The following is a 50,304-nucleotide window of genomic DNA, read 5'->3' on the forward strand; positions in this document are numbered from 1 at the left end:
AAAGTCTAGATCGTAACGCATAAAAATACCGCATAAGTTGTGTCCAACATATGGGGTTCAGTTCAAGATAGGCGCTTTTTATAAGCTAAATGATGTAAAGTCACCTTAAACTAATTCCACTGCTTTACTGACGAATTAAGCGACTTGGTTGTGGCAATAAACTTATATCACTAACACGGCAAGGATTGATATCGATACCGCCGCGGCGCGTATACCATGCACGAACCATCAGCTCACTTGGCTCATAATACTGACTCAAATCAGCAAATATCTGCTCGACGCATTGCTCATGAAAGCCATTATGTTGACGGAAACTTAATATGTAACGCAGCAAACTGGCTTTATCGACTGTCTTATTACTGGTCAGCGAAACCGCCAATGTTCCCCAGTCTGGTTGATTGGTGACCGGACAATTACTGCGTAGTAAATTAGAATAAAAAGTATAAGGCTGAGCAACTTTCCCCGTATTGCTGCTTTCTAAAATAGTAGCCGTCTTACCATCATGTAATAATGACGCATCAGGGTGCTCATACGATGCGACTTTTTCACTGCTATTATCTAAAGCGTTATCAATACAAATGCCTTCAGGTTGAGCAATTAACAAGCCTGTTGCTTTATCATCCAAGTCATCATTTAGGCTAAATATCTCAACGGTTACCTCTGCCTGAACGCATACTGATAAGTCTTTAGTAATCAGCGTTTGTACTTCGTCCCAGCTAGCAAACTCGGTAAAGTTAATACTATTTAGATACAACTTGAGCGACTTTGATTCGACGATAAACGGCGAGCTTGCTGGAATGCCAAAACGCGCCATAGCGACCTGCGAAATACCTTGCAGATTAAGCCATGACAGCTCAAACGCGTGCCACCAATCAACGCCCAGTTTTAGCTTATCGTCTTGCCAGCCAATAACGTCACGCCCCATACTGCGCGCTATCGGATATAAAGTCTCGGGACTATACTCAGTGGGATAATCGGTGGTTTGTTCACCTAAAATACCGTGAATACTCATTGATAATTCCTACTATTAAAAATTAAAGATATTTAACATGCTAGATATTATAAATATAACTAGCAGTAACCTTATAGGCGAATTCGCGACCCGTTACTTAATAATCGATAAGAGAAGATATAAAAGATGACGCAAAATGCAAAAATAGCCGCCATTGAATACCAAACATTGACATCAGAATAGCCAAGAATGCCATAACGGAAAGAGTTCACCATATAGACGATTGGATTTAATAACGAGATATTTTGCCAAAATGGAGACAGGTTCTCCATCGAATAAAACACCCCACCAAGATACGTCAGCGGTGTTAATACAAAGCTTGGAATAATAGAAATATCGTCAAATGAGCGCGCAAATACGGCGTTGATAAAACCGCCAAGCGAGAATAAAACCGACGTACCAATCACCGTAAATAGAGTAATAAATAAGTGCTCAATTCCCAGTTTGGTAAAAAATAGCGCCACAATAAAGACGATTACCCCAACCGCCAGTCCGCGGAAAATACCACCGCTAATATAACCTGTCAAAATAGCGTGCTTAGAGATTGGCGATACCAATAGCTCCTCAATGCTTGAGTGAAATTTGGCACTAAAGAAGCTTGAGACCACGTTTGAATAACTGTTGGTGATAATCGCCATCATAATCAAACCGGGAACGATAAACTGCATGTATGGCACACCGCCCATCTCGCCCACTCGCGAGCCGATCATCTTACCAAAGATGACAAAATACAGGCTCATCGTAATGACTGGCGGCAATAATGTCTGCGGCCAAATCCGTAATATTCGGCGAATCTCTTTAATCAGCAGGGTGCGAAAAGCAATCCAGCGTTGTGCGAAGTTCATGCGTTATCTCTCCTAAGCATTCTGTGCGCTAGCGTTAAAGCGCTATCATTGCCTATATGGTTGCTATATTTATAGTGGTCTGTTTATCTTGATATTTTTATCGTTAATAGATTGCGTAGCGATAGTCGTTATAAAAGTGAGCCATTCATTAAGACTCTCGTTTAATAAACGTCAACAATTCATAAAACTTCACTATGAAGCTAAAGGTTCATGCAAGCTTTTATCGACCAAGCGCATAAACAGCTCTTCTAAACGGTTGGCTTTGTTGCGCATGCTCGCTACAGATACCCCTTGTTTAGACAGCTGCTCAAAGACGCCGTTTAGAGACTCGCCTTCCGTCAATGTCACCTCAAGCGTTAAATCATCGGGCTGCAACGTATCCGTCACACCTGTTAAGATAATTTTCTCAGTCAATGGCACTGCCAAATCAAAGACAAAGGTTTCAACCGATAACTGCGCCAATAAATCCTTCATTTCCGTATTAATACGAATCTCACCATGATCTAAAATAGCGATACGTTTACAAAGCTGTTCCGCTTCTTCTAGATAATGGGTGGTCAGAATAATAGTGGTATTTTCTTCAACGTTAATCTGCTGCATAAACTCCCACATCGAGCGGCGCAGCTCGATATCCACCCCAGCCGTTGGTTCGTCGAGAATCAATAGCTTTGGTTTATGAATCAGGGCGCGTGCAATCATGAGGCGACGCTTCATGCCGCCCGATAGCTCACGAGCTTTATTATCGCGTTTATCCCATAATCCCAACGCCTTGAGCAGTTTTTCTGCCCGCGGTTTGGACTCTTTAGCGGCAATACCAAAATATCCTGCTTGGGTAATTAGAATGTCTTCCACTTTTTCAAACTGATTAAAGTTAAACTCCTGTGGCACCACACCCAAAAACTGCTTGGCTTTTGAAGGCTCAGCCAATAAGTCCGTCCCAAAGATACGCACGCTACCCGCCGTTGGCTTAAATAGTGAGCTAATAATGCCAATCATCGTCGATTTACCGGCACCATTTGGCCCAAGAAGCGCAAAAAATCCGCCTTGCGGTACCGTCAAGCTGACATCTTTTAAGGCAGAAAACCCGTTGCCATAGGTCTTGGATAAGTTCTGAATAGATAGCGCTGGCACCTCAGACATGAATACCTCTTTATTAATGATGTATCTATAAAAGAATATAGAAAATAATTTGGGAAAAGTTAATTTTTTTAATGTGTGCTCTAATGCCTTGATGTGAGGCTAGCGACAAGAGATTTCAACGGCAGGATTTTATAACCACGAGATTGATAATACCAATCATCATGCGCAAAAAAAACGCCTACCTCATTAGATGAAATAGACGCTTTATCAATGCGTATCGTAAAATGCTAAACAAACTCACTATTAGAAAATTACATTAGAAGCATTTAACAATGCTGCTATGCAACAATAGTCGCAGTGACATTAATCAAATAAGTAAGATAGCCTAGCAGCAATAGTGATTTTACCAATAAGGTAACTGCAAACCACCAGTTGTGGTCTAACGATTAACAAAAGTAACGATTAACAGTAACTAGCTTACTTCGGCAACCATATAATCGACCGCATTTTGCACTTCTTCATCAGGGATATCAGCGCCGCCTTTAGCAGGCATGGCACCAAAGCCGTTAATAGCATGCGTATACAAGGTATCTTTACCTTTTGCGATGCGTGGTCCCCAAGCGCCGGCGTCACCAAACGTAGGTGAGCCTAGTAACCCTGACGCGTGACAAGTGTGACATACGGCATTATAAACGGCTTTACCATCACGAGGACCATCACCTGCTGCTGGCCCAGCAGAGCGAGCAGTAACGTCACAAACCTCATCGTCTTCGAAGCATACTTTCGCAACCGGCTGAATACGAGCAATCAAGTTAGGATACAAAGCAATCAGCTTCTGTACTTGGGGCGTATCTTGCGGAATTGGCTCTTCATCAGCGGCAGGTGTTGCTGTTACAGTTTCCTCAGCGGATGCATCTGCGTCAGTTGCGTCTGCTGTTGCAGTATCCTCAGTTGCAGCACCGTCAGCAGGTGTTGCTGCATCGGTGGTATCTGCAGCAGCTTTAGGGGCGTCACCTAACTTTTCAGGTAAGTTTTCGACAACGTCTTGTCCTTCTGCGACATCAGATACGGTTACAGGAGTGTCTACAACACTTTCAGCTTGGCTCACAGCGATACTAGCGATTCCTAGAATGGCAGCTGCCGATAACATAACTACTTTTCTCATTCGTCACGTTCTCTTATTACGTATACAAGGGCCGACACGACTTAGACATTCTGTTTGTCCTCCTTTGACAACCCAACAGTTATCAATAGCAAACAGCCATCCCGCATTCAGGCGCGCTTGTAATCGGTGATTATAAATATGAATTTTCCCTGACATTATAAGGGAAAAGGCAGGTAGATTGCCATGCCTGTTTGCCGACTATGGTGTTTTTTCTTAAAAAACCTCAATAGCTACCTTCATTCATTGGCTTTATGACTTTTATTTGTTAGACTAAGCGGTCTTAATTTTTAGATACCTTGTTGTTCTAACGACAGCTAATTGCATTTATCTATACACAGTGTAAATTAGTTAGGTTTTAGTCGACAAATTATGCGCTCGTAGCTCAGTTGGATAGAGTATCGGTTTCCGAAGCCGAGGGTCGTGGGTTCGATTCCCGCCGAGCGCACCAACCCCCGTATTTCACCACTTCCTAGCACTACCAAAAACCTCTAAAGCCCTTTATTATCAACAATTCAAGTCTTCCGATATTACTTGTCATTACTTAGTAGCACCTATAAGGTGTTGTATATATGGTTGTTAAATTTATACTACACCCTTCCTTATTACATGCTCCCTACTGTACGCTTAAACGTCAATTTTCTACTTCCAGTTTTATAAAAGCTATCCTGCATCCTGTAAATTTGCTGTTAGCTGAGCGCGGCTGGGTACACGGTGATAATTAATCACAGGTACTTCACCCAAACGGCGCTGACCAACGGCAAGCTTTTTATCAATCGTAATCATAGCAACTTTTTTATGTTGTTTGCTGATCAGCAAATGATTGGCTTTGCGGTTGACGCGATAATCAGGAAAATACTGCTTAACCAACTCTGATGTTTTTTGCAGCGCATCATTAAGCGGTGTTTTTGCACTTTGCGACTTGAAAGGATGCTTATCGGAAGCTTTAGGCGCGCGCATTTTTGCCAATAACCATAGCCCAATAACGATTGCTATCAATATGACAAGCCACCAAATTCCATCTATCATAGAAGTCTATTTCCATTTTTAATAAGGGTTAGGTCATGTTAGCAGAATTATCACCAGCGTTAATAGCAGAAGTCGAACGCGCTGCCAAATTACTGGCCTCAACACAGCGTATTTGTGTTTTAACAGGCGCTGGGATTTCAGCAGAAAGTGGGATTCCCACTTTTCGAGATAAGCAAACTGGCTTATGGGAAAACTATGCTGCTGAAGATTTGGCAACACCAGAGGCTTTCGATCGCGACCCAAAATTGGTGTGGTCGTGGTATCAGTGGCGCAGACAATTGGTGGCGGATAAAAAACCAAATCCCGCCCATGATGCTTTAGCGCAGTGGCAACAATATGCAGCGAAGAGGCGTCAGCACTTGACGCTTATCACCCAAAATGTCGACGATTTACATGAGCAAGCTGGCAGTACGGTGACCCATTTACATGGCAATATCTGGCAGAATCGCTGCAGTCAGTGCAAAACCCCTTATAACAACGACTCAGGAATTGTGGATAATAGCAAAAGAGAAGTGAGTTTTAATGAAGACTTGCTGACTTGTCAGCACTGCGATGGCTATATACGCCCTGATATCGTTTGGTTTGGCGAAGCGTTGCCCGTAGAAGCATGGCAAACTGCAGAGGATGCAGCGGCCAATTGCGAGGCTTTCATCAGTATTGGCACCTCAAGTCTTGTCTATCCTGCGGCAGGGCTGGCACAATTAGCCAAGCAAAACGGTGCTAAAATTATTGAGATAAATCCTCACCCGACGCCAAATACTATTGTTGATATTACCTTAGTGGAAAAAGCAGGAGTGGTAATGCCGTTATTAACCCAAAAAATATTAATCTAAAAAATCACGGCTGTGTAAATGCCTTGCCTTAAAAAATACCCTATAAAAAAGCAAAGGCTGAACGATTTATAATAATCGTTCAGCCTTAATGACTAGTGATTTACTCGATCATTTTTATTGTAGAGCGAGATCCACTTGCGCTAAGTATTTTTCTTTTAACTCATCGCTGATAAACGAAGATCTAAAAGAGTTTTTCACCAAAGTGATAATATCCTCTTCTGTTAGCGGCAGGTTTTCGCATATATTGATAAAATTTTGGTTCATATAGCCTTTAAAATAGGCAGGATCATCGGAATTGACACTGACATTTAAGCCATAATCTAACAGCTCTTTGATATTGTGCTGTTTATAATTCTCAAATACTTTTAATTCAATATTAGAGTTGGGACAAACCGTCAGCGGCATCTGCTCGTCTTTTAAGCGTTGCATCAGCGCCGCGCTTTTTATCGATTGCACCCCATGGTCGATTCGATCAATCGCTAATAAATCCAACGCTTCATAAATATAAGAAAAATCTGCTTCTTCTCCCGCATGAGCAACCAACTTAAAGCCAGCTTCTTTGGCCTTTTTAAATACCTCTTTAAACTTGGCAGGAGGATTGCCCAATTCTGAAGAATCAAGACCGACACCGATAATATCGTCTTTGAAATTTAGCGCCTCTTCTAGCGTGTCAAACGCTTCTTCTTGGGACAAATGGCGCAAAAAACACATGATAATACAAGAAGTGATGCCGAATTTTTCTTTGGCATCGGCAAGTGCTTCTTTGATGCCTGTAATGACTGTAGCGAAATCCACCCCTCTTGCGGTATGGGTTTGCGGATCAAAAAATATTTCTGTATGAACGACATTATCTTCTACACACTTTAAAATATATTCCCATGTCAAATCATAAAAGTCGTCTTTGGTAATCAGTACATTTGCGCCTGCATAATAGATGTCTAAAAAGGTTTGTAAATTGGTAAAGTTATAGGCACGGCGCACATCTTCGATATCCTTATAAGGGATGTCTATCTGATTCTTTTTAGCCAACCTAAACATCAGCTCTGGTTCTAATGAGCCTTCGATATGTAAATGCAGTTCGGCTTTTGGCAATTTCTTGATGAGCTCAATCATGGTTTCCCTGTTGTCCTTTGTCTAAGACTAAGTCTATTTCTATTTTCATAAACGCTACTTTAAAAATACCACCGTATCAGATAGCTCATTACCAGCAGGGTCATGCTCAAGGTGGTAATATTGACGTAATAACTGCCCCACCTCATCCAATAACTCAGCTAGGCTCTCTTCAGTTTTTTGATTGGCAATACCCGAGGCGGCTTTTTCACACATGGCGCGCCAAACGGTCGGGCTGACATGCATACTGATACCACGATCAGCGACGATTTCTAGCTGGTGCTCGCAAATATTGACATAGATCAAAACACCGGTATTTTCTTCAGTATCCCAGACGCGATATTCACTAAACAAATCAATCGCACGGTCGCGGCAATCAAGATGATAGGCATCGTGAATAGGTAAGTGATTTTCGATAATTAAAAACACCTCACCGCGATGTCCACGTTCAGCCAGCGCCACCTGCTCTGTAAGCCGAGCTTTGGCAACGGGCGTCAACCATTTGCTATGTAGCATTGGGACAAACAGTACTTGACGCCACCAACGAGCAAAACTTGCTTGCGACGGATTGCTTTTTACCATTATTTTATTTCCTCAAGTACGCCATTCCTGGCAGTCATCTAATGTCCAAGTCTAACAAGCATTTACCACGAGCCGCCAGCGCCGCCGCCGCCGAAACCCCCGCCACCGCCACCAAAGCCGCCGCCGCCAAAGCCTCCACCGCTAAAGCCGCCGCCACCGCCCATACCTGGTAAGAACACCATACCGCCGCCCCCACCGCCGCGTCCTCCACGACCGCCGCCTGAGCCACGCGAAATCAAAAATAGCCAGATAAATATCGCCATGATTAATGTCATGAAGAATCCGCCACCCATGGCGAGCGAGCCTGCAAAAAAACCGCCAGCGGTCAGGATAGAACCAAAAATGCGTCCAAAGATACTGGTAATAAAGCTACCAAATATCATTGCCATGACAAATAAAAACACCGGCGATGGGTTATCACCAATGTCATTTTGATTTTGACCGCGTTCAGCCGCTTGCGCATCGGCACGCGCCAATACTTCAGGATCAGCGGTCAGGCGCGTTTGCAGCGCGCCAACGCCCGCCAATATCCCAGCGCCATAGTCATTTTGCTTAAATAGCGGTGTGATATCTTCGCGAATAATACGGTTGACCGCCGAATCTGGCAACACCCCTTCTAGTCCGTAACCTGTTAAAATATAGATATTGCGGTCATTAACGGCAACGACCATTAGCAGGCCATCGTCAATGTCTTTATTGCCTAACTTCCATTTCTCCGCAACCTGTAGCGCATAATCAAAGATTGGCATGCCATTGGTGGTCGGTACAATGACCACCGCAGCTTGCGCCAAACCTTGCTGATAAATGCCTCTTAGCTGCGCCTCTAAACGCTGCTTTTCTTGCGGGTTTAAGATATTGGCTTGGTCAACGACAGGGTTATTTAATATGAGCTTGTCTGCATCAACACTTTGTGCGCTTGACTGGACAGGCGGACGATTGGAAGCTTGCGAGTTGGCTATATTACTAGTATCGGAATTAGCAGCATTGGGATTAATAGCATCATTACCAATGATGGCGTCATTAATCGCGTCGTTACCTAAAACGGCATCGTTGATGGCTTCATTAGACTCGCCTGCTTTTGCAATGGCCACCAAATCCTCGACACTGCGGTTTTGCATTCCTGAGGTGCTATCGGAAGCGACCGCCACATTATCATTAGCACTGGTATTAGGCGCCGCATGCAGCAGCGAGCCACTCCCAATGCTTAGGGTAAATAATAATGCGGATAAGAGTGCTTTTGAATGATTCATCTAATCTATACCACCTCAAATAATATCTGTACTAAATTAATGACGGCAAAACCAAACCAACGGCTGTAAAGCGACGGATAAGAAACCATTTGTTATGCAGGCGTCCCATCATTTTTAATCTAGTAATCAGACTATAAACACGCAGCGTTATTTACACGTATGCACATCAGATAGAGCGTCTAAGCTTAAAATCTAGCTTTACTGAGCCGTTTTCGTATCGTCATCACCGAAGTCTACACTTGGCGCAGTCGATATCTCTTTTTCATTCGCCACGCTAAAGTTTGGCTTGGGATCCATACCAAATACTTTGGCAGTAATATTCGTTGGGAACTGGCGCACCGTGGTGTTATAGCCTTGAACTTCTTGGATATAACGATTGCGCGCGACGGTGATACGGTTTTCCGTTCCTTCAAGTTGCGCCTGCAAATCTTGGAACAACGCATCAGACTTTAACTCAGGATAACGCTCAGAGACTGCCATAAGGCGTGATAGTGCGCCAGTCATCTGATCCTGCGCAGCGGCATAACGTTCCATTGCTTCGGGGTCATTGAGCAGCTCTGGCGTAATAGTGATACCGCCAGCTTGTGAGCGCGCCGCTGCAACTTGAGTAAACACTTCTTGTTCTTGCTCAGCATATTGCTTCACGACTTTGACTAAGTTTGGCACCAAGTCCGCACGGCGCTGATATTGGTTGACAACTTCTGACCACGAAGCGGTGACCTGCTCATCTTGCGCTTGCAAATTGTTATAACCACAACCGCTCAAGCCAGCGGTAGAGGTGGCTAGTATGGCTGATAGCAACATAGGTTTTACAAAAGATTTACGCGTCATCGTTGACTCTCCTAATGATAAATAACAGATAAGACGTTTTTTAGTCGCCCAAAATATGGCACCTGCGATATGTTGTGCTAATAATGGCGCTATCCCGTTACTTTTACAATTCACCGTTACCAAAACACAACCGCAAAGCACCGCCTATCGTAGGGCTTTGGTACATGTTTAGGTATTTTTCACTAATGACATCATGACGATATTTTTAGCCATAATCAAAAAATAATTTAAAAGCAGTTAGAAATGTAAATAAATGAACGCCTTTATAAAGAAAATTCTAGTAATTGACCAAAAAATATGGCAAATTGCAGTTACGTAGCCGTACGGTTTGAATACATTTGGTAGTGGACTTATAACCTTTTTAATACTAGCAAGCTGTCAAAGTTTCATTAAAAGAGGGTTATAGGCGAATGAAAATTGCTTTGTCAGCTTACTCTACCGTGTAATGTAGCCAACTAATATGGCTCATAAAAAGTTAAGTAGCATCCTCTCGCTCACTGAGGTGATGGCTATTTATATTATAACCGCCTGTTTTATCCGCTGGTTTATTTATAGTAGTTTTACTAAGTAGTGGCTTTAATGAAGAGTGGCTTTAATAAACAGTCAATAATGATAAGCGGTTGGATACGATCAGTATTGTCAATGAGCCAAGCGGATAACAACAGACAACTACAGTCCATCCTTGGTGGCTAAACAAGTATGAAACTTGAGCGCTATGGAAAATTCCCCCTACGTTTAAGTGTATGCAGATTATTTGAGTGATGGGCTTTAATAAGGAAATTAAATAGCTCATCTACTCTTAGCATCATCATATATAGCCACTTTGAGACAGTACTAGGAATATACATATGGAAGGTTTAGTCGATTTAGTAAACGGAATTATCTGGAGCCCAGCGTTGGTTTATCTATGCTTGGGCGCAGGTTTATTTTATTCCATCATGACGCGCTTCGTACAAGTACGTTTATTCGGAGAAATGATTACCTTACTTTTTACAGGTAAGTCAAGTGCGCAGGGTATTTCGTCATTTCAGGCACTCGCCGTATCCTTGGCGGGACGCGTTGGTATGGGTAACATCGCAGGGGTAGCAGCAGCTATTGGCTTCGGTGGTCCAGGTGCCGTATTTTGGATGTGGGTTGTTGCTTTCTTAGGCGCTTCTACTGCTTATGTCGAGGCTACCCTTGCTCAGATTTATAAAGAAAAAGACGTTGTAACTGGCGAATATCGTGGTGGTCCAGCTTACTATTTTGAGCGCGCCCTTGGACAACGCTGGTACGGCATTCTCTTTGCCGTCGCGTCTATCTTAGCTTGCGGCATGTTCTTACCTGGCGTTCAGGCGAATGGTGTGATTAGTGCTTTTGCTCAGGTGATGGGTGAAGGCACTGTGATGAATGTCATGGGCTTAGAAGTCGGCTCTATGCGTTTGGTCGGTCTCGCTATTATCTTAGTGGTTTTAGGTATTATTATCTTTGGTGGTATCAAACGTATCGCAACCTTTACCGAGTATGCCGTTCCTTTTATGGCACTAGGTTATATTGCTTTAGCACTTGTCATCATGGTTACTAATTATGATATGATTCCAAAAGTGTTTGGTTTGATTATTAGTGATGCCTTTACCGCTCAAGCAGGCTTTGGTGCAGCTATCGGTTGGGGTGTAAAACGTGGAATTTACTCTAACGAAGCGGGTCAAGGTACAGGGCCTCATGCTGCTGCCGCTGCTGAAGTTGAGCATCCATCACAGCAAGGTTTGGTACAAGCATTCTCAGTTTATGTTGATACTCTGCTCGTTTGTTCTGCTACCGCGTTTATGATCATTACGATGGGAACTTATAACATTCAAGGTACGCTTCCTGACGGTCAGTTTATTGTACAAAACGTTGCGGCTGGGGTTGAGATTAACTCGCCTGCCTTTACACAGTTGGCAATGCAATCTGTATATGGTCAATTTGGTAATATCTTTATTGCCGTTGCGGTGTTCTTCTTTGCCTTCACCACTATCTTAGCTTACTACTATATCGCTGAAGTAAACGTCGCTTATTTGACGCGCTTTATCAGCCGCGGTGCCAATAAAACCGGTTTATTCTTAGTTAAAATCTTAATCATGGTGATGGTTGCCTACGGTGGTCTTAACTCTGCAGGCTATATTTGGGACATCGGTGATATTGGTGTTGGTCTGATGGCTTGGCTTAATATCGTTGGTATTTTGGTCATTTTCTTTGTGGCGCGTCCAACGCTTACCATGCTTAAAGACTATGAAGCACAGCGTAAAGCTGGTGTCAAACACTATACTTTTGATCCAGCAAAATTTGGTATCAAAAATGCTCCTTATTGGGAAGAGCGTCATCTAAAGCAGCAACAAAGAATGGCAGCTCAAGACCCACTACATAAAGAGCGTCTATAATCTACTCAACTGTAGTGTTATCTAAGCAGCACTGATGACATTAAAAACATCGATAAAACAAAAAGCCTGAGGCAACGGTCTCGGGCTTTTTTATACAGTAAGTCCACTTTAAAACCATCATAGTGCGACTGAGATAAATTTTTCAGTAAGTTAGTAGACATAAAAAAGCCTAGCTCTATAGCTAGGCTTTTTGCAATTTAAAATGAAAAACAGTGTTAATCGTTAAGCGTTATTTAGGCAATAAGACCGTATCAATGACATGGACCACGCCATTGGTCGCCATCATATCGGTTCCAACGATGTTGGCAGTATTGCCACTCGCATCCGTAATCACGTTGGCATCGCTGATAGAGATGGTTTGGCCGTTTGCAGTTTCAATAGCCGTACCATAAGGGATGTCAGCTGCTTTTACAACCATAGGGACGACATGATAAGTCAGCACACTGGTCAGCATCTCTTTATCGCCTAATAGCTCTTCTTTAGTGACATTGAGTTTGGTTAATAAAGCAGCAAAAGCATCATCTGTTGGCGCAAAGACAGTATATTGACCTTCTGCCATCATCATGTCATCAAGATCAGCCGCTTTCAAAGCTTCAGTTAGGATGGTTAGGTTTTCATTGCCTGCTGCCATCTCACCAATACTTTGTGTCGCTGCAGTATCTACTGGCATAGCATCATTAGACTCAGCCACCGCTTCAGGCGCAACGTCTGTTGTAGTTTCTGGTTCAACGGCAATGTCAGTAGTCGCTTCTGGCTCAACTGGTTCGGTCGCGGCTTCTTTATCGTTACAAGCTGCTAATGACATGGCAGTGGTAACGATGGCGATAGACAGTAAATTTTTCTTTAACATGAGGTATTCCTTTAGTGTAGATAGCTTGTAGTGTAGATAGTTTGTGGATAGACGTTTAAAAATTAAAACAGGTAAATAATGAGTCAAGCGACTTTTTAAGATTGCTTGAATATGCTTATATAACTTATTTAGGCAATAACACTCTATCAATCACATGTATCACACCATTACTAGCGGCGATATCTGTTTTGAGGATGTTAGTGACGCGACCATTTTCATCCATCAATCTTCCTTGCGGCGTAATCATCAGCGTATCATTACTAAGCATAGTATAGTTGCCAGGTCTTACATGCTTTTGATAGACGGGCGTATTGCCTTTTAGTACATGGTAAGTCAAGATTTTGGTCAACAATGGCTTATTAGCAAACAATTGAGCTTTGGTCATTCCTGTTTCTTGTAAGGCTTTCACAAAAGCAGCGTTGGTCGGAGCCAGTATCGTGTAGCTTGCACTGGTATCAGTCAACGCGTCCGCTAATCCTGCTGCTTGCAATGCTTCCACCAATAGCGAAAAATCAGGGTTATTTTGGGCAATTTGTACCACATTCATATTGGCAGTGGATTGGCCATGCATCGGCGCTTTCATGGCTGGAGTTTTGGTTGGCATCATATTATTACAAGCGCTAAGGCCTAAAAGCGAAAACGCCAATGTACCAAGGGTGGCAATTTTGATCAGTTTCATAACATTGTCCTTAATGAGTGAATATCTATAGATTATTAAATTCTTATCCGGCATCACGGTCAGATTGTCTTTTCATAGAACCACTGCTTATAGCGTTTGTTAATGTCTCATTTTTTGAGCCTAACCCGTACTGCTTGGTCAGTCACAAACAATAATCATTAATTTTTAATAATAAGCACTACTTAAAAAGCGCCAATCTTTCTAAAATTAAATTAACATATGTTAGAGATTTATAAATTCATGTTTACGCTAATTTTTGTAGCTTACGTGTAAACTCTGTCTGCTTTGTAAAACGGTAAGAATATCTATTCACGTTTAGGTGCTATTCCATCTCAATAATAGAAACAGAATCAAAGCTTTATGTAATCCTTGAGAAAAATGATATTCATTTGTTACCAGTAGCGTCATGCAATAGTATTTGATACTTTGACAGTATTTTTAACGTCAAAACAGATAATAAAACCACTTAATTTCTCATGCATTTAAGCCCTATAGTTACCATCGTCTTGCTAAAGCGGAATAAGTACAATCCCGCGAATTATAGGTATTTCATGCTAGAATAATCCAGATTTGCTTATTGGTTTTTAAGCCGCTATTTTATTATAGGTATGACGTTCACACCCCAGCCTCTTACAAAGCGAAGGCTTTAAAACTTCGAACGACTTTTATTTCTCCTTCTTCTTATCATCTAGACTCTATAAGCAGCACTCCTATGACTCAAAACACCATCACTCCGCCGACCTGTTCTCATAATCATTCTGGTGTCGCCAATACCGATGCTAATTCTAATGCAGCCAATGTATCAAGCACGGCTAGTAACTTTATTTTGACGCCGCCTGATGTCTTTCCTTATAAAGCTCAGCAGCTGACCGCACGCGCTCGTATCACCGAGCAGATGGCGTCGCGGATTATGATGTTAGATGGCGCGATGGGAACCCATATTCAGACCTTTAAGTTAGAGGAAGCCGATTATCGTGGAGAGCGTTTTGCGGATATTAAGCAAGATGTTCGCGGCAATAATGATTTGCTCGTCCTTACGCAGCCGCAGATGATTAAAGAGATTCATAGCGCTCACCTTGAGGCAGGTGCCGATATCATTGAGACTAACAGTTTTAATGGTACGCGCCTTTCGATGGCCGATTATGATATGCAGTATCTGGTGCCTGAGCTCAATAAAACGGCTGCTAAAATTGCTCGCGCAGCAGCGGATAAATACACTGCGAAGAACCCTGAAAAACCTCGATTCGTCGCTGGGGTTATCGGTCCAACATCGCGAACGTGCTCACTGTCTCCTGATGTAAATGATCCTGCATTCCGTAATATTACCTTTGATGAGCTAGTGCTGAATTACCGTGAGGCAACGCTAGCACTGATAGAAGGCGGCGTTGATATCCTATTAATTGAGACGATTTTTGATACGCTCAATGCTAAAGCCGCTATCTTTGCCGTAACCGGTGTGTTTGACGATATCGGTTTTGAATTACCAATCATGATTTCAGGGACGATTACTGATGCGTCAGGTCGCACCTTATCAGGTCAAACCGCAGAAGCATTTTATAACTCGATTCGCCATGCTAAGCCCTTATCGGTTGGTTTTAACTGTGCCTTGGGCGCTGATGCGCTGCGTCCGCATATTCAAACGCTATCAAATATCGCCGATACGTATGTCTCAGCGCATCCAAATGCCGGTTTGCCCAATGAATTCGGCGAATATGATGAAACCGCTGAAGAAACCGCTGCCCTGCTTGAAGGATTTGCCAAAGCAGGTATTTTAAACATTGTCGGCGGCTGTTGTGGCACCACGCCTGAGCACATTCGCCAAATCGCTAATATGGTCGCCAATTATCCACCGCGCGTCGTTCCTGAGATTGCACCTGCTTGTCGCTTATCAGGACTTGAGCCATTTACCATTACGCCTGAGAGTTTATTTGTCAACGTTGGCGAGCGAACCAATGTCACTGGCTCAAAAAAATTCCTACGATTAATCAAAACCGAAGCCTATACCGAGGCGCTCGATGTCGCTCGTGACCAAGTCGAAGGCGGCGCTCAAATCGTTGATATTAATATGGACGAAGGGATGCTTGACTCCAAGCAAGCGATGATTCACTTTGTCAACTTAGTCTCGGGCGAGCCAGATATCAGCCGTGTGCCATTAATGCTCGACTCATCAAAATGGGACATTATCGAAGAAGGGCTTAAACGCACCCAAGGCAAATGTGTCGTCAACTCTATCTCATTAAAAGAAGGTGAAGCCGAGTTTATCGAGCGTGCCAAATTATGTATGCGCTATGGTGCGGCGATTATCGTCATGGCGTTCGATGAAGACGGGCAAGCGGATACCTTTGAGCGCAAAACTGAGATTTGTCAGCGCAGCTATGATGTTTTAGTTAATAAAGTCGGCTTCCCTTCTGAAGATATTATCTTTGACCCGAATATCTTTGCGGTTGCTACGGGTATCACTGAGCACAATAACTACGGCGCAGATTTTATCAACGCCACCAAATGGATTACCGACAACTTGCCCAATGCCATGGTATCGGGCGGCGTCTCTAATGTCTCGTTTAGTTTCCGTGGCAACCCGATTCGTGAAGCCATCAACTCCGTCTTCCTTTATCATGCGATTCAAAATGGCTTAACCATGGGAATCGTCAATCCAGCCATGCTTGAAGTGTATGACGATATCCCTATCGAGGCGCGCAATGCCATCGAAGATGTGATGCTGAACCGCAACCAAGGCGAAAGCGGTCAAGAAGCAACCGAACGTCTAATGACCATCGCCGAGAGCTATCAAGACGGCGGTAAGAAAAAAGACAGCTCCGTCGATATGAGCTGGCGCGAAGGCACCGTCGAGGAGCGTATTGCCCATGCATTGGTAAAAGGTATCACCACCTTTATTGATGCTGATACCAAAGAAGCGTGGGAGAAATACCCCAAACCGCTAGAGGTCATCGAAGGGCCACTCATGGACGGAATGAACATTGTCGGCGACTTATTTGGTGCCGGTAAAATGTTCTTACCGCAAGTGGTAAAATCTGCCCGCGTGATGAAACAGTCGGTCGCTTGGCTCAACCCATACATCGAAGCGGAAAAAGTCGAGGGTGAAAAGAAAGGCAAAATCCTTATGGCGACGGTCAAAGGTGACGTCCATGATATCGGTAAAAACATCGTCGGCGTGGTCCTTGGCTGTAACGGCTATGAAATCCTCGATCTTGGCGTGATGGTGCCGTGTGAAAAAATCCTTGATACCGCGATAAAAGAAGAAGTCGATATCATCGGGCTGTCAGGTCTGATTACTCCTAGCCTTGATGAAATGGTCTATGTCGCCAAACAAATGCAAGAGCGCGGCATGACGTTGCCCTTGATGATTGGCGGCGCGACGACCTCTAAAGCGCATACGGCAGTCAAAGTTGAGCCACAATATCAAAATGATGCCGTTATTTACGTCTCGGACGCTTCACGCTCAGTGGGAATCGTGACCAAACTGCTATCAAAAGAGCACCGCCAAGGTCTTATTGATGAGACGCGTGAAGAGTACATCAAAGTACGTGAGCGCCTTGCTAAACGTCAGCCAAAAGCGGCCAAAATCTCTTATGCTGACTCCATTGAACTTGGTTTTCAGTACGATTGGGACAACTACGTACCGCCAGTGCCAAATAAACTAGGTCAAGTTATACTCGATGATTATCCCATCACTAACATACTGCCCTATATCGATTGGACGCCATTCTTTATCTCTTGGGGGCTCGCGGGTAAATACCCAAAAATCTTGCAAGATGACGTGGTTGGTGAAGCAGCGCGTGATTTGTTCGATAATGCCAGTGAATTAATGCAAAAAATGATCGATGAAAAATTAATCGTCGCCAAAGGTGTGTTTAAACTCATGCCAGCCCGTCGTACGGGTGCGGATACCGTCACTGTCTATGATAAAGCACCCACTGATGGCGGCAAAGCTGAATACCAATTTGAGCATTTACGTCAACAAAGTGACAAAGCAAGTGGTAAACCAAACTTTAGCTTAGCAGACTTCATTTCGCCATCAGAAACTCATACCGATTATCTGGGTGGTTTTACGGTTTCGATTGTTGGAACAGAGGCGCTTGTTGAACAGTACAAAGCAGCTGGCGACGACTATAATGCCATCATGACCCAAGCCTTGTCTGACCGCTTAGCCGAAGCCTTTGCCGAGCATTTGCATGAGCTGATACGTAAAGAGTACTGGGGCTATCAGGCTGAAGAAAGCCTCACTAATGATGAGATGATTAAAGAAAAATACGTCGGTATCCGCCCTGCTCCTGGCTACCCTGCCTGTCCTGAGCATACCGAAAAAGGCAAGCTGTTCGAATGGATTGGTACGGGCGATGCTATCGGCACTAAACTGACCGAAAGCTATGCCATGTGGCCGGCGTCCTCCGTCAGTGGATTTTATTATTCACACCCAGACAGCGTCTACTTTAACGTCGGTAAAATCAGTACCGATCAGTTAGAGAGCTATGCGGAACGTAAGGGTTGGGATACGAAGACTGCTGAGAAGTGGTTAAATCCGAATTTGTAGGGTTTTGAAATCATCTGACCCGTAGATGTCTTATGAAGATTTTTGGCGTGCTTATTTAATATAAGGACGCCATTTTTTTATAAAATAATAACAAGCTCTATTTAAGCAAACTTATCGCTAGCTTGATAACAAAATACTTTTATCATTTTATAATGGCATACATGATAAATTATCACCTACTTTATTATGTTGAGAAAGGTTATGAATCAGATTGCCCTAATTTCCAGTTGGATTGGCAAAACTTTTGCAATTTGGGCATTGGTTAGCGCCGTCTTAGGATTTATTTTTCCTGAATTATTTGCATCATTGGCTTTTTTGATTGTTCCCATATTAGGTATCATCATGTTTGGCATGGGCATGACTCTAAAAACTGAAGACTTTGTAGAAATCATAAAACGACCCAAGCCCGTATTAATAGGTTTGATAGCCCAATTTACCTTAATGCCATTAATTGCCTATTTCTTGACGATAGTTTTCAACCTTGACCCCTTAATAGCAGTTGGGGTTATTTTAGTCGGCTGTTGTCCCGGTGGTACGTCCAGCAATGTAATTACCTTCTTAGCCAAAGGCGATGTGGCGCTAAGTGTTGCTATCACTTCTATATCTACTTTGCTTGCCCCTTTTTTAACACCAATTTTATTAGATGTATTTGCCGGTCAGCTCATTGATATTGATTTGGTCAGTATGATGATGACGATTACTAAAATAGTTATCTTACCGATATTATTGGGTGTTATTTTCCATAGATTTTTAGGTAAGAAGATTGAGTTTGCTATCGACATATTGCCTATGATTTCAGTATTGGGTATCTCAATTATCATAGCTGCCGTTGTCGCAGTTTCTAAAGCGACTATTCTGGATAGTGGTGTTATCGTATTTATCGTAGTAGCCTTGCACAATATGATGGGTTATACATTAGGATATTTAATTGCTCGCTTGGCCGGTTTTACTGAGAAGCAACGCCGAGCTATTATGGTTGAAGTGGGTATGCAAAACTCAGGACTAGGTGCTGCCCTTGCAGCAACTTATTTTAACCCTGTTGCTGCTTTACCTAGTGCGATATTTAGTGTGTGGCACAACTTTAGCGGGGCGCTCGTGGCAAATATCTTTGCTAAAAAAGATGCTCATTAGGCCAGGCCTTTTAAATTGTGAATCTAAATTACCGCTCCCTCTTCATATCTTCTTATATATTGAGCTTGAAAAGGTGGCGGTATGTTATTGTTCCGTCATCTATCTATTAATTCTTGCTTTATCTTTACTTACCACTCCTCATCAATAAAATCTCATAATTATTTTCAATTGACTAAGAACCTAGTAGTTCTTAATCCCATTTATAACCTCACTTTTAGCCGATTTTCTAAAACCTCAAGTTTTATTTCTTTTTTTCATTTATTCGCCTGAAAATAATGATCTTTTCCAGTTGGATTACATAAAAATATTTGTTATATTCATAAAAATACATTTACATATTCTAAATAATAAATATTAATAACGCAAAGGAGGGACAAAGACGTCGCTTTTAAAATAAGTAAGCTTTTACATTTTTTATTCAAGGAGAGATAAAAATGAAATCATTCAAATTAGCATTATTAGCCATCACTACTTCTCTGCTCTTACAAGGATGTAATGATGATTCCGATTCCTATCAGCCGCCTTCGCAGCCAGACATCAATACTAAAATCGTTGGCTTATGGAGTAGTGATGATGTCGATAGTGATTTATCAGCAATCGCTTTTTTAGATGATGGGTCTTATGTTCAGGTTCAAGTCAGTGATAATCCAATGAACAATCCTGACAACGGTATGGAATGGGGAAAATACAATATTAATAGCAAGACAGGCGAACTGACTACGAAGATTGTTTTTGACAAAAATGGTAACGCTGGATTGTCAGACTCTATTGCTCGTTATGCGAAGGTAGCTAATGGCAAGCTTATCTTAGAAGTAGATGAGAATAACAATGGTGTCATAGACAGTAATGAAATATATAAATTCTCGCAAACTCAACAAAAAGGAATGGTAGGTTATTGGAGAGGAGAAGAAACAGACGAAAATCTAGAGTCGGTGGCCTTCTTTGAAAACGGTACTTATTTCCATGTTCAAGTTGATGAAGAAAAATCATTAAACAATCCAGAAAATGGTTTGGAATGGGGTAATTACACGATTGATAGTAGTACTGGATTATTAGAAACCAGTCAACTGTTCGATGATAACGGTATTAACGGATTATCAGAACCACGGACACGTTACGCTCGAGTATCTGACGATAATACGCTTACTATTGAAGTAGATGAAAATCAGAACGGTATTATCGATGTTGATGAGAATTTTGATTTTTCAAGAGCGATTGTTGATGTCAAACCTGATGATGAGATCGACCCAAAAGACATTTTAGGACTTTGGGAAGCTACCCCAGCGAATAATGAACTATCCACTCTAGCTTTTTTAGAGGATGGTACTTATCTTCAAATGCAAGTAGATGAAGATCGGTCTTTAAGTGAGCCAGGTAACGGTATGGAGTGGGGTAAATACTCTTTAGGTAAAAACAGTACACTAATAACGAGTCAAACTTACGATGGTAATGACACCTCTGGACTATCAGATAATATTTTAAGAACGGTTAAAGTAGTTAATAATACCCTCACCCTTGGTGTTGACGAAAACGATAATGGTGTGATAGACAGTAAGGAGTATTATACATTCTCAAAAGCAAAATCTGAAAACCTCTTAGGAATTTGGGACTACAAAGAAACTGATCATGAGTTATTAAAATTGATCTTCTTTGAAAATGGCACTTATGTGCAACTAGAAGTTGATGAAAAACCGCCTTTCGTTGCAGGTAGTCCATTTAGTGGCATGGAATGGGGAGATTATTCTATTAATAACTTAGGATTATTAACTACTAGCCAACGTTATGATGATAATGGTGAGTCTGGATTATCAGATCCTATTAATAGATATGTTCGAGTATCAAATAATATACTGACGCTCGACTTTGATGAAAACTCAAATGGCATGATTGACAGCGATGAAACATTAAATTTTAAACGTCAATAGTTACTAAGAATGTAGGATAAAAAATAGAATTCAGCTGATACATTGATATCGGCTGAATTTTTTAATTTTGGGCTAGTCGTTCTTTATTTTCCTCCGCCGACAACGCTCAGAGCAATAAATCACTTGCTCCCAATCCTTTTCCCACTTCTTACGCCAAGCAAACGGCTTTTGGCAAACGGGACAGATTTTTTGCGGACATTCTTTTTCTTGTGCGCCATGATATTTATTACCTTTAGATTAAAAAATTTTTAACGACCCCAAATCGGTGAGCGCACAACTCCCCCCGTTTTACTGCTAATCACGTAGCTTGTGTTACCAGATAATGAATGGACAACCAAACTGCTGCCCTCTTGATTACTTATTTGAGAAGTCCGTGTCGGATAAACTGCATACTGTCCAGAAGGAGAAAGTCTTGCTGGTTCATCAAGTCCCGTGTCTGCCAGATTAATGACTTTACCGCTATTGAGCATCATCACCGCTGCTTTTCGACCATTTAAATACGCCAGTTTTTGAGCATCTAGACTCAACTGTGGACTTGCTGCATAGCCGCCCGTCGATATCAGGGCAGCATGACCGGTCGCAAAGTTATAACGATAAATACTGGGTCGCCCAGCACGGACCTTATCACTGGTATAAACGAAACTTTGCCCATCGCTCGCATAACTTGGCTGAACTTCGGTACTTGGTAAAGTCGTGAGCTGCTTGGTACTACCATCGCTTAAATTCATCTCATAAATATCAGCATTGCCACCAACGGTTGAACTATATAGTAGCTTTTTGCTATCGGGTGAAAATGAGGGCGATAAGTTACTACCTTCCGCATTGACGACCAAATTGTGGCTGTTACTTTTAACATCATAAATATAAATTTTTGGGTGCATTCGTGCTTCTTGTTTGCTATAAGCAAGCATTTGACCGTCGGCCGACCACGCTGGCGCATAGATGTAACCATTTAGCTTATCAATCAATTGGCGATCACTGCCATCAGGTCGGATACGATACAGTGTCGAAATTTTAGCGGCGCCAACCCCTTGCGCTTCTACATAAGCGATATAACCCTGACGATCTATCGTTGGCATTCCCATGGTAAGCGGATTACTCATATTCATCGTTATCGGTGCTTTGGAAGGACTATTTGACATGGTCGTAGTTTGACAGCCCGTTAATGGAGTCAGCGCTAAGAGCATAATAATAGGCATCGTACCGCTGATTACATAACTATCACTAGTTGACTTTGACAGAACTGTTCTTAACATAGGAAAATCCTTAAATAACCTTGAGCCATTTTATTTTAGTGAGTAAATACCTGTGGCCGGGTATGAAATATATAAGCGTTAAATGCAATAAAAGTAATGAGAAAAATCAATGCTGTCAGTGTAGCTTACATTGCTACATTTTTTAGACAAAAAAATGCCCCACTGCTGAGTGAGGCACTTTAATTATAATATTCTGAACTTATAGTTATCCGACCAAAATACGTCTAACCGACTCTATTATTTAGCTACTGCTTTAAAGTGAGCAACTTGATTACTGTTTGTAATAGTCAAGATAGGCGTATTGTTAGCATTTTTACTGATGCTATATTTACCTTGAACAGTTGCCATCGTTGCAGTATCGAAACTTGCTTGTGGCTCAGGGCATGCCATCATAGTAGATAGAACGTTACCCAACTGCAGGTTACCATTCACAACCTTATAGTCAGAACCCATGTTATTACAAGTATTGACGAAAGCAACACGGTCATTACCGTTATCTTTAAAGAATTTTAGTGTCAAAGGCTTGGCAGGATCAAAGAATAACTGGGTAACTTTTTGACCATTAGTACGCGTAGCATCAACAAGCTGCCAATCATACGCTTGTAGCATATTAGATGTTAGCGGCTGAGTTACTGGTGAAGTGACAGTGGGCGAAGTCTGACAACCAGCAGCCAATGTCCCTACAGCAAGGGTTGCAGCCATCATCATTTTAGTCATGTTTTTCATATAAACTCCTAGAAGGGTGAACTTTAAAATAAAAAACAGACATTATCTGCTATTTTAAAGTTTAATCTTTATTGTGGTTATTTTATTGTTTTATTCATTAACTTAAATTATTCATTAACTTAAACAATGCCGCCATTATGTACAAAGCATAGCTGACTGTCATTATAGATTTAGTGTCAATTACAGCAAGATTTGTTCTAATTTACGTCTTTTTTGCTAATATAGCTTGTTAACGAAAGTATTACCTGGTAATACCTGGCTCTTACTCATTTGGCATTTTGGCTTTTTGTTGTTGTAAAGCCGCATATCCCGTCAAACGTTTACGCTCAGCCTCATTAAATAGTTGCTGCTCAATTTGCTTGATTTGAGTTTGGGCTTGAGTTTTATCGGTGCTTTGACTCAATAAGTGCTGTTTTTGTGATTGATACTGCTTAAAGCGTTGAGCAAAGCTGGCATCGTCCTCATCCATTTGTGCAAGCCGCGTTGCCGCTGGTGCGCCGACCAGCTCTCGCCGCATTGTAAATAACTCCTCTGCACTGGCCCCTTGTTGCTTCATCTGCTCTGTACGACTCATCAACTCTGCTAAATTGGCTTGTTGGGCAATATTAGCCTTAATTTCATTGTCCGGCATTCGGCTAATATAATCTTGCGTTGCTGCTTGTTTTTGGCTATCAGACAGCTGCTGATTTTGGTGAATTCTTATCATCTCCATACTGTAATTATCATATTCATCTGCAGCGCCAAAGAATGCAACGATAGTTGCTTTATCAAAATGCTGTTGTCGTAATTTAGCCACATCCTGTTGCTGCTGTGCTACTGTGTTTAAGTCCAGCTCGCCATTTTTGGTCGCTTGCAATTGTAAATTGCCATAACGGCTTTCTATGGCAGGAATGGCTTTGAGGTAGGCGATGTACTGGTCAAATACCGTCATCGCTTGGCTTGCCGCAGGCTCTGGCGTATGACTGCGAATATAGCTCTCCACACGAGCATAAATAATCGCTTCATCATCCTCACCTAGCGCTGATAAAAAATAATCAAATAAGCGCCGTAAACCTTCAGTGACGACCAATTGCTTATTTTCGTCAATAATAATCTCCCCATCGACATCCGTCCCTTGCAAGGAGCGCGGCATATTCTCAAGGCCTGTCTTAAATTGAGAAGCATTTTGCGTGGATAAGGTGGTCATGTCGTTACTAGGATTCGCCTCGTCTATCGAGTCAGTGCGAGATTGACTGTTCAGCACTGTAGAACCTGCCTCAGAAGTAGCTTTGCTACTATTAGGTTTAAACCACCAAATAATTACGCCTACTAAAACGACTATTACAATGATGATAATGGGCAAAAATAGTGAACGGCGATTATTGGACATAATAAAAATATCTTCTGTAATAAATTGGTCTATAGACATTCTTGTGATAAAAAATAGGGCCAACGCTATTGACCCTGTTTCTATATAGACCAAACGCCCTATAAACCAGACGCACTCAAGGCAATAGCAGGCTTATGCTATTTTTACGAGGCACTTTATAGATTGGCTTTTTTGAGGCGGTTGACTTGGTCACGGTACAAGGTTTTTGGATCGGGCTGTCCCCATGCGGTTAAACCCAGTACCTGATTGGCCGAATCTAAATGATTCATGCGGTAGTTATCACGAACTACGTAGCCGAGTCGGCTTGAGCAGGCCGATACCAAGCCATCATTGGGATCTCCGTCAAACGTTGTTCCGGTCAACGCAAGCATATAATCACTGGGATCAAGACCATTGGTGACCTGACCAATACCGCTAAAAGAATAATATTTGATACCGTTGACTTCGGTATTTACCGGCTGACCACAGTAGCTAGTCGGCATTGCTGCTGGAAATTTAGCATTAAATGTAGCGGCATAATCGGTCGATAATGCTTGGACTGCTTTCCAACCATCTTGCTGTTGTAAGTCTTTAAAGCTGATACCGGCGCTGATATCCATAAAGCCACCGACAAACTTAAAGAAACCCAGAGCAATCTGCGAGCCCACATTAAACTCGCCTTCTCCATAGCCGTCATTCGCGCTGCCTTCAACCACTTGTTTGATGACCCAATCGCCCATTTTTGAGCCCTGCTCAGGACTGGAAATGGCCGTGACTGATGCCACATATTCTGGCGCTACTCCAGCCACATATCGAATATCAATTCCGCCTTGGCTATGTCCAAGTAAATTAACTTTGGGACTGCCGGAGATGGCACTGATGGTTTTGACTTGTTGCAGTAATTGCTCACCGCGAAACTCACTATTATTCACTGAGGAGGTCTTGGTCGTATAGACCTGACTGCCGCCACTCATCAAAGTTTCAGGAATACCATAAAAATAATCCATCAACCCGAAAGCCTTGGTAAATCCGCCAAGACCATGGGCCATAACAATAGGATATTTGGTATCGGTATGCTTGGAAGTCCAAGATTTGCTACTGACCAGTTTACAACCAGTCGGATTGGCACAATTATAGTATTGACCCGCCGCTTGGGCAGAAGTCGTTTGCATTACCATCATGACAACGCCGACTCCGATAGTACCTAGAGTAGGCAGAAATACGCTTGGCGTGACTGCCGCGCGAAGATAAGATTTTCGGCTCATAACAACATCCTTGTTATCGTGAAAATAAGGTTTTTAAAGGTTTACCTAATATAACTTATATACAGAACTTAGCGATTGCATCCTGCAATAAGCGCTAAAAACCGTTGCTAATCCTTTTAGCAAACAAAATTACGATACTTATATATTCTGTAATATTCAACTGATTCTTTAATTTATTCCTTTTATTCTTGTGACTATACAGTCAATTTGGAATAGTCAACTCAAGCACGACGACCGCTATAAAAATATGTAATATCAAAACGATTGAAATATTCAATAACGTGAATTTAAGCAGTAAGCCATAGGTTTATGCTATAATTAGTCTCTAAATTTTATAAAAATAAGTAAGATTATGATGACTAAAAAATCCCTTATCCAATCTCCTGAAGCCATAGAAAAAATGCGCGTCGCTGGTAAACTGGCCAGTGATGTCCTTGTCATGCTTGATGAGCATGTTAAAGTGGGTGTCAGTACCGAAGCATTAAACCAAATTGCTCATGACTATATTGTTAACGTGCAAGACGCGATTCCTGCCCCTCTTAACTATAACGGCTTTCCAAAATCTATCTGCACCTCAGTCAACCACGTGGTGTGCCACGGCATTCCAACCGACAATAAACTGCTAAAAGATGGCGATATCATCAATATTGATGTCACTGTTATTAAGGATGGTTATTATGGTGACACTTCAAAAATGTGGATCGTCGGCAATGGCTCTATCATGGCGCAGCGTATCTGCAAAGTGGCACAAGATGCGCTTTATGCGGGAATGAGTGTGGTCAAAAATGGCGCTCGCTTGGGTGATATTGGCGCTGCTATCCAAGAAGTGGTCGAACCTGAGCGTTTTAGTATTGTGCGCGAGTTTTGTGGTCACGGTATCAGCAACGAATTCCATCACGAACCACAAGTGATGCATTATGGTAAAAAAGGCACGGGTTTTGAGCTAAAAACGGGGATGACTTTTACCATTGAACCGATGATTAACCAAGGTACGTGGCAAACTAAGATTCTACCGGATGAATGGACAGCAATCACCAAAGACCGCAAGCTGTCAGCGCAGTGGGAACATACCATGGTGGTGACGGACAATGGCTGTGAAGTCTTTACCACGCGCCCCGAAGAAGACTTAAGTTTTTTAACCCAGTAATACGTAAAAAGATCGCTTAGGCGGTCTTTTTTTTGTCTGATAATTCAGGCATATTGGCTGTGCTATTTTTTGATTTTTATTGTGATATTTGCCCTTACCCATTTTTTTAGCTCCTCCATTTACAACTTCTTAATCGGATATCCTTCATGTTTACTTGCGATGTTGCCACCATTGATTTGACGCCCATGCCTGTATTATCAGGCCATAGCACTGCAACCAATAACGTGACAACGCCAGAAATTTCCGAGCACAGTATTTTTGAACACGGTATTTTTGAGCATAGTATTGCTGAATGGCTGATCCAAATCAATGACGATATCAGCCGTGAGCTCGAACGCGGCGTCAACATTCGTCAATTGGTGGCGGCGCGTGCCTGCGTCATCGACGATTTACTCATTGCCTTGTTTAAATGGTTTGAGCTTGATAAAACAGACTTGGCGTTATTTGCGACTGGCGGCTATGGTCGCGGCGAGCTGTCATTATATTCAGACGTAGACATTTTACTGCTAACGCCAAACGACATTCAGGCTGATAACAGAGAGAAAATCGATAACTTAGTGGCGCTATTATGGGATATTGGACTTGAGCCTGCTCTATCGGTGCGCAGCGTCAGCGAATGCTTGGAGGCGGCGCAGGATCACACGATTGCTAGTGCTTTATTAGAATCGCGGCTATTAATCGGCAATGAGGCGCTGCAAGATGTGCCACACAAAATTGTCAATACGCAGTGGTCGCCACGTGATTTTTTCGACGTAAAAATCGCTGAAGCAAAAGCGCGCTATTTGCAGCACAATGCCACCGAATATAACCTTGAGCCTAACATCAAAACGGCGCCCGGTGGTCTGCGTGATATTCATATTATTGGCTGGGTGACCAAGCGCTATTTTCGCGTTGGTAAGCTTTATGATTTGGTGCAGCAAAATTTTTTAACTGAAAAAGAGTTCGATGAGCTGAATTTTGCCGAAGGCTATTTATGGCAAATCCGTCACTATCTACATGAGCTGACCGGACGCAATGAAAACAAGCTGTTGTTTGACTATCAGCGTGAGATTGCGCAAATGATGGGTTATGAGACGCAGCCTGACGACCAGCCAAATGCGGCGGTCGAGCGCTTCATGCGCGATTATTATCGTTGTGCGATGCAGATATCGACACTGTCTGAAATGCTGACCAATCATTATTACGAAACCATTATCGAGCCGCAATTACCGGATGAAGAACGGCCAAAGAAACATCCGATTAACGCCCGCTTCAATCAAGTCGGCGAACAAATTGCGATATCGCATCATCGTGTCTTTGCCCAGCACCCTGAGTCGGTTTTAGAGATGTTTTTGCTGATGGGTCAATATGGCATTAAAAATGTCCGCACTCATACCCTGCGAGCGCTAAAAATTGCCGCGCGCGGTATCGATCAAGTTTATAGAGAAAACCCAACCCATCAAGCGCTGTTCTTAGCCAATTTAAAAGAGCAGAATTACTTATTTCATCGTCTGCGTACCATGAACCGCTACGGTGTTTTGGGCAACTACATCCCAGCTTTTGCGCAAGTAACAGGACTCATGCAGTACGATTTATTTCATCGTTATACTGTCGATGCGCATACATTATTTTTGATTCGAATTTTGCACCGCTTTACCGATCCGCGTTTTTATAAAGATTTTCCACTGGTCAGCTCTATCTTTCAGCGTATCGAGCGCAAAGAGATTTTAGTTCTGGCAGCGATGTTCCATGATATTGCTAAAGGTCGCGGCGGCAATCATAGTCAGCTTGGCGAAACGGAAGCCATTGAGTTTTGTCTTGCCCATGGTATGAGCACAGCGGACGCGCATTTGGTTGGCTGGCTGACCCGCTATCACTTGCTGATGTCGATGACAGCGCAGAAAAAGGATATCTCGGACCCAGAAGTTGTGACGCTATTTGCCGATTTAGTCGGAAATGTCACCCATCTAAACCATCTGTACGTACTGACGGTTGCTGATATGAATGCCACCAATCCTCAGCTTTGGAACAGCTGGCGCGCGACGCTCATGAAACAGTTATACTCACAAACGCGGCGTATCTTGCGTGCTGATATTGATGCGCCGACCAACCGCCAAGACATGATTAGCGTCACGCGTAAACAAGCGCTGGCAATGCTTGATAATGTTGACAATCAACATATGAATCGCGAAGAGGTTTTAAGACTTTGGGATGATTTGGGTGATGAGTATTTTTTGCGCGAGATTGCAGAAGATATCTTATGGCATACCGAAGCTATCTTGAACCATCCGCCCATCGGACGCGCTTCTGATGCTACGAGTACACCGCTGGTGGTTTTACGTGAGCATCGCGAGCTGGCGCTTGATGCAGTGCAGGTGTTTATTTATACTCAAGATCAAGTCAATTTATTTGCGGTAACCATGGCTGTCTTTGATCAGATGAATTTAGATGTTTTGGATGCGCGCATTATTACCGCAACCCGTGATTTTGCCTTGGATTCTTACGTGTTGCTCGATCGTAGCGGCACACTACTGGTCGATATGGACAGCCAACAAGAACTCAAGCAACGCTTGATTGATGCCTTTAAAAACCCAACCGTTCCTAAATTGATACAGCGAAAAATTCCGCGCCAGCTTCGACATTTTGATGTCGCTACAACGATTAATTTTGAGTTTAACGAGGCGTCAAATCAGCATATTATGAGTTTAGAGACGCTTGATCAACCAGGATTACTTGCGCGCGTTGGACAAGTGTTTTTACAGCAAAAGATTGAGGTACATGCCGCCCGAATCACCACGTTAGGTGAGCGCGCAGAAGATATGTTCTATATCAGTGATCAAAACGATCAAGCATTATCGGCAGATAAACTTGAGACATTAAAAGTAGCCTTGATAGCAAGCCTTAGCATTCGCAATGAGGCGTAGACGTTTTAGCATTAAAATATTAAAACGTTAAAAATGTAGCATGAATAAAAAAAACGCTTTATCGTTAATTCTCTAACGATAAAGCATTTTTTAAGGTAAGAAATAACATACGTTTTAAAGCAGATATTTAGTAAATGATTTTATGAATAGCAACTTTATATCACGCTTTTATATACCATTTCGCTTGCAAGCTCTTTAAGCTCCTCATCGGCAAGCTCTAACGGTAAAATCTCTGCTTCTATCTGCCGCTGCCCAAGCATCAAGCGCCCTGCATCGACTTCTTTTTGTAGTAAGCGCTGCAAACTTGCTAGATGAAATTCTGCATCGTAGTATTCATAGATTTGTTGTAAAGAAATTGGTGCCTTGGCATGCACATCACGATAAAGGGTGTCGGCACCCAGAATTGTCATTTCATTGAGTGCTTCTTCACGCAACACATCGGTTTGATTGATTTTATTTTGCAAATGATTGGCAAATCGGCCTTTAAACCCTAGCATGACGATAAAAATTAACGTTTGAATGAAAAATAAGGTGATATATTGCCATAAAGGCAGTGACATATTTAACAGTCTGCTAAGTAGCATGAGTATCATTGCCATGACGACGTAGCTGACCAATTGCCAGAGCAGCCACATCATCAAACTGTTGTCCCCAAACCAGAACATCTGGCGCTCTTTTAGCAAAGTCAGCTGCTGACGCGTCTGCCACCAACTATGCTCGCGCTGTATGAGTTGCTCGTACAACTCAGCACGCTGGTTACCATCAAAATGTTGCTCATTGATATCTGTAGCGCTGCGCTCATCAGTTTTTAAAACACTAGACATATCAAGGTATCCTTAAACTAATCTATCGTTATTACTGACAGTTATTTTTTGCTTGGTTAAAAATTACACCACTTCAGTTTTATCAATGCTTAGTAGGAACAACACTTAGTTTAAGCAATACTTATTTTAAACAGTACTTAGTTTAAACAATGCTTAGCAGCATAATAAAATTGATGATGGCTCAAAACACGCCGTTGGTAAAAACGATTTTCTAAATCGCTTACGACTGCTGCTTTCAACTGTCATTCGAGACTGACAATGATAAGCATGAGAAGAAAAAGACAAAAAATAAGAGAAGTGCTACACTGCTCAAATGTAATTTTTCTTTATAACTTTATTATTAATTGTCTATTATAGTTAGCCTACTTATGAATCACAACTTAACGTCTCTGCATCCTTACCCGTTCGCTAAGATGGCAACCTTGCTTGAGGATAGTACGCCAGCCCTTAACGACAGCGAAATCAAGCTCGGTATCGGTGAGCCGAAACATGAGCCACCGGCATTTGTGTTGGACGTATTACGGGAAAACTTGGACAAAATAAGCCAATACCCAACCACAAATGGTCTGTTTGAGCTGCGCCAAACCATCGCTCACTGGTTAGAGAAGCGCTTCTTTTTAAATCATGTCGATCCTTATACCCAGGTTTTGCCAGTCATGGGAACGCGTGAAGCGATTTTTAGCTTAGTTCAAGCCGTCATCGACTACCCGCAAACAGATACAACAGACGAAACTACCAATCAACTAGCCGTTAACGATCAATTAGACGCTAAAAAACTGACGAATACTGATCAAACGCCTACCATAGTCATGCCCAATCCGTTTTATCAGATATACGAGGGCGCTGCGATACTGGCGCAAGCGGAGCCGTATTTCCTGCCTTGTACAGTCGACAATGATTTTAAAGGTGACTATCGCGCGGTGCCAAAAGACGTTTGGTTACGCACGCAGCTCCTGTTTGTCTGTAGCCCGAACAATCCTACTGGTTCAGTGATGACCATAGACGACTGGGAATACCTATTTCGTTTATCAGACCAATTTGGCTTTATCATTGCCAGTGACGAGTGTTATAGCGAGCTGTATTTTGATAGCGCGCCGATTGGTTTATTGCAAGCTTGTGCGGCCCTTGGTCGCCATGACTTTAAAAATTGCGTGGTATTTCATTCTTTATCTAAGCGTTCAAACTTGCCCGGCCTACGTTCAGGCTTTGTGGCGGGCGATGCCGCTATTCTACAAGCCTATTTGCAATATCGCACTTATCAAGGCTGCGCGATGCCGATACCGCATCAGCTTGCCTCCATCGCCGCTTGGGAAGATGAAAAACACGTAGCGCAAAATCGCGCGCTCTATCAAGAAAAATTTGCCTTATGGATGGCAGAGCTTGGCAAATTACTTGATCTACGTATGCCAAAGGCTGGATTTTACTTTTGGATAAAAGTACCGGAGCAGTTCAATGGCGACGACGAGATCTTTGTTAAAGCCTTATATGAGCAAGCAAACATTCACGCACTGGCTGGACGCTACTTATCACGCGAAGTTGATGGTAAAAATCCAGGAAAAGGTTATGTGCGCATTGCCTTGGTTGCGAGCGTTGATGAAAGTCGTGAAGCAATTCGCCGTATTCGTCAACTTCTTGCCGCTTAAAAGCTCATCGAAATATAATTCAAGCGCTAGCGCCCTTCCAATCAATAATACATACTACCAAGAAAGCGTAAATAACCACAACTATATTGTGGTTATTTACGCTTTCTTATTAAGACTTTCTCCTAAACAGTGCTATATTAAAAGTAACTCGACTTTATCCTTCTACTTGTTATTATCAATAAAGCCCTTCCTCCTAAGCTTCTGCTAAATATGCCATCAAGGATGATGCCATGCCCCATCTCGATTTTACCCAGCCGCCTTTTGATGTATTAAGCGCAGCTGAACGTCAAAGTGTCAGAAAAAATACTCAAATCCGTTATCTTGCTAAAGATGAGTGCTTGCTCGCGGACGATTTGCCATACTTTTATGTGGTTCTCAAAGGTCAAATCGAGCAGTTGCTTAATGGTGAGTTTATCGCGGCTTATCTGGGTAGCAATCACACCGATCATCTTAATAGCAATGATTGGTTTGACAGTCGGCGGTTACCAAAATCCCTCACAGAAGAGGATATGCAAGAAAACAATAATTTAACCAGCGGCCTCTACACTAGCACTACAAACAAAAATATAATATCGCCCTACGAATTTCGTGCTGTCGAAGACACACTATTGCTGCAAGTGAATGGCGCAACGGTTGATAAGATCAGTGCGCAAAACCATTTAGTGCGTCAACTATTATCAGAAGATTTACCTGAACGATTAAAGGCATTGCAGCAGCGGCGTAGGGGGCAAAACTTAGACAATACTAGCGCCAATCGTTACAATGAGCAGCAAGAAGTACAGCAAATCATGATGCAACCCGTGATTGATGTGCGCTTATTGCCAGTACATATTATTGATGCTAACAGCAGCTTATATGAAGCAGCACATATCATGACCAAGGCAGGGCTCAAGCATGTATTGGTAAGACCACTTAACCAACTAGATAATACGCCATTGCTAGAAGCAAGCGATATTCAAACGCAAGGTGATAGCAAATCTCATCCACCTAAAAGCTATTTTGGTCGTGGTTTGGGTATTTTAACCGATACCGATGTCTGCCGCGCCGTGAGTGAGCAAAAAAATCCTGCTATCACGCCCTGCCAACACTACGCAAACTTCAACCTGCGCACCATTGATGCCAACGATGAAATTGGCGAGGCACTATTGACCATGACCCGCTACCGTGTCCATAGGTTGCCAGTCATTGATGCCAACGGCGAAGTGGCAGGCGTGCTCGGGCAAAGCGATATGCTCGCCCATATTGGTCATCACTCCCAATTAATTAGTATTCGAATTGAACAAGCAAAAGACTTGCCTAGCTTAGAGACCGCGGTCGAGCTCATCGGACGCTATATTCGCGCGCAGCATCAAAATGGGGTAAAAATCGGTAACGTCAGCCGCATGGTACAAACGCTCAATGCGCAAGTTTTTACCAAACTTTGGCAACTTATCGTACCTGATGAAGTGATGGCAAATACTTGCGTTATCGTTATGGGCTCAGAGGGTCGTGGCGAGCAAATCATGCGTACCGACCAAGACAATGCGCTGATTATCCGTGATGGATTTAGCCATCCTGACTTAGCACAATTTGCTAATACCTTTAACAATCGCTTGGCAGAGTTGGGTTATCCGCTATGCGATGGCAACATTATGATGACCAACCCAATGTGGCGACAGCCGCTCAATCAGTTTAAAACCCAGATTAGCTTATGGTTTAAAAATACTGTCCCACTGCACAGTATTTATTTATCGGCGCTATTCGATGGAGAATACGTCTGCGGCGACGAGGCGCTACTGACGGATATCCGTGAACATTTAAAAATTGCCCATCGCCAATCGGACCTGATGTTTGTGCGTCAGTTCGCTCGTGCGGCCCTGCAATTTGGCGATGTCGGTCAATGGTGGCAAAAGTTTTTGCCGCGCCTTAGTGGTAAACCGAATGCTTATGATATCGACCTTAAAAAAGCCGGTATCTTTCCGCTGGTACATGGTATTCGTACCTTAGCACTAGAAAATGATATTTTTGATGCGCCCAGTAGCAAAGGTCGCCTTAAGGCCTTGGTGCAAGTACGAGCCTTGACCCAGCAGCGGGCTGATACCTTGCTTGAAGCGTTAGAATTTTTTATGGCGCAGCGTTTGTCCGTGGCACTATCGACAGAGGATAAACATGCTCAGCAAGTTGATCCGACAACTTTATCGGCACTTGAGAGAGATTTATTAAAAGAGTGTCTCGCCGTGGTCAAAAGCTTTAAGGGTCAGTTAAGTCGTCATTATCAGCTAGAATTTAATTAGGACGTCTCCTAGGAGGAATTCATCACCCGTCAAAAAATAAAAGAAGTCAAAAGGGAGCAAAATAGGATGAGTTGGTTGAAACAGGTATCGTCCAATTGGCAAAAGACCCATTTACAACGTCCCGAGTTGGCATCGATGTTTGATAAACCTCTGGCTGATAAATGGGTAGCGATTGATTGCGAGATGACGGGGCTTAACCCAAAAAAGCATCACCTACTGTCCGTCGCCGCCATTCATATTAACGGCGATAGCATTGATACGGGCAATGGTCTTCATCTGGTTTGCAGGCCACCTGTCATGCCTGACCGCGATACCATCGTCATTCATGGGCTACGCACTGCGGATGTCGAGCATGGTATGAGCTACAATGAGATGCTCGCGTTACTACTGCCCTTCATTGATAATCGACCACTGGTCGGGTTCTGCCCGCAGATAGATACAGGGTTTTTGAATCCTTTGGTCAAGCGCTATATGGGTACGATATTACCAAATAAGGTCATCGATATACGGCAATTATACAGTCGGCGAATAGGCGATCGAACACAAGGTATTCCCATTCAATCGCAGCATTTGACCAACATTTTAGCGCATTTTGATATTCCTGAACTCGGCACGCATGATGCTTATAACGATGCCATTATGACAGCCATGGCGTTTTTGCATCTACGCGAACGCTGACACTACACGAACGCTGACACTACGCGAAAATAGCAACTCATGTTACCATAGGCTGATTTCGCCACCTGACCATAGACCGCTCATGCTTCCTACTTCTAAAACTGATAAACCCTCTACCTTCATTGCTAAATTAACGCCTGTTAGTAAACCGCTATTCAAGCTGAATGAGCCTGCTAAATATCTATCAACGCTCGCCTTATTTACCATCGCTCTGCTGACGCCGCTATTTGCTCAAGCTGTCCTACCAGAAGCGATTCAGACGGCGCTTACACGAGCAAACTTAAGCGCCAGTGATATTAGTATTGTCATCACGCCTATAGGTGATAAAAACGCCAGCCACTTGCCTGCCCCTATTCAAGTGATTGATAGCGCTAAGGAAGTTACCGTTCACCAAAGCGCACTGGTCACTATTGAAAAGCAGACGATTAAACACCACGAAAGGCAGCTACATGCTTATACCGATGATCCCTACACTTATCAAAGCTTAGAGAGCATTCCTCCGCTTCTGCCAGATAACGCCTTAAGACCCACTAAAAATTCTAATGACAAGGTGAGTAACAACGTTAATAACAATACGAATAATGATGAAAGCGGTAAAAGTAATAATAACAAATCGACCGCTCACAATCCTTCGATTAAGATCTCTTTTTCACCGTTACTAAGCCATCAAGCCGATATTGCACGCACGCCTGCCAGCACCATGAAACTTGTGCCAAGCTTTATCGCGTTAGACACTTTGGGGGCTGACTTTGTTTGGCATACTCGCGTCTATCATACCGGTATTATCATCGGTGATAAGCTCTATGGCGATTTGATTATACAAGGTAGTGGCGACCCAAAAATGACCCATGAGCGCTTGCAGCAATTGCTGTATAAAGTTCAAACGGCTGGCATTCGCCATATCAACGGCGATATTATTGTTGATAGCGCCATCTTTAAAAACGTCACCAAAGACCCTGCCGCCTTTGATAACTCGCCGCTACGCCCTTATAACGCTAGCCCCGATGGCTTTTTGGTCAATTTTAGTACTATCGGTATCCAAAGCTATCCGCTAGACAATGCACGTGCTCAGCTGACCTATACGCCGCAGTTGGCCAATTACCAATTGCCAAGTATGATAAACTTTCGCTCGGCTGCCTGCGGTCAAGCGCGCTATAGCATCGCACCGCAGTGGCAACCCATACAATTAACGCTCAATACCAATTTACCAGACAGCTGCGGTGAGCATGCCTTTTATGTCGCCTATCCTGATGCCAAAGATTTTGCCACTCGTGTCATTACTTCTAAATGGCAAACACTTGGCAATACCTTAAGCGGCAAAGTCATCAGCCAAGAAACACCTTATAGCACCAATAACATGACAGATAAACAGGCAAAATCGGCGCGTGGTTTAGCAGCTATTTCCGTGTCACCCTTACCCATTGTCAGCTATCCTTCTTTAAACCTTACTCAGCAGATTTATGATATCAATCACTTCTCTAATAACGTGATGACCGAACAAGTAGCACTATCTATAGGCGCTTATAAAACAGATCTTAATAAAAAAGACTCTAATAAAGAAAGCGCGAATACAGATAAAGTAGTTAATAACCAAGCAACCAGCTTATATCAATTTGGTCAGCCAAAAGCGATCGACTATCCGCAAGCGCTTCAAGCTATTAATCAATGGTGGCAGACCAATCTGACTACCCCGCCGCCGCATCTGACCAATGGCTCGGGACTTTGCCGCGACTGTAGTATCAGCGCCGCCAATTTAAGCGAGCTATTGACCTACGCCTACAATCAACCAAGCTTTGATGCTTATGTCAGCTCATTAGGTATTGCTGGGGTTAGTGGTACGATTGGTGCTCATAGTGACCGCTTGCCAAAATCGCAAGCCATCGGTCGTGCTTGGATAAAAACTGGCACGTTAAATAATGTCACCTCGATGGCAGGGTATGTTAAAGGACTATCAGGACAGGACTATGTGGTGGTCGGGCTGATTAATACGGATCAACCGCTTAACGCTTATAATGCCAGAACCGTGTTGGATGCGATGCTAGATTGGACGGCGCAGCATTAATAGCATTGAGAAAAAGTGGCGTTCATGCTTACTATGTTTTAAAAACCTTATGCTTTTTCCTTTATAAAGGTCATTTTATGTCACGCAAACCCATGCAGATTAGTAAGTCTCCTCACCCATCGAGAGAGGCTCAGTTGGGAAGTAATACACTACCCACCAGTCCAAGTCTAATAAAACCCAAAATGGGACAATATATTGGCTACTTTGCCATCGGTTACACGCTTGCCAGCGCCATATTTATGATGGTTCAAACCAAAATTGCCTTAAACTCGCAGCTGGTCACCGTTCTCTCAATCATCGTTGCTACTTATATTGCAGTGCATAAATTCATTAAACATCAACAGCGCGGCCTAGATAAAAGGGAAATCAATCGCCTAATGCTTGGCGGCGTGGCGGTGGTTTGGCTGCTCACGATGATTTATTTTTTAGGAATATGGTTGTTTTTATTTGACGCGGTGAGCCGTGAGGTACTAACTGAGATGGCCATTCAGCAGCCGCTACCTCTGCTTTCGGCGTTGGTGATGATATTGGTGCTAAGCTTAGTCAGCGCGCGTATCAGTATTTTACTAATCAACCGTCTCCTTAACCCTACACATAGCCATTAACCGTACAATACTTTGAGCACTTACCGCTATTAAATACTCAGTGATATAACCAAGGGCAATTTTATATGATTGATAGGAATCCAGATTATGGACATGCTGCTTTTTGACAATGTAGAAAAACTTGGACGCATTATCCTAACCGCGATCATGGTATATATTTTAATTGTGTTAATCACCAAGGTCTTTGGCAAACGCTCGACCTCCCAGCTCAATAACTTCGACTGGATCGTAACGGTGATGATCGGCTCCTTGAGCGCCGGTACGATTTTGCGCAAAGAAGTTCCGCTTATCGAAGGTAGCGCCGCTATCGTGACTTTATATTTTCTCCAGTTTTTAGTGACCAAATGCTCCTCTGTGTTCCCAGATTTTGGTCGTCTTATCTTATCGGAGCCGCGGATTGTTTTTTATCGAGGACAATACTTGCCAGAAGCTATGCATGCTGAGCGTCTGACGCGTCAAGAGCTTGAAAGTGCGATGCGCTCTAAAGGAATAAACAGTCTCGATGTCATCGAAGCGATTGTACTTGAGTCGGATGCCACGTTGACGATTATTCAAAAACCTACGCCCTCGAATAGCAAAAATGATGACCAACAGAACATTAATAGCGTGTCAGAAACAATCAAGCCATTGATGTCAAATGATGACTAGGAAAAAATGCTTCGCGAGCTTCAAGATGGTAGCATTGAATTAAAATCTGAAAGTTAAAATCTGAAAGTTAAAATCTGAAAGTTAAAGTATGAAAGTTAAAGTATGAAAGTTAAAGTATGAAAGTTAAAGTATGAAAGTTAAAGTATGAAAGTTAAAGTATGAAAAAAGGACAGCACATCTCAATCTACCATCCTTTTTATTTTTAAATTGACTTTATAAAAAAAATGCTAAAAATTACTTAATCCGCTGCCATGTTTGCGAGCGCCCAAAGATTGGCGTACCGACATAGCCGCGTAGTTTTAAGCTTTGACCATTATCACTTAACGTAATTTTGCCAGAATAGGTTTTTCCCGATTCAGGGTCGACCAACTTACCGTCACTCCATTGGTTATTACCGTCCGCTTTTAAGCCTGACAATATCTGTAAACCTTCAACAGGTTTGTTTTTTAGGCTACCAGGACACTTGGTACAAAGCGCGTCTGCCTTTTCTTTATTGAGTACCTTGATAATTTTTCCTGAGACTTTACCATCGTTTTCCGTTAATTGAATGATGGCTTTTTTTTCACCCGTTTTCTCATCAATGGTTTGCCATTGTGTACCATTTAAGGAAGCAGCAAATACAGAAGTAGACAGCAGCATCCCTGCGCCAAGGGTTAGAAGACTTGATATAGTACGGTTCATGAACGACTCCTTTCGTTTAAAAATGTTTCAAGCGAGCTTTTGCTTCATCATAAAGACCTTACAGTGTTGTTCATTATGTTATTGTTGATAAATTCCTCAAGAGCCAAAACGAACATAATAAACAACAACTGTTTGTCGAATGCTAGTAAAGCATAAAATAATACTTTGTAAAAGGTCAGTTTGTTACAATAACTTAAGCGCAGAATTTTTTTGTTACATTGATTTACTATTAAAGTGATAGGTATTATGAAAGTAAGAATATTGACCGTCGGCAATAAAATGCCCAAGTGGGTACAAACTGGTTTTGATGAATACTTCAAACGTATTCAGCCCATGCTGAGCACTGAAATCGTAGAAATTACCGCTGCAAAACGTGCTAAAAATCCGTCGGATGCCAATTTGGCGCAGTACCGTGAGCAAGAAGGTCAGGCAATATTAGCCGCTCATGCCGCCGCAGGACGTGAGCAACTATGGGTGCTGGATGTAAAAGGTAAAATGCTCTCTACCGAACAGTTGGCCGAAAAATTGGCTGCTGGCATGCAGCAAGGTGATGACATTGCGTTAGTTATTGGCGGCGCTGATGGGGTATCACCAGAAGTGTTGGCAAAAGCCGATGTGAAATGGTCTTTATCTGCGCTGACGCTTCCTCATCCCTTGGCGCGCGTGGTGCTGATGGAGCAGCTATATCGGGCGATGAGTATCAATCACAATCATCCTTATCATCGCGGTAATTAAAACTTTTATAAAAGTGGTTGTTTGTTATAAGAGTACAACACGCCATATAAAAAATAATGGATAAGCGTGATAGAAAAACAGATTGAAATATAGGCGCGCGCCCTAATAAATGCAACATGAAATATCCTAAACCTGCGACCTCTAAAGCCACGACCGCTCCTCTGCAACATAAGAGCGAACGTCAGAATATGACTGCATCAAAGTCGACGCCTATTACAGCGGCGGCTTGGGCAAATACGCCTACGCCATCAAAACACGCTACATTGCCTGCGCTATTTATCTCGCATGGTGCGCCAACGCTTGCAATTGAACAATCGGCAACCACCAGTGCGCTGGCACGCATCGGTCAAAACCTACCTAAGCCGCGTGCCATCGTCATTATGTCGGCGCATTGGCAATCAGCTAAGCTTGAAATCAGTAGCAATCCGCAACCAAAGACTTGGCATGATTTTTCAGGTTTTGCCCCGGAGCTGTATGAGTTGCAATACCCAGCAGCGGGTCAGCCAGTGCTTGCCGAAACACTGGCACAGCAGCTGACGGCACGCGGTATTACCTGCCGTGTGAACCCCTTACGTGTTAGTGATCATGGCGTATGGGCACCGCTTTTGCATCTGTATCCGCAGGCTAATATTCCTATTGTTCAAATATCCCTGCCCCAGCATTACGACAGCATCGCCTGCTACCAATTGGGCGCGCAACTGGCGCAATTACGTCATGAGCAAATCCTCTTGATTGGCTCGGGCAATATCACCCATAATTTGCAAGCGTTACGTTGGCAAGCAGAAAGTATCGATGAAACTGCCAAAGACTTTAAGGTTTGGTTATTACAACAACTTAAAACAGATATTCCAAGCGCCTTAGATTGGCAACGCTATCCCAATTTTCGTGACATTCACCCAAGCGATGAGCATCTATTACCGTTATTCTTTGCTTTAGGTGCCGGTCAACGCGTCTCTGTGGTGCATCAAAGCATGGCGCACCACAGTTTAGGAATGGATATTTATCGCTTTGATTAAAAATCTTTTTAATCGTATAAAATGACTACTCAAAAGCTGGTTTGGTAAACATGCCAGCCCGCTCTATCTCGCCTGCAATACTAAATAACGTCGTCTCATCATTCATCCGCCCGATCAGCTGCATACCAATTGGTAGACCCTTTTTGCTCATACCGACTGGCAATGACATCGCTGGCAATCCAGTGACATTGCCCAAGATGGTAAATCCCATTTTACCGAGTACTGGGGCGCCTAGTTTTTCAATCATGCCTGAGCTAAAGGCAAATCTGCCCATATCAATGCCTTTATTCAGCAAGCCTGCGCTCCGCATCAACATCTCATCCATCCGACTTGGTGGTAGCACGCCATGCTTGACGGCAGGGGTCGGTACAGTCGGGCACAAAATCATATCGTAAGTCTCAAGCAGCAAACCCGTTTGGTATTGGCTATCATGCCAGCCATGCTTAGCATGCGTCAAATCAACGGCGGATAATGAGCGTCCAAGCATGGCCATATTATAGGTTTGCGGCTCAAGATTTTGGATATGCTCCGTCCCATAACAGCGCTTAATATTATCGATGGTAAAGGCGGTATGCGCGCAGACCACGACTAAAAAGTCATGCCAAAACTGCTCGATATTAATATTTGGCTCAGCCGGTACCACGCGGTGGCCCATTGCTTCTAGCTGCTTAGCGGTTTGTTCTAATACGACGAGCACTTCTTTATCAACCTCGGTATTGGCAACCAAAGGCTGTTGATGCAGCGCGATGGTTAACTGTCTTGGCGCGCGCATCGCTGCTTGCAAAAACGTGCCCTCGGGCGGCGCAATCACATAAGGCGCGCCAATTTCTGCGCCGCTTGTCGCATCAAGCATTGCCGCACTATCGCGCACACTACGCGTAATTACATGGTCGGCAACTGCCCCTTCCCAGCCTTCCCCAATTTTTGGACCCATCGGGTTACGGCCTCGGCTAGGCTTAAACCCAAACGCCCCGCACCAAGCTGCCGGAAAACGTATCGAGCCGCCACCGTCACCCGCGCCTGCCATCGGCACGATACCGCTTGAAACTGCTGCTGCGCTACCACCCGATGAACCACCAGAGCTATAGCCTTTTTTAAAGGGGTTATGCGTGACGCCGTGAGCTTTGGGTTCAGTAGTAATAATTAATCCAAATTCTGGCGTGTTGGTTTTACCAAAGGTATTGACGCCTGTAGCTTTCATTCGCTTGACAATTTCGCTGTCGCTTTCTGACACGATATTGACACTGCGACTGCCCATGGTAATTGGCTCATCCGCAAAATGAAACGATAGGTCTTTGAGCAGATAAGGCACACCGTTAAAGACGCCCGTTGGTAAGCCTTGTTGCGCCGCAGCATATGCTCGCTCATCGAAGCGGTGGATAATGGCGTTTAGTTTAGGATTAAGCTTATTGGCTTGATTAACGGCGGCATCCAATAATTCTTTGGCGCTGACTTCCCCCGCATTAACCAACGCTGCCAACGCTAATGCATCATACTGGGTATATTCTTTAAACATAACTGACCGTCCTTGGAGAGTGATAAATTAAGATTTTTTAAAATTTATACTTATTTTTTTAAAAACAATTACTAGTTTAGTATAAAAAATGATGATTTATAATCGATATTCAAACTCATTGGTCATTCGGCTATTAACGCTATCATTTTTTTATAAAAAAAGACGAGGCACTTTCGTCACTCGTCTTTTTTGCTATATTATAAGACTTAAGTGCTACATCAATAGCTCTCGCTTGCCACTTTTTCCCATCGAGCTGACCAGTCCTGCCTCTTCCATTGAGTCGACAATACGGGCGGCACGGTTATAACCGATACTAAATTTACGCTGGATTGATGACGCTGAAACTTTTCGCGTTTCCATAATAAAAGCGACCGCATCATTATACAAATCATCATCTTCGCCAGAAGCATTTGCTGTACTGCCGCCACTGGGACTAGATAACTCAAAGTTGCCAGCCATATTATCAATATAATCGGGTGCACCGCGTTCACGCCATGCATCACAGACACGGTTGACCTCTTCGTCGCTGACATAGGCCCCATGCACACGGTCTGGCTCAATTTGCCCAGGCCCTAAAAACAGCATATCACCGTTACCAAGCATATCTTCTGCGCCGCCGCTGTCCAAAATCGTCCGAGAATCCACTTTTGAGTTTACTCGTAACGCTGCCCGAACGGGAATATTGGCTTTAATCAAACCAGTAATGACATCAACCGACGGACGCTGGGTCGCAAGCATTAAATGAATGCCAGCAGCCCGTGATTTTTGTGCCAGACGCGTGATAAGCTCTTCGGCTTGTTTACCCACTTGCATAATCATATCGGCAAACTCATCGGCGACGATAACAATCATCGGTAAGGTTTTAAGCTTGGGCGCTTGGCTAATACTCACGCTATCGTTCGGACGCCATAAGGGATCGAGCATTGGATTACCTGCTTTTTCAGCAGCAATGACTTTTTTATTAAACTCGTTAAGCTTACGCACTTTTAACAAGCTCATCAGCTGATAACGGCGCTCCATCTCTGCCACGCACCATGACAAGGCACTGGCCGCTTCGGTCATATCAGTGACGACAGGTGTCAGCAGATGCGGAATATCGTTATAGTTAGCAAGCTCAAGCTGCTTTGGATCAATCAAAATCATACGCAGCTCATTTGGCGTATATTTAAGCAGCATAGATAGTAGCATCGAGTTGACCAAGACTGATTTTCCAGAGCCTGTCGTTCCTGCAACGAGCATATGCGGTGCGCACGCAAGATCGGTAATAGTCGGATTTCCACCAATGTCTTTTCCCATCGCCATGCTGATTTGAGCTTTTGGATCCTTGAATTTCTCAGTATTTAGCAGCTCAATCAAACGTACCATTTCACGTTGTTTATTGGGCACTTCGATACCGATATATGGCTTTCCCGGAATGACCTCGACTACACGAAGCGATGCCATCGATAGCGAACGCGCCAAATCACGAGAAATACCTGTAACCTTGCTGGCTTTAACCCCAGGCGCAAGCTCTACTTCAAAGCGCGTTACGACTGGCCCTGGAATCGCATTAACCACCGCTGCTTTGACATTAAATTCTTGTAACTTAATTTCTAAAAGCTCGGACAACTGCTCAAGCTCAGAGAGGGTATAGCTTGGCTTACGGTTAGGATCCGGCTTATCTAAAATAGACAGCTCTGGAATAGGCGTTAAGCTGCTGCGATAAGCGGCGGTTTGCATCGAGCGTGATTTTTGACTAAAAGCAGCATCATCACTGATGTCTGGCATCACTGGCGCATGAGCATCTTCATCATCTGGCATCATGTCAGTGATATGATTACTGCTATCGCCCTCTGGTACCGCAAAGCTTACCGTTGGTTTAGCTGTCGCAGGTGTGGTATTTTTCGTTAAAGTACCAGTATTTGCCGTCGGCGCTAATTTAGGATTAGCAGGCGGCGTATTGGTCGGCGTCATGTCAGCAATTTCACTAACTCTATTGACGTTACCAATTGGCGCAACGTTATCTGTTTGCCAGTCATTAGCCACTTCATGTTGAGTTAAGGGCTCAGAATCATTTGTAAACTCAGAGTCTTCGATAGACCAAGTTTCAGAAAAGTCATCAATGTCATTGTTGAATGAAATATCTGCTACCTTTGGCTCCTCGGCAAATGATGTCTCTATTACTGGCGCTTCAATGATAGCTTCATCTTGCTCTAACTCAGACGCTACTGATACTGCTGCATGTTCTGCTAGCCAAGCATCTACCAACGCATTTACGTTTTTGCTACCTTCATCTGTTCTAGAAATCTCAGACGCCGTTGCAGACTCATTATTTACGAAGCCATTATTACCTGATTCATTAGTTGGTTGCGCATCTGAGAGCTCTTTTGTTGAGGTATCATAAAATGCTGCCGTTGGCACCTCTAAGCTGTGCTCGTTTGTAACAGCAGAATCATGAACAGGCGTCTCTTGCCTAGCAATTTCCTCACTCGCCAATAAATCATCGACGGTATTGGCATCATTCCAAGCAAAACTTGGTTCAACTTTACGTGTAGGAGCCAAAACTGGGTTTGCGGTAGAGGCTGACACTTGAGATTGGTTAACGTGATTGAAATTGCTCGCAGTAGCCGGTTGTAATTGCTCACCTTGTGCAGCGTTGTTGGCTGCCGTCGCAGCTGCCGACATAGACGCTTTGACGCTAGCACCAAGTCCCGACGTCACTAAGAATTCCGCTAATACATTATTAAAGCGACCACTTTTATCTGCTGTTCGGGTATGATCAGCATGGTCATCTGATGTCAAATCTAATGGTAATTGCTCATGTTCTTGCGGCGTTTTTTCACCATTTACACGGTCTTCATCAATAAGTTGTTTAGCCGTAGCTGTTTGCCCTACTTGCCTATTATCTCGACTTCTATCGCTGTTTTTAGCTCTAGAACCGAGCCATGACCATGTTCTAATTTTCTCATAAATTGCCAGCCAATGAATATTAAAGGCAAAAGTGGCGGTAATAATCACAAACACCGTCAAAAACGTCACACTGCCCCACTGCGATAACAGCTGCGCCAAACGTGCTTGCAACTCAAGTCCAATGATACCGCCAGCAACGCCTTTGAGTCCTGATGTCATCGGATCTGCGACTTGCTGCACGAGCGCCACCAATTGCGCAAACAAGGCACTGGCGCTCAACAGCAGAAACACATAAGCAACCAAGCGCAATAACCAAAACGTTGGTTTATTATCCCACCAAATCAGCACCGATTCATAAACCAAAAACGCCAGCAACCACCAAGCGCCAAAACCAAAAAAGCTATAGAGCAAATCCGATAGCCAAGCGCCCATTTCGCCGCCCATGTTATTGACGGTAGTCATGTCACTACTGATGTGCGACCAACTCGGATCATTTCCCGTATAAGTCATCAAAATGACAAATAAATAAACCGCCAGCATTAACCCAAGCAGGGTAAATATGCCCTTTTTTAAATACTCAATAAGTGGTGCTGATATCACGTAAGATCTGCCTTGTTGTCAATACTCGTTGCTAATACTCGTTAATAATACTAAATGATTGCTGGCTTATGATGAGAACCAACCATGATTTCATGGTTTTCTGTCAATGAATGCGACTGTCATTTAAGGGTTTATCGAATCGCTACTACGCTCGCATAACTTCTTATAATAACAAATACATAGGCGTAGTGGCGACAGTGTTATCAAGAAAGCGTAGAAGAAAATGCATTGTTAAGCGCTTCAGCAAAAAATGCGGTTATTAATCTAACATTAGCCACACTTTTGGGTAATAAATGGATTGGCAATAAAAAACAGCCTGTCATTTTAGGAGCAATGCTATCCGTGCTTTGATTCTAATGATACCTATATTCATTTTAGCAAACTTGCACTTTTTGCCGTCAGCCCTTATGTTATTATCACACAGCGATAAGAAAAACCACATTTATCGCGGCTTTTAGCGCGTAACTTTTATAACATTTAGCATTTGTACGGTACATTTTTATTATTTTAATTTTTACATTTTTTATTTAGCTAGCAAGGAAATTTTATGGCAACTGATAACACGGCTCCTCGCCACGAAAAACTGATTATTTTAGGCTCAGGCCCTGCCGGTTATTCCGCTGCAGTTTATGCGGCGCGGGCTAATCTCAAGCCTGTTATGGTCACAGGGTTGGAGGTTGGCGGGCAGCTAACCACCACTACCGAGGTTGACAACTGGCCGGGCGATGCGCATGACTTGACGGGCCCTGCACTGATGGATCGTATGAAAGCTCATGCCGAGCGCTTTGGTACTGAGCTGGTTTATGATCATATCAATGAAGTCAATCTTGATGAGCGCCCTTTTACATTGGTCGGCAATAATGGTAGCTATACTTGCGATGCCTTGATTATCTCAACGGGCGCCTCAGCGCAGTATTTAGGCTTAGAGTCAGAAAGCAAATTCCGCGGCCTTGGCGTATCAGCTTGTGCCACCTGTGATGGTTTCTTTTATAAAAACCAAAAAGTCGCCGTCATTGGTGGTGGTAATACCGCCGTTGAAGAGGCTTTATATTTATCAAACATCGCTTCTGAAGTGACGCTAGTCCATCGCCGCGACAGCTTACGCTCTGAGAAAATTCTACAAGATAAGCTGTTTGAAAAAGTCAAAAACGGCAACGTCAAAATTGAATGGAACCATAAAGTCCGAGAAGTCGTCGGCGATGATATGGGCGTCAATGGGTTGGTCATTGAGTCGATGATTGATGGCAGCACTAAGCAACTGGACGTGTTTGGCATGTTTGTCGCCATTGGTCATAAGCCAAACACAGATTTATTCAGAGGTCAGCTGGACATGAAAGATGGCTACTTAATCGTTAATAGTGGTCTAAATGGCAATGCCACCCAAACCAGTATCGAAGGCGTATTTGCTGCAGGAGATGTCGCCGATCACGTTTATCGTCAAGCGATTACCTCAGCGGGAACTGGCTGTATGGCAGCGCTTGATGCTGAAAAATATTTAGACGCAATGGGTGAAACAATCGCTCGCGATCACACTTATGCCTCTACATTGACTGAAGATAAAGAAGCGTAAATGAGCCACTTCGCTAAAGACGGCCACATTGACATTGATGTCAATGCGGCTGATATAACACCTGAGGCCTTTCGTAACCACATCAGGAGTCTTGGGCGTTATAACTTCCCTGATCCTGCGATGGTTGACCCTGATGGCATCGGTATCGTTGCTATCGGCGGAGATTTAGCACCAGAAACGCTAATTTCGGCTTATGCGCAAGGATTATTTCCGTGGTTTAACGAAGATGAGCCTATTGCCTGGTGGTGCCCTGAGCCGCGCTGCGTCATCGCGCCAACAGATTATCATCCCAGTAAATCGCTTCGTAAGCAAGCGGGCCGCAGTCGTTGGCAAATAACCCTTGACCAAGCTTTTGATGACGTCATTCATGCTTGTAGTTTACCGCGTAGCGATGGTTTCAATGACACGCTACCTGAAGGCGAGCACACTTGGATTCACAGCGAGATGATTGAAGCCTACACTAAACTGCATGCGCAAGGATTTGCTCATAGTATCGAAGTTTGGAATGAAAATCAGCGGTTGATTGGTGGACTATATGGCTTAAAAATAGGCGGTATTTATTTTGGCGAGTCGATGTTTCATAGCGAGTCCAATGCCTCAAAGCTCGCCTTTTGGGGCTTAATGCGTTTATGCACCCAAAGCAAGGTTGCGTTAGTAGATTGTCAACTACCAAACGATCATCTGATAAGCTTGGGGGCGACGACATTGCCGCGAGCAAAATTTTTGGTAGAGCTAGATACATTGATTAGCAGCCGTGCCGTTAACTGGCAAAAGAACACTTATAAACCTTTACCAGCCTCACTTCTCAACAAGCCAGAGCCGTGGCAATTAAAAATATAAATTAAATTGGTAAAGCAAAACAACTCGGTTTACTCACTAAGCCGAATTGTTTTTCTCTACTATAATTTTAAACAAAAATAGCTTTAAACAGCGCGTTCAATCATCTTTTACACAATCAGTAAGTTAACGGTTTTACTTACGAGGTCATCATGGCACCTGATACAGCATTTTTACTTATTGGCACGCTGGCAACGAAGGCCAATACCACCAAAGATACGATTCGTCACTATGACCAACTAGGACTTTTAAAATCTCGCAAACGCCAAGCAGGCTCACGGCTTTATACTGAGTTTCATCCCGAGTGCGTCGAGCGTATCGAGTTGATAAAAAGCGCCCAAGCCATTGGTTTTACCTTGACTGAAATCAAAGACAGCCTCAATGATTATTACGATGGTCAGCTCGATATCGATTTGCAGCTAAGCATTACTCAGCAAAAACTCGCTCAAGTCAAAAAACAGCAAGCAACCATCAGCTTAATGATAGAGATGTTGGCCGAACGAATTGAGCTGCTCGAACGTATGAAAGTCGATGAGAATTACCCTTCCAATATTGATATTTGTAAAAAGCAAATTCCACCACAGGTATAATCCATCAAGTCAAAATTGGCGAGGTCACAAATAGTCAATTTTTAACGATAAAAACGCTGCATAATCAAAGCATCAATGGCTGGCTGATGAGGCATTTGATAATAGCCTTTACGCTTGTGAATGACAGTGAATTTTTGCTGCTCATATAGAGCAATCGCAGGAGCATTATCTGCTCGCACTTCTAACAATAAGCTGTCTACCTGACTATTCATCAACTCTCTACTTAACGTAGCAAAAAGCTGCGAGGCGATACCTTGACGTTGATAGTCAGGATGGGTGCCGATACGCAATATCTCTGCTTGCTCAAACAACACTTGGTATAAACAATAACCAATCACCGTATGGTCCATTGTCTTATTTTCTTGTTCATAAGCAACTATCATACGAATATTGTTTTGCTCAAGCATTTCAATTAACGTTTGATAAGTCCACGCGTCTTGCAGTTGCAGCAATGCTTCAATAGTTGCTACTGCTTGAACCATTTTTTCCCACTCTGATATGTTGGTTGGCAGCTTCTCAATAGTAAACACAGCTTTTCCTTTTATTTTTTTCTATCCAATAACCGCTATGTTAGCTTAAATGTTTATAATTATTAGTATTTAATCCCTTATTCTACACTCATAAAATATAAAAAAAGCCACCCTTAATTAAGGATGACTTTTTTATGGCTAACTCATAAGCTCATTGCTGAGACTTATATCTTAGTTCAATACGTTAGCAACAACACCAGCACCTACCGTACGGCCGCCTTCACGAATAGCGAAGCGAAGACCTTTGTCCATAGCGATTGGGTGGATAAGCTCAACGCCCATCTCAACGTTATCACCAGGCATAACCATTTCAGTACCGTCTTGTAATTGGATTGCGCCAGTTACGTCAGTGGTACGGAAGTAGAACTGTGGACGATAGCCGTTTAGGAATGGTGTGTGACGACCACCCTCTTCTTTTGACAGTACGTAAACTTCTGCGTCAAATTTGGTGTGAGGAGTGATTGAACCTGGCTTCGCTAGTACTTGGCCACGTTGAACGTCTTCACGTTTGGTACCACGAAGTAGAACGCCACAGTTTTCACCAGCACGACCTTCGTCAAGCAGTTTACGGAACATCTCTACACCCGTACAGGTAGTTTTTTGAGTGTCACGGATACCGACGATTTCAATCTCGTCACCGACTTTTACGATACCAGACTCAACACGGCCTGTTACCACAGTACCACGACCTG

At 43.2% G+C, this 50,304-nt stretch carries 40 protein-coding genes and 1 tRNA gene; 19 read left to right on the forward strand and 22 right to left on the reverse strand.

Features of this window, described 5'->3' with window-relative positions:
• Positions 1 to 124: 124 nt before the first annotated feature.
• From queF to B4K26_RS02900, 4 genes are all read right to left on the reverse strand, one after another.
• Positions 125 to 1,012 (reverse strand): NADPH-dependent 7-cyano-7-deazaguanine reductase QueF, encoded by an 888-nt coding sequence (queF, locus tag B4K26_RS02885; RefSeq protein WP_296243437.1) that lies wholly within the window; start codon positions 1,010 to 1,012, stop codon positions 125 to 127.
• Positions 1,013 to 1,083: 71 nt separating this feature from the next.
• Entirely contained in the window at positions 1,084 to 1,857 is a 774-nt protein-coding gene (locus tag B4K26_RS02890) for an ABC transporter permease (RefSeq protein ID WP_296243438.1), read from the reverse strand.
• 192 nt (positions 1,858 to 2,049) lie between these two features.
• Positions 2,050 to 2,997, reverse strand: coding sequence for an ABC transporter ATP-binding protein (locus tag B4K26_RS02895; protein ID WP_296243439.1), 948 nt, complete (start codon positions 2,995 to 2,997; stop codon positions 2,050 to 2,052).
• Positions 2,998 to 3,409: 412 nt separating this feature from the next.
• Positions 3,410 to 4,102 (reverse strand): c-type cytochrome, encoded by a 693-nt coding sequence (locus B4K26_RS02900; protein ID WP_296243440.1) that lies wholly within the window; start codon positions 4,100 to 4,102, stop codon positions 3,410 to 3,412.
• Between the two features lie 371 nt (positions 4,103 to 4,473).
• Here B4K26_RS02900 and B4K26_RS02905 point away from each other — a divergent pair.
• Positions 4,474 to 4,550 (forward strand) — tRNA-Arg (locus B4K26_RS02905).
• Positions 4,551 to 4,762: 212 nt separating this feature from the next.
• On the opposite strand, the gene B4K26_RS02910 is transcribed toward B4K26_RS02905, so the two are convergent.
• Entirely contained in the window at positions 4,763 to 5,128 is a 366-nt protein-coding gene (locus B4K26_RS02910) for a hypothetical protein (protein WP_296243441.1), read from the reverse strand.
• A gap of 35 nt (positions 5,129 to 5,163) precedes the next feature.
• Between B4K26_RS02910 and B4K26_RS02915 the strand changes: the two genes are divergently transcribed.
• A complete protein-coding gene (locus B4K26_RS02915; RefSeq protein ID WP_296243442.1) occupies positions 5,164 to 5,961 on the forward strand; it encodes an NAD-dependent deacylase in 798 nt (265 codons plus the stop codon).
• 114 nt (positions 5,962 to 6,075) lie between these two features.
• Here B4K26_RS02915 and B4K26_RS02920 read toward each other — a convergent pair whose 3' ends face one another.
• From B4K26_RS02920 to B4K26_RS02935, 4 genes are all read right to left on the reverse strand, one after another.
• Complete coding sequence (locus B4K26_RS02920) at positions 6,076 to 7,074, reverse strand: adenosine deaminase (RefSeq protein WP_296243443.1); 999 nt, start codon at positions 7,072 to 7,074, stop codon at positions 6,076 to 6,078.
• Positions 7,075 to 7,128: 54 nt separating this feature from the next.
• Positions 7,129 to 7,653, reverse strand: coding sequence for a TPM domain-containing protein (locus B4K26_RS02925; RefSeq protein WP_296243444.1), 525 nt, complete (start codon positions 7,651 to 7,653; stop codon positions 7,129 to 7,131).
• A 62-nt stretch (positions 7,654 to 7,715) separates the two neighbouring features.
• Entirely contained in the window at positions 7,716 to 8,903 is a 1,188-nt protein-coding gene (locus B4K26_RS02930) for a TPM domain-containing protein (protein ID WP_296243445.1), read from the reverse strand.
• A 198-nt stretch (positions 8,904 to 9,101) separates the two neighbouring features.
• Positions 9,102 to 9,734 carry a LemA family protein gene (locus B4K26_RS02935; RefSeq protein ID WP_296243446.1) on the reverse strand — a complete coding sequence of 211 codons (633 nt, stop codon included), beginning with the start codon at positions 9,732 to 9,734 and terminating at the stop codon, positions 9,102 to 9,104.
• An 848-nt stretch (positions 9,735 to 10,582) separates the two neighbouring features.
• Between B4K26_RS02935 and B4K26_RS02940 the strand changes: the two genes are divergently transcribed.
• Entirely contained in the window at positions 10,583 to 12,133 is a 1,551-nt protein-coding gene (locus B4K26_RS02940; protein WP_296243447.1) for an alanine/glycine:cation symporter family protein, read from the forward strand.
• A gap of 229 nt (positions 12,134 to 12,362) precedes the next feature.
• Here B4K26_RS02940 and B4K26_RS02945 read toward each other — a convergent pair whose 3' ends face one another.
• Both B4K26_RS02945 and B4K26_RS02950 read right to left on the reverse strand, forming a co-directional pair.
• Positions 12,363 to 12,983, reverse strand: coding sequence for a fasciclin domain-containing protein (locus tag B4K26_RS02945; protein WP_296243448.1), 621 nt, complete (start codon positions 12,981 to 12,983; stop codon positions 12,363 to 12,365).
• 124 nt (positions 12,984 to 13,107) lie between these two features.
• Positions 13,108 to 13,662: a fasciclin domain-containing protein gene (locus B4K26_RS02950; protein WP_296243449.1), complete on the reverse strand. Its 555-nt coding sequence runs from the start codon at positions 13,660 to 13,662 to the stop codon at positions 13,108 to 13,110.
• Positions 13,663 to 14,374: 712 nt separating this feature from the next.
• Between B4K26_RS02950 and metH the strand changes: the two genes are divergently transcribed.
• From metH to B4K26_RS02965, 3 genes are all read left to right on the forward strand, one after another.
• Entirely contained in the window at positions 14,375 to 18,214 is a 3,840-nt protein-coding gene (gene metH, locus B4K26_RS02955; protein ID WP_409521391.1) for a methionine synthase, read from the forward strand.
• Between the two features lie 201 nt (positions 18,215 to 18,415).
• Positions 18,416 to 19,345: a bile acid:sodium symporter family protein gene (locus B4K26_RS02960; RefSeq protein WP_296243451.1), complete on the forward strand. Its 930-nt coding sequence runs from the start codon at positions 18,416 to 18,418 to the stop codon at positions 19,343 to 19,345.
• A gap of 434 nt (positions 19,346 to 19,779) precedes the next feature.
• Positions 19,780 to 21,270, forward strand: a complete 1,491-nt coding sequence (locus B4K26_RS02965) for a hypothetical protein (RefSeq protein ID WP_296243452.1) — start codon at positions 19,780 to 19,782, stop codon at positions 21,268 to 21,270.
• Between the two features lie 72 nt (positions 21,271 to 21,342).
• Here B4K26_RS02965 and B4K26_RS02970 read toward each other — a convergent pair whose 3' ends face one another.
• The 5 genes from B4K26_RS02970 to B4K26_RS02990 all read right to left on the reverse strand — a co-directional run bounded on the left by B4K26_RS02970 (position 21,343) and on the right by B4K26_RS02990 (position 25,865).
• Positions 21,343 to 21,456 (reverse strand): DUF2256 domain-containing protein, encoded by a 114-nt coding sequence (locus B4K26_RS02970; protein WP_296243479.1) that lies wholly within the window; start codon positions 21,454 to 21,456, stop codon positions 21,343 to 21,345.
• Between the two features lie 62 nt (positions 21,457 to 21,518).
• Positions 21,519 to 22,526, reverse strand: a complete 1,008-nt coding sequence (locus B4K26_RS02975) for a Xaa-Pro aminopeptidase (RefSeq protein WP_296243453.1) — start codon at positions 22,524 to 22,526, stop codon at positions 21,519 to 21,521.
• A gap of 237 nt (positions 22,527 to 22,763) precedes the next feature.
• Complete coding sequence (locus tag B4K26_RS02980) at positions 22,764 to 23,252, reverse strand: META domain-containing protein (protein ID WP_296243454.1); 489 nt, start codon at positions 23,250 to 23,252, stop codon at positions 22,764 to 22,766.
• A 262-nt stretch (positions 23,253 to 23,514) separates the two neighbouring features.
• Positions 23,515 to 24,621 (reverse strand): lipase secretion chaperone, encoded by a 1,107-nt coding sequence (locus tag B4K26_RS02985; protein WP_296243455.1) that lies wholly within the window; start codon positions 24,619 to 24,621, stop codon positions 23,515 to 23,517.
• A 155-nt stretch (positions 24,622 to 24,776) separates the two neighbouring features.
• Positions 24,777 to 25,865: an esterase/lipase family protein gene (locus tag B4K26_RS02990; RefSeq protein WP_296243456.1), complete on the reverse strand. Its 1,089-nt coding sequence runs from the start codon at positions 25,863 to 25,865 to the stop codon at positions 24,777 to 24,779.
• A gap of 355 nt (positions 25,866 to 26,220) precedes the next feature.
• On the opposite strand from B4K26_RS02990, the gene map reads away from it, so the two are divergent.
• Both map and glnD read left to right on the forward strand, forming a co-directional pair.
• Complete coding sequence (gene map, locus B4K26_RS02995) at positions 26,221 to 27,012, forward strand: type I methionyl aminopeptidase (protein WP_409521392.1); 792 nt, start codon at positions 26,221 to 26,223, stop codon at positions 27,010 to 27,012.
• Positions 27,013 to 27,158: 146 nt separating this feature from the next.
• Entirely contained in the window at positions 27,159 to 29,915 is a 2,757-nt protein-coding gene (glnD, locus tag B4K26_RS03000) for a [protein-PII] uridylyltransferase (protein WP_296243458.1), read from the forward strand.
• 155 nt (positions 29,916 to 30,070) lie between these two features.
• On the opposite strand, the gene B4K26_RS03005 is transcribed toward glnD, so the two are convergent.
• The gene (locus B4K26_RS03005) at positions 30,071 to 30,739 is read right to left on the reverse strand and encodes a hypothetical protein (RefSeq protein ID WP_296243459.1); all 669 of its coding nucleotides are present in this window, start codon (positions 30,737 to 30,739) and stop codon (positions 30,071 to 30,073) included.
• Between the two features lie 368 nt (positions 30,740 to 31,107).
• Here B4K26_RS03005 and dapC point away from each other — a divergent pair, with 368 nt between their 5' ends.
• The 6 genes from dapC to B4K26_RS03035 all read left to right on the forward strand — a co-directional run bounded on the left by dapC (position 31,108) and on the right by B4K26_RS03035 (position 38,648).
• Entirely contained in the window at positions 31,108 to 32,382 is a 1,275-nt protein-coding gene (dapC, locus tag B4K26_RS03010) for a succinyldiaminopimelate transaminase (RefSeq protein ID WP_296243460.1), read from the forward strand.
• Between the two features lie 230 nt (positions 32,383 to 32,612).
• Positions 32,613 to 34,655, forward strand: coding sequence for a DUF294 nucleotidyltransferase-like domain-containing protein (locus tag B4K26_RS03015; protein ID WP_296243461.1), 2,043 nt, complete (start codon positions 32,613 to 32,615; stop codon positions 34,653 to 34,655).
• A 66-nt stretch (positions 34,656 to 34,721) separates the two neighbouring features.
• Positions 34,722 to 35,333: a 3'-5' exonuclease gene (locus B4K26_RS03020; protein WP_296243463.1), complete on the forward strand. Its 612-nt coding sequence runs from the start codon at positions 34,722 to 34,724 to the stop codon at positions 35,331 to 35,333.
• Between the two features lie 82 nt (positions 35,334 to 35,415).
• Positions 35,416 to 37,395, forward strand: a complete 1,980-nt coding sequence (dacB, locus tag B4K26_RS03025) for a D-alanyl-D-alanine carboxypeptidase/D-alanyl-D-alanine endopeptidase (protein WP_296243464.1) — start codon at positions 35,416 to 35,418, stop codon at positions 37,393 to 37,395.
• Between the two features lie 77 nt (positions 37,396 to 37,472).
• Positions 37,473 to 38,000, forward strand: a complete 528-nt coding sequence (locus tag B4K26_RS03030) for an ABZJ_00895 family protein (RefSeq protein ID WP_296243465.1) — start codon at positions 37,473 to 37,475, stop codon at positions 37,998 to 38,000.
• 87 nt (positions 38,001 to 38,087) lie between these two features.
• Positions 38,088 to 38,648 (forward strand): DUF421 domain-containing protein, encoded by a 561-nt coding sequence (locus B4K26_RS03035; RefSeq protein WP_296243466.1) that lies wholly within the window; start codon positions 38,088 to 38,090, stop codon positions 38,646 to 38,648.
• Between the two features lie 234 nt (positions 38,649 to 38,882).
• Here B4K26_RS03035 and B4K26_RS03040 read toward each other — a convergent pair whose 3' ends face one another.
• Positions 38,883 to 39,329, reverse strand: coding sequence for a DUF2147 domain-containing protein (locus B4K26_RS03040; protein ID WP_296243467.1), 447 nt, complete (start codon positions 39,327 to 39,329; stop codon positions 38,883 to 38,885).
• Between the two features lie 246 nt (positions 39,330 to 39,575).
• On the opposite strand from B4K26_RS03040, the gene rlmH reads away from it, so the two are divergent.
• Both rlmH and B4K26_RS03050 read left to right on the forward strand, forming a co-directional pair.
• Positions 39,576 to 40,064, forward strand: a complete 489-nt coding sequence (gene rlmH / locus B4K26_RS03045; RefSeq protein WP_296243468.1) for a 23S rRNA (pseudouridine(1915)-N(3))-methyltransferase RlmH — start codon at positions 39,576 to 39,578, stop codon at positions 40,062 to 40,064.
• A 188-nt stretch (positions 40,065 to 40,252) separates the two neighbouring features.
• Positions 40,253 to 41,080 carry a DODA-type extradiol aromatic ring-opening family dioxygenase gene (locus B4K26_RS03050; protein WP_296243469.1) on the forward strand — a complete coding sequence of 276 codons (828 nt, stop codon included), beginning with the start codon at positions 40,253 to 40,255 and terminating at the stop codon, positions 41,078 to 41,080.
• Positions 41,081 to 41,105: 25 nt separating this feature from the next.
• Here the strand turns inward: B4K26_RS03050 and B4K26_RS03055 are convergent, their stop codons facing one another.
• Positions 41,106 to 42,596, reverse strand: coding sequence for an amidase (locus B4K26_RS03055; protein ID WP_296243470.1), 1,491 nt, complete (start codon positions 42,594 to 42,596; stop codon positions 41,106 to 41,108).
• A 213-nt stretch (positions 42,597 to 42,809) separates the two neighbouring features.
• The gene (locus B4K26_RS03060; RefSeq protein ID WP_296243471.1) at positions 42,810 to 46,085 is read right to left on the reverse strand and encodes a DNA translocase FtsK; all 3,276 of its coding nucleotides are present in this window, start codon (positions 46,083 to 46,085) and stop codon (positions 42,810 to 42,812) included.
• A gap of 547 nt (positions 46,086 to 46,632) precedes the next feature.
• Here B4K26_RS03060 and trxB point away from each other — a divergent pair.
• The 3 genes from trxB (at position 46,633) to B4K26_RS03075 (ending at position 49,082) form a co-directional block, all read left to right on the forward strand.
• Positions 46,633 to 47,655 carry a thioredoxin-disulfide reductase gene (trxB, locus tag B4K26_RS03065; protein ID WP_296243473.1) on the forward strand — a complete coding sequence of 341 codons (1,023 nt, stop codon included), beginning with the start codon at positions 46,633 to 46,635 and terminating at the stop codon, positions 47,653 to 47,655.
• On the forward strand, positions 47,656 to 48,495 hold the full coding sequence (gene aat, locus B4K26_RS03070; RefSeq protein ID WP_296243474.1) for a leucyl/phenylalanyl-tRNA--protein transferase: 840 nt from the start codon (positions 47,656 to 47,658) through the stop codon (positions 48,493 to 48,495).
• A 149-nt stretch (positions 48,496 to 48,644) separates the two neighbouring features.
• Entirely contained in the window at positions 48,645 to 49,082 is a 438-nt protein-coding gene (locus tag B4K26_RS03075) for a MerR family transcriptional regulator (RefSeq protein WP_296243475.1), read from the forward strand.
• Positions 49,083 to 49,123: 41 nt separating this feature from the next.
• Here the strand turns inward: B4K26_RS03075 and rimI are convergent, their stop codons facing one another.
• A complete protein-coding gene (rimI, locus tag B4K26_RS03080; RefSeq protein ID WP_296243476.1) occupies positions 49,124 to 49,612 on the reverse strand; it encodes a ribosomal protein S18-alanine N-acetyltransferase in 489 nt (162 codons plus the stop codon).
• A gap of 171 nt (positions 49,613 to 49,783) precedes the next feature.
• Positions 49,784 to 50,304: EF-Tu/IF-2/RF-3 family GTPase (locus tag B4K26_RS03085; protein ID WP_296243477.1), on the reverse strand; the 521-nt coding region annotated here is incomplete at its 5' end.

Source organism: Psychrobacter sp. UBA6766, assembly GCF_002453355.1.
In the GTDB taxonomy this organism is placed as follows: Bacteria; Pseudomonadota; Gammaproteobacteria; order Pseudomonadales; family Moraxellaceae; genus Psychrobacter.

Bases quoted from the DNA above. Each gene is read 5' to 3' on its own strand.
- queF (WP_296243437.1), bottom strand. From the start codon at position 1,012: ATGAGTATTCACGGTATTTTAGGTGAACAAACCACCGATTATCCCACT.
- B4K26_RS02890 (WP_296243438.1), bottom strand. From the start codon at position 1,857: ATGAACTTCGCACAACGCTGGATTGCTTTTCGCACCCTGCTGATTAAA.
- B4K26_RS02895 (WP_296243439.1), bottom strand. From the start codon at position 2,997: ATGTCTGAGGTGCCAGCGCTATCTATTCAGAACTTATCCAAGACCTAT.
- B4K26_RS02900 (WP_296243440.1), bottom strand. From the start codon at position 4,102: ATGAGAAAAGTAGTTATGTTATCGGCAGCTGCCATTCTAGGAATCGCT.
- B4K26_RS02910 (WP_296243441.1), bottom strand. From the start codon at position 5,128: ATGATAGATGGAATTTGGTGGCTTGTCATATTGATAGCAATCGTTATT.
- B4K26_RS02915 (WP_296243442.1), top strand. From the start codon at position 5,164: ATGTTAGCAGAATTATCACCAGCGTTAATAGCAGAAGTCGAACGCGCT.
- B4K26_RS02920 (WP_296243443.1), bottom strand. From the start codon at position 7,074: ATGATTGAGCTCATCAAGAAATTGCCAAAAGCCGAACTGCATTTACAT.
- B4K26_RS02925 (WP_296243444.1), bottom strand. From the start codon at position 7,653: ATGGTAAAAAGCAATCCGTCGCAAGCAAGTTTTGCTCGTTGGTGGCGT.
- B4K26_RS02930 (WP_296243445.1), bottom strand. From the start codon at position 8,903: ATGAATCATTCAAAAGCACTCTTATCCGCATTATTATTTACCCTAAGC.
- B4K26_RS02935 (WP_296243446.1), bottom strand. From the start codon at position 9,734: ATGACGCGTAAATCTTTTGTAAAACCTATGTTGCTATCAGCCATACTA.
- B4K26_RS02940 (WP_296243447.1), top strand. From the start codon at position 10,583: ATGGAAGGTTTAGTCGATTTAGTAAACGGAATTATCTGGAGCCCAGCG.
- B4K26_RS02945 (WP_296243448.1), bottom strand. From the start codon at position 12,983: ATGTTAAAGAAAAATTTACTGTCTATCGCCATCGTTACCACTGCCATG.
- B4K26_RS02950 (WP_296243449.1), bottom strand. From the start codon at position 13,662: ATGAAACTGATCAAAATTGCCACCCTTGGTACATTGGCGTTTTCGCTT.
- metH (WP_409521391.1), top strand. From the start codon at position 14,375: ATGACTCAAAACACCATCACTCCGCCGACCTGTTCTCATAATCATTCT.
- B4K26_RS02960 (WP_296243451.1), top strand. From the start codon at position 18,416: ATGAATCAGATTGCCCTAATTTCCAGTTGGATTGGCAAAACTTTTGCA.
- B4K26_RS02965 (WP_296243452.1), top strand. From the start codon at position 19,780: ATGAAATCATTCAAATTAGCATTATTAGCCATCACTACTTCTCTGCTC.
- B4K26_RS02975 (WP_296243453.1), bottom strand. From the start codon at position 22,526: ATGTTAAGAACAGTTCTGTCAAAGTCAACTAGTGATAGTTATGTAATC.
- B4K26_RS02980 (WP_296243454.1), bottom strand. From the start codon at position 23,252: ATGAAAAACATGACTAAAATGATGATGGCTGCAACCCTTGCTGTAGGG.
- B4K26_RS02985 (WP_296243455.1), bottom strand. From the start codon at position 24,621: ATGTCCAATAATCGCCGTTCACTATTTTTGCCCATTATCATCATTGTA.
- B4K26_RS02990 (WP_296243456.1), bottom strand. From the start codon at position 25,865: ATGAGCCGAAAATCTTATCTTCGCGCGGCAGTCACGCCAAGCGTATTT.
- map (WP_409521392.1), top strand. From the start codon at position 26,221: ATGACTAAAAAATCCCTTATCCAATCTCCTGAAGCCATAGAAAAAATG.
- glnD (WP_296243458.1), top strand. From the start codon at position 27,159: ATGTTTACTTGCGATGTTGCCACCATTGATTTGACGCCCATGCCTGTA.
- B4K26_RS03005 (WP_296243459.1), bottom strand. From the start codon at position 30,739: ATGTCTAGTGTTTTAAAAACTGATGAGCGCAGCGCTACAGATATCAAT.
- dapC (WP_296243460.1), top strand. From the start codon at position 31,108: ATGAATCACAACTTAACGTCTCTGCATCCTTACCCGTTCGCTAAGATG.
- B4K26_RS03015 (WP_296243461.1), top strand. From the start codon at position 32,613: ATGCCCCATCTCGATTTTACCCAGCCGCCTTTTGATGTATTAAGCGCA.
- B4K26_RS03020 (WP_296243463.1), top strand. From the start codon at position 34,722: ATGAGTTGGTTGAAACAGGTATCGTCCAATTGGCAAAAGACCCATTTA.
- dacB (WP_296243464.1), top strand. From the start codon at position 35,416: ATGCTTCCTACTTCTAAAACTGATAAACCCTCTACCTTCATTGCTAAA.
- B4K26_RS03030 (WP_296243465.1), top strand. From the start codon at position 37,473: ATGTCACGCAAACCCATGCAGATTAGTAAGTCTCCTCACCCATCGAGA.
- B4K26_RS03035 (WP_296243466.1), top strand. From the start codon at position 38,088: ATGGACATGCTGCTTTTTGACAATGTAGAAAAACTTGGACGCATTATC.
- B4K26_RS03040 (WP_296243467.1), bottom strand. From the start codon at position 39,329: ATGAACCGTACTATATCAAGTCTTCTAACCCTTGGCGCAGGGATGCTG.
- rlmH (WP_296243468.1), top strand. From the start codon at position 39,576: ATGAAAGTAAGAATATTGACCGTCGGCAATAAAATGCCCAAGTGGGTA.
- B4K26_RS03050 (WP_296243469.1), top strand. From the start codon at position 40,253: ATGACTGCATCAAAGTCGACGCCTATTACAGCGGCGGCTTGGGCAAAT.
- B4K26_RS03055 (WP_296243470.1), bottom strand. From the start codon at position 42,596: ATGTTTAAAGAATATACCCAGTATGATGCATTAGCGTTGGCAGCGTTG.
- trxB (WP_296243473.1), top strand. From the start codon at position 46,633: ATGGCAACTGATAACACGGCTCCTCGCCACGAAAAACTGATTATTTTA.
- aat (WP_296243474.1), top strand. From the start codon at position 47,656: ATGAGCCACTTCGCTAAAGACGGCCACATTGACATTGATGTCAATGCG.
- B4K26_RS03075 (WP_296243475.1), top strand. From the start codon at position 48,645: ATGGCACCTGATACAGCATTTTTACTTATTGGCACGCTGGCAACGAAG.